The sequence below is a fragment of the Jeotgalicoccus psychrophilus DSM 19085 genome (assembly GCF_000425845.1).
Taxonomy (GTDB): Bacteria; Bacillota; Bacilli; order Staphylococcales; family Salinicoccaceae; genus Jeotgalicoccus; species Jeotgalicoccus psychrophilus.
The window spans coordinates 288,358-346,028 of record NZ_AUEF01000001.1; the positions used below are offsets into that span (position 1 = coordinate 288,358).

At 37.5% G+C, this 57,671-nt stretch carries 42 protein-coding genes (1 of these 42 running past the window's edge); 7 read left to right on the forward strand and 35 right to left on the reverse strand.

All coding sequences use genetic code 11. The features are described 5' to 3' along the window. On the forward strand, positions 1 to 904 hold the 3' portion of the coding sequence (locus H625_RS0101490; RefSeq protein ID WP_026858304.1) for a YkvI family membrane protein. It extends 167 nt beyond the left edge of the window; the window shows 904 of its 1,071 coding nt (coding positions 168-1,071); its start codon lies off the left edge, out of view; the stop codon is at positions 902 to 904. 49 nt (positions 905 to 953) lie between these two features. Here H625_RS0101490 and arcC read toward each other — a convergent pair whose 3' ends face one another. The 8 genes from arcC to allC are packed head-to-tail and all read right to left on the reverse strand — an operon-like array spanning position 954 to position 9,873. Continuing rightward, positions 954 to 1,892, reverse strand: a complete 939-nt coding sequence (gene arcC, locus H625_RS0101495; protein WP_026858305.1) for a carbamate kinase — start codon at positions 1,890 to 1,892, stop codon at positions 954 to 956. A 4-nt stretch (positions 1,893 to 1,896) separates the two neighbouring features. Continuing rightward, positions 1,897 to 2,661, reverse strand: coding sequence for an oxamate carbamoyltransferase subunit AllH family protein (locus H625_RS0101500; RefSeq protein ID WP_026858306.1), 765 nt, complete (start codon positions 2,659 to 2,661; stop codon positions 1,897 to 1,899). Then, positions 2,662 to 3,927, reverse strand: coding sequence for a YlbE family protein (locus tag H625_RS0101505; RefSeq protein ID WP_026858307.1), 1,266 nt, complete (start codon positions 3,925 to 3,927; stop codon positions 2,662 to 2,664). After that, a complete protein-coding gene (gene fdrA, locus H625_RS0101510) occupies positions 3,927 to 5,678 on the reverse strand; it encodes an acyl-CoA synthetase FdrA (RefSeq protein WP_026858308.1) in 1,752 nt (583 codons plus the stop codon). The genes H625_RS0101505 and fdrA overlap by 1 nt, the downstream gene beginning before the upstream one ends. A gap of 19 nt (positions 5,679 to 5,697) precedes the next feature. Then, on the reverse strand, positions 5,698 to 6,747 hold the full coding sequence (gene allD / locus H625_RS0101515; protein ID WP_026858309.1) for an ureidoglycolate dehydrogenase: 1,050 nt from the start codon (positions 6,745 to 6,747) through the stop codon (positions 5,698 to 5,700). 17 nt (positions 6,748 to 6,764) lie between these two features. Then, positions 6,765 to 7,793 (reverse strand): ureidoglycolate dehydrogenase, encoded by a 1,029-nt coding sequence (gene allD, locus H625_RS0101520; RefSeq protein ID WP_026858310.1) that lies wholly within the window; start codon positions 7,791 to 7,793, stop codon positions 6,765 to 6,767. Between the two features lie 24 nt (positions 7,794 to 7,817). Continuing rightward, on the reverse strand, positions 7,818 to 8,609 hold the full coding sequence (allE, locus tag H625_RS0101525; protein ID WP_026858311.1) for a (S)-ureidoglycine aminohydrolase: 792 nt from the start codon (positions 8,607 to 8,609) through the stop codon (positions 7,818 to 7,820). Between the two features lie 40 nt (positions 8,610 to 8,649). Further along, positions 8,650 to 9,873: an allantoate deiminase gene (gene allC, locus H625_RS0101530; protein ID WP_026858312.1), complete on the reverse strand. Its 1,224-nt coding sequence runs from the start codon at positions 9,871 to 9,873 to the stop codon at positions 8,650 to 8,652. Between the two features lie 174 nt (positions 9,874 to 10,047). Here allC and H625_RS0101535 point away from each other — a divergent pair, with 174 nt between their 5' ends. After that, entirely contained in the window at positions 10,048 to 10,869 is an 822-nt protein-coding gene (locus H625_RS0101535) for an alpha/beta hydrolase (protein WP_026858313.1), read from the forward strand. 469 nt (positions 10,870 to 11,338) lie between these two features. On the opposite strand, the gene allB is transcribed toward H625_RS0101535, so the two are convergent. Beyond that, on the reverse strand, positions 11,339 to 12,706 hold the full coding sequence (gene allB / locus H625_RS0101540) for an allantoinase AllB (protein WP_026858314.1): 1,368 nt from the start codon (positions 12,704 to 12,706) through the stop codon (positions 11,339 to 11,341). Between the two features lie 232 nt (positions 12,707 to 12,938). On the opposite strand from allB, the gene H625_RS0101545 reads away from it, so the two are divergent. Continuing rightward, positions 12,939 to 14,549 carry a PucR family transcriptional regulator gene (locus tag H625_RS0101545; protein WP_026858315.1) on the forward strand — a complete coding sequence of 537 codons (1,611 nt, stop codon included), beginning with the start codon at positions 12,939 to 12,941 and terminating at the stop codon, positions 14,547 to 14,549. Positions 14,550 to 14,660: 111 nt separating this feature from the next. Continuing rightward, positions 14,661 to 15,917 carry an MFS transporter gene (locus tag H625_RS0101550; protein WP_026858316.1) on the forward strand — a complete coding sequence of 419 codons (1,257 nt, stop codon included), beginning with the start codon at positions 14,661 to 14,663 and terminating at the stop codon, positions 15,915 to 15,917. A gap of 411 nt (positions 15,918 to 16,328) precedes the next feature. On the opposite strand, the gene H625_RS12375 is transcribed toward H625_RS0101550, so the two are convergent. Both H625_RS12375 and H625_RS0101565 read right to left on the reverse strand, forming a co-directional pair. Beyond that, a complete protein-coding gene (locus H625_RS12375) occupies positions 16,329 to 17,927 on the reverse strand; it encodes an SLC13 family permease (RefSeq protein WP_425402148.1) in 1,599 nt (532 codons plus the stop codon). Between the two features lie 322 nt (positions 17,928 to 18,249). Continuing rightward, positions 18,250 to 19,488 carry an MFS transporter gene (locus H625_RS0101565; RefSeq protein ID WP_026858317.1) on the reverse strand — a complete coding sequence of 413 codons (1,239 nt, stop codon included), beginning with the start codon at positions 19,486 to 19,488 and terminating at the stop codon, positions 18,250 to 18,252. A gap of 226 nt (positions 19,489 to 19,714) precedes the next feature. Between H625_RS0101565 and H625_RS0101570 the strand changes: the two genes are divergently transcribed. Continuing rightward, entirely contained in the window at positions 19,715 to 20,938 is a 1,224-nt protein-coding gene (locus H625_RS0101570) for a pyridoxal-phosphate-dependent aminotransferase family protein (RefSeq protein WP_026858318.1), read from the forward strand. Between the two features lie 112 nt (positions 20,939 to 21,050). Here H625_RS0101570 and H625_RS0101575 read toward each other — a convergent pair whose 3' ends face one another. Next, complete coding sequence (locus tag H625_RS0101575; RefSeq protein ID WP_026858319.1) at positions 21,051 to 21,248, reverse strand: hypothetical protein; 198 nt, start codon at positions 21,246 to 21,248, stop codon at positions 21,051 to 21,053. An 80-nt stretch (positions 21,249 to 21,328) separates the two neighbouring features. Here H625_RS0101575 and H625_RS0101580 point away from each other — a divergent pair, with 80 nt between their 5' ends. Next, positions 21,329 to 21,907: a pyridoxamine 5'-phosphate oxidase family protein gene (locus H625_RS0101580; RefSeq protein ID WP_035784919.1), complete on the forward strand. Its 579-nt coding sequence runs from the start codon at positions 21,329 to 21,331 to the stop codon at positions 21,905 to 21,907. A 3-nt stretch (positions 21,908 to 21,910) separates the two neighbouring features. On the opposite strand, the gene H625_RS0101585 is transcribed toward H625_RS0101580, so the two are convergent. The 7 genes from H625_RS0101585 to H625_RS13535 all read right to left on the reverse strand — a co-directional run bounded on the left by H625_RS0101585 (position 21,911) and on the right by H625_RS13535 (position 37,662). Further along, on the reverse strand, positions 21,911 to 22,618 hold the full coding sequence (locus tag H625_RS0101585; RefSeq protein WP_026858321.1) for a tyrosine-protein phosphatase: 708 nt from the start codon (positions 22,616 to 22,618) through the stop codon (positions 21,911 to 21,913). 132 nt (positions 22,619 to 22,750) lie between these two features. Beyond that, positions 22,751 to 23,155 carry a glycosyltransferase gene (locus tag H625_RS13170; RefSeq protein ID WP_051238925.1) on the reverse strand — a complete coding sequence of 135 codons (405 nt, stop codon included), beginning with the start codon at positions 23,153 to 23,155 and terminating at the stop codon, positions 22,751 to 22,753. After that, on the reverse strand, positions 23,130 to 24,239 hold the full coding sequence (locus H625_RS12380) for a glycosyltransferase family protein (protein WP_051238926.1): 1,110 nt from the start codon (positions 24,237 to 24,239) through the stop codon (positions 23,130 to 23,132). The genes H625_RS13170 and H625_RS12380 overlap by 26 nt, the downstream gene beginning before the upstream one ends. A 131-nt stretch (positions 24,240 to 24,370) precedes the next feature. Then, complete coding sequence (locus H625_RS0101595) at positions 24,371 to 25,978, reverse strand: amidohydrolase (protein WP_026858322.1); 1,608 nt, start codon at positions 25,976 to 25,978, stop codon at positions 24,371 to 24,373. Further along, positions 25,979 to 27,409: a sodium:solute symporter family protein gene (locus H625_RS0101600; protein WP_026858323.1), complete on the reverse strand. Its 1,431-nt coding sequence runs from the start codon at positions 27,407 to 27,409 to the stop codon at positions 25,979 to 25,981. Between the two features lie 31 nt (positions 27,410 to 27,440). After that, positions 27,441 to 27,569, reverse strand: coding sequence for an LPXTG cell wall anchor domain-containing protein (locus tag H625_RS13530; protein WP_156897166.1), 129 nt, complete (start codon positions 27,567 to 27,569; stop codon positions 27,441 to 27,443). A 154-nt stretch (positions 27,570 to 27,723) separates the two neighbouring features. Then, complete coding sequence (locus tag H625_RS13535; protein ID WP_035784922.1) at positions 27,724 to 37,662, reverse strand: DUF7507 domain-containing protein; 9,939 nt, start codon at positions 37,660 to 37,662, stop codon at positions 27,724 to 27,726. Between the two features lie 404 nt (positions 37,663 to 38,066). On the opposite strand from H625_RS13535, the gene H625_RS0101615 reads away from it, so the two are divergent. Continuing rightward, positions 38,067 to 39,545 carry an AcpB/EbpR/MafR family transcriptional regulator gene (locus H625_RS0101615; RefSeq protein ID WP_026858324.1) on the forward strand — a complete coding sequence of 493 codons (1,479 nt, stop codon included), beginning with the start codon at positions 38,067 to 38,069 and terminating at the stop codon, positions 39,543 to 39,545. Positions 39,546 to 39,698: 153 nt separating this feature from the next. On the opposite strand, the gene H625_RS0101620 is transcribed toward H625_RS0101615, so the two are convergent. From H625_RS0101620 to H625_RS0101695, 16 genes are all read right to left on the reverse strand, one after another. Next, a complete protein-coding gene (locus H625_RS0101620) occupies positions 39,699 to 39,965 on the reverse strand; it encodes a zinc-ribbon domain-containing protein (protein WP_026858325.1) in 267 nt (88 codons plus the stop codon). A gap of 118 nt (positions 39,966 to 40,083) precedes the next feature. Next, positions 40,084 to 40,347 (reverse strand): zinc-ribbon domain-containing protein, encoded by a 264-nt coding sequence (locus H625_RS12390; RefSeq protein ID WP_035784924.1) that lies wholly within the window; start codon positions 40,345 to 40,347, stop codon positions 40,084 to 40,086. A gap of 110 nt (positions 40,348 to 40,457) precedes the next feature. Continuing rightward, positions 40,458 to 40,961 (reverse strand): hypothetical protein, encoded by a 504-nt coding sequence (locus tag H625_RS0101630; RefSeq protein WP_026858326.1) that lies wholly within the window; start codon positions 40,959 to 40,961, stop codon positions 40,458 to 40,460. A 69-nt stretch (positions 40,962 to 41,030) separates the two neighbouring features. Further along, entirely contained in the window at positions 41,031 to 43,505 is a 2,475-nt protein-coding gene (locus H625_RS0101635; protein ID WP_026858327.1) for an LPXTG cell wall anchor domain-containing protein, read from the reverse strand. Between the two features lie 178 nt (positions 43,506 to 43,683). After that, positions 43,684 to 44,352: a hypothetical protein gene (locus H625_RS0101640; protein WP_026858328.1), complete on the reverse strand. Its 669-nt coding sequence runs from the start codon at positions 44,350 to 44,352 to the stop codon at positions 43,684 to 43,686. An 83-nt stretch (positions 44,353 to 44,435) separates the two neighbouring features. After that, positions 44,436 to 44,957, reverse strand: a complete 522-nt coding sequence (locus tag H625_RS0101645; protein WP_026858329.1) for a YdcF family protein — start codon at positions 44,955 to 44,957, stop codon at positions 44,436 to 44,438. A 121-nt stretch (positions 44,958 to 45,078) separates the two neighbouring features. After that, positions 45,079 to 45,429: a hypothetical protein gene (locus tag H625_RS0101650; RefSeq protein WP_169516106.1), complete on the reverse strand. Its 351-nt coding sequence runs from the start codon at positions 45,427 to 45,429 to the stop codon at positions 45,079 to 45,081. Between the two features lie 92 nt (positions 45,430 to 45,521). Beyond that, the gene (locus H625_RS0101655) at positions 45,522 to 46,091 is read right to left on the reverse strand and encodes a YdcF family protein (RefSeq protein WP_026858331.1); all 570 of its coding nucleotides are present in this window, start codon (positions 46,089 to 46,091) and stop codon (positions 45,522 to 45,524) included. A 20-nt stretch (positions 46,092 to 46,111) separates the two neighbouring features. Next, complete coding sequence (locus tag H625_RS0101660; RefSeq protein ID WP_026858332.1) at positions 46,112 to 46,501, reverse strand: hypothetical protein; 390 nt, start codon at positions 46,499 to 46,501, stop codon at positions 46,112 to 46,114. A 776-nt stretch (positions 46,502 to 47,277) separates the two neighbouring features. Next, a complete protein-coding gene (locus H625_RS0101665) occupies positions 47,278 to 48,741 on the reverse strand; it encodes a hypothetical protein (RefSeq protein ID WP_026858333.1) in 1,464 nt (487 codons plus the stop codon). A 35-nt stretch (positions 48,742 to 48,776) separates the two neighbouring features. After that, positions 48,777 to 50,240, reverse strand: coding sequence for a polysaccharide deacetylase family protein (locus H625_RS0101670; protein WP_026858334.1), 1,464 nt, complete (start codon positions 50,238 to 50,240; stop codon positions 48,777 to 48,779). Positions 50,241 to 50,263: 23 nt separating this feature from the next. Next, a complete protein-coding gene (locus H625_RS0101675; protein WP_026858335.1) occupies positions 50,264 to 51,076 on the reverse strand; it encodes an alpha/beta hydrolase in 813 nt (270 codons plus the stop codon). A 66-nt stretch (positions 51,077 to 51,142) separates the two neighbouring features. Continuing rightward, entirely contained in the window at positions 51,143 to 52,465 is a 1,323-nt protein-coding gene (locus tag H625_RS0101680) for a nucleotide sugar dehydrogenase (protein WP_026858336.1), read from the reverse strand. Between the two features lie 20 nt (positions 52,466 to 52,485). Further along, entirely contained in the window at positions 52,486 to 54,066 is a 1,581-nt protein-coding gene (locus H625_RS0101685; protein WP_026858337.1) for a glycosyltransferase family A protein, read from the reverse strand. Positions 54,067 to 54,094: 28 nt separating this feature from the next. Beyond that, complete coding sequence (locus tag H625_RS0101690) at positions 54,095 to 55,666, reverse strand: hypothetical protein (protein WP_026858338.1); 1,572 nt, start codon at positions 55,664 to 55,666, stop codon at positions 54,095 to 54,097. 29 nt (positions 55,667 to 55,695) lie between these two features. Then, positions 55,696 to 57,279 carry a glycosyltransferase family 2 protein gene (locus H625_RS0101695; protein WP_026858339.1) on the reverse strand — a complete coding sequence of 528 codons (1,584 nt, stop codon included), beginning with the start codon at positions 57,277 to 57,279 and terminating at the stop codon, positions 55,696 to 55,698. Between the last annotated feature and the right edge of the window lie 392 nt (positions 57,280 to 57,671).

Genomic DNA, 57,671 nt, shown 5'->3' on the forward strand with positions numbered 1-57,671 from the left:
ACAGACTGCCAAATTGGGCTACAGATATGATGTACCTTCCCATGAAGTACCATTAAATAAATTATTCGGGAAAACTGCAGGTACTATAATTGACTATTTATTTACTGTTTTTATGTATGGTATTGCAATAGTAATGATTGCGGGGAGCGGTTCCGCATTTAAAGAAAGTTTCAACATAGAACCATGGATTGGAATAATAATATTAATTATTCTCGTATTTTTCACCTTACTTATGGATTTTGATAAAATTCTTACCGTTCTCGGAGTGGTTACACCGTTTCTGGTAATTGCGGTATTTATTATTTCTGTGGTTAATATATTAAATCCGCAAGTGGCAATTGAGCAGATTGATCAGGTTGCAGATATCAGCCGCACACCGACAGGTTTATGGTGGTTTGATTCCATTACGTATGCAGGGGTTGTCCTCGGGGTGACATTCAGTTTCCTGTCTATTATGGGGGCTGATGCTGATAAGCAGTTCATCGCACGGCGCGGAGCTGTTTACGGCGGTATTATTTTTATCGTTATGCTGCTCTTATTAAACACAGGAATGCTCGCTGTGCTTGACGAAGCAAATGAAGTGGCATTACCAACACTGGTTATGGCAAACGCTATTCATCCGGTACTTGGGAAACTATTTTCTATTATTATCATTCTGCTGATTTACAATACTGTTGTCAGCATGCTTTACGCAGTTACTGCAAGATTTACAACACCTTATTCAAGAAATTACAAACTGCTTCTTGCAGCAATGCTCATAATTGGTTATCTTTTAACATTTATCGGCTTTGTCGATCTCGTTAATTTCTTCTATCCAATCTTCGGCTATGTCGGCGTAATTATTGGTATTGGACTATTAGTCAGATGGATTATGAATAAAAATACAGATAAAAAATTATTATAAGACAAACAAAAGCGGTGAAGACCTGAGTCTTCACCGCTTTCAATCTATATTAAAGTTTAATTCTCGTACCCGCTTTACCTTCAAGTGCTAATACTGCTTCATCTAATGAACAGATGATGCCTTCTTTGCCTTCGTGTTTAGCGAATGCGATTGCTGCTTCAATTTTAGGAAGCATTGAACCTGCCGGGAATTGTCCGTCAGCTACGTGTTTTTCTGCTTCTTCAACTGTAATTGCTTCTAATTTTTCTTCGTTTTCTTTACCGAAGTTAATGAAGACGTTAGGAACGTCTGTAAGCATCATGAATACGTCTGCTTCAGTTTGTTCTGAGAGTTTTAATCCTGAACGGTCTTTATCGATTACAGCTTCTACGCCGTGGATTTGACCTTTTTCATCGCGGTAAATCGGAATGCCGCCGCCGCCTGATGATACAACGATTGATGATTCGATTAATGTTTTAATTTCGTCCACACCGTGGATTACTTTTGGTTCCGGAGATGGAACAACACGTCTGAAGCCGCGTCCTGCATCTTCAGCCATCTGGTAGCCTTTTTCTTCAGTCATCTGCTTAGCTTCTTCTTCTGTGAAGAATACGCCAACCGGTTTAGTCGGGTTATCAAATGCTTTGTCGTCTTTGTCGACTTCAACCATAGTCAGAAGCGTGACAACGTTAGTGTCGTCGCCGCCTTCAGTCAGTCTGTTTTTAAGAGCAGATTCCATCATGTAGCCGATCATACCTTGTGATTCAGCATTGTTAACGAAAATCGGCATTGCCGGAATATCTTCTTTAGCTGCTTCATTTTGAGCGATGATGTTGCCGACCTGAGGTCCGTTACCGTGTGTTACAACGATTTTGTGACCTGCTTCCGAAATTTCAACCATACGGTTTGCTGCATTGACTACGTTCTGGTATTGATTTTCAAATGTTGCTTCCTGTTTAGGCTGTAAAATTGCGTTACCGCCTAATGCTAAAACTACTTTTTTACCCATTGTTTCATCTCCTATTTAATGTCATATAAATACCGTACAACGTGTCGCGCCCTGAGCTGGAGCCCAGTTCGAGAAGCGCATCCACTGTTTCTTTGTCCGGTGTCTCGCCGATATCTGTAATACGTCTTGAAAAAACACCCTCGAGTGCCAGTCTGATAAAGTTCTCGCTGACAATTGTCGTTACACTTTCACGTATATACAACTTGAGGCTGTTCAGATGATTCTCTGCAATAAAAGGTTCGAGGCAGTTAATATACAGTATACCTGTAATAATGTCGTCACCTGACGGTGTCAGTCCCTGTCCTCTGCCGACTAAATAAGCGAGTGGAAAATCAACATCAGGATTCTCTAAATCCGCCAGAATGCGGTTTAGTTTATCCCTGCTGAAGTCACTGCTGTTATAATCGCAAAAATCATAGCTGCTGACAACACTTTTTATTGAATCGATGTCACTTTTATTAACTTTACTATATAAATAAACTTCCGCATTTCTGTTCGACAGCATAAAATCATTATGATTAAGTGATGATGCTGCTGTCTTCAGTATATCTCCGACCTGCAGTGTTTCTTTTATATAATGCATTGTATATTTATTTATCGTAATGCCGAACGGAAAATATCCGTTCTTGTCAGTGCCGATAAAAATCAAATCATTTTTATCGTTAACAATATTAAAACCATTGTTGAAAATACTGTGCACACGCATTGCTTTATTTGTTTTTAACAAGGAAAGTGCGATCTCACCGATCGCACTTGACTCATATATCATTTATGCTTCAAAACCTAATTTAGCAGCGTAAGCTGTAATTGCTTTCTCGAAACATTCGATTGGCGGGTTAACTGTACCAGCACCAATCTGACCAAATCCTGCAACTTTGTGTGCAATACCTGTATTAATTACAGGAAGAATTCCTGATTCAACTACTTTACGTGCATCGATTCCAGTTGGAGCACCTTTAAAGTCCCAAGTCGGGATAATAAAGTTAGGGTTTTCCTGTTCAGTAATCTCAGCCATGTTATTACTTGTTTCAAGTGCATCATTGAAACCGCCTGAACCTACGAAACGTGTAACAGCTGGTGCAGCGATCATCACCATACCGCCGACACCGATAGTTTCAGTAATCGCCGAGTCACCGATATCCGTGTTTGCATCTTCTGCTGAATATCCTGTGAAGTACAGACCCTGCGGTGTATTTACAGGTGCTGTGAACCACTCGTCACCCATACCAGCGATACGGATACCGAAGTTTTCACCGTTACGGCACATTGCAGTAACGATAGTACCGTGTTCAATAGTACGTGCAGCGTCAGTCATTGCTTTAGCTGTTGCCATTGCAACGTTCAGGAAGAACTGGTCAGTATCTGCAAGGAACTGCATAACTTCCTCGCGATCCTTAAGCGAAACATCTTCAAGACTAGTAATTGCCGGAGCAACTTCTTTTAAGAATGCTAATGATGCAGCAATGTTTCTCTGGTGGAACTCGTCACCCATAGCAATTGCTTTAGCAACCAGTACGTTAACGTTTAAGCCTTCGTCCATAGTTTTAAGTGCTTTAGATAATACAGGACCAAGTACATCGTTCATCCAGTGAAGGCGTGTAAGCACCTGATCACTGTAAGAACCGAAACGGAGAACCGCGCCGATACCTTCGTTTAGAGTACAGTAAGCTTCGTTCCCGTGCTCTTTGTTAACTACAACTACAAGTGGCATATTCATTGAAGTAATACCGCCCATTGGTCCTACTGCGTTAACGTGGTGACAAGGAATGAATGTGATTTTATTGTTTTCAAGTAATTCACGTGCACCCTGCTCGTCTTCAGCCCATCCTTCAAAAAGAATAGCGCCGACACATGAACCCTGCATCGGGTCAGTCATGTTTTCATATTTAATCGGAGGACCGGCATGTAATAATACATGCTCAGTCAATTCCGGAATTACTGTATGTGCAGGAACAACATCTGTTAAGAAAGGTGCTGAACCAATCATTTTTTGAACAACTGCTTTGTTTGCTTCATCTATAGTTTGGTAAGCCATTATACATTCTCTCCTTCATAATTGTTTAAGAATTGAAGTACTTTCATAAGCTTCTCATCGCCGCCTGCAACCGGACGCCAGTTGAACTGTACAACTTCTGCTCCGCTGTTTTCAACAGCTTCAGTGAAGCTCTTAAGTCCGATATTAATAACGCTTGGGTTATTTGAAATCAGGCTCATCATCTTCTCGTCTACTGACAGATCTTCAGTGCCTTTATCGAATGATTTCATTTCAGTTTCAGGCTGAGCCACTTTACCGCCGATTAATTCGATTGCTGTACGTACCATCTGATCGTTTGTATCACAGATTACCGCACCCGCTTCTTCTAAAATCTGGCGCTGTTTATCATAACCTTGAGCATCTTTATCAGTACCGACTACAGTTGCAAGAACTACTAGTGAACGTTCTTCTGAAGCTGCTTTGTCAGTAATACGTTTGATTGTCGGCGCAAGTTCTGAAGCCATGTCAGCATGTGAACCGTAACCGATAACGTTGTCGAGCATAATTACTGCAGTATCTTCTGAGTCAGCAGATGTTTCTAATGCTTCGATACGTTTTTCAGGGTCGATCATCGGGTGAGGTTTACCTTGAGTGTACATGTCATCACCAAGGTCGATAACTTCGTGAGATGCTGATTTATAAGTGAAACCTTCATCTTTAATTTCTTCTTCACCAAGTGAATGTTTAATCATCATCGCTGCTTCACTCGCAAGCGTACCGCCTGAGTAGTAAGCTTTAATGCCTTTTTGGTTTTCCTCAAAGTCAGCTTTAAGCCCGTCGATTGAAGTTGGAGTGAATTTAACCTCTTCACCATTTGACAGCTGAACTGATGCTACTGCTGCTTCTTCAAGAGTATAAGCGTGATAAATAGCTTCTTCCTGGTATTCAGGTTTAGCACCTAAGAATAGTGCAACAACAGGTTTGTCGATGCTGCGCAGCAGGTTTTCTACTTTTTCCTGTACTTCTTTAGCCGGCGGCTTAGAAATTACAGTAATAACTTTAACTTTTGGATCCTGGTTTAACGCTTTAATGCTGTCAAGCATAGTAATCGCGCCGACTTCTGTTGATAAGTCACGCCCGCCTGTACCGATAGCGTTAGTTACACCTTTACCTAAACGGTCAACAATTGTCGTAACTTCCTGGATTCCTGTACCTGATGCACCGACCACACCGATGTCGCCTTGTGCTACAGTGTTTGTGAATGCTAATGGCACGCTGTGGATAATACCAGTACCACAGTCAGGACCCATTACTAACAAGCCTTTTTCATGTGCAAGTTCTTTTAGACGAACTTCGTCTTCTTTAGGTACGTTATCACTGAACATGAATACGTGCAGACCATTGCGAATTGCGTTTTCAGCTTCCATTGCAGCGTATGTGCCGGGAATTGAAATCATTGCAAGGTTTGGTTTGTTTGCAAGTTCAAGTGCGCGTTTCCAGTTGTGTGCTTCACTGCTTTTAGCTGAATCGTCAGAACCGCCGCCACCGGCAAGTTCAGTATCAACTGCTTCGTTTACTTCATCAACTTTTGACTCGTCCGCAGTATCGACAACGATAACAATGTCGTTTGCACTTGCTGTTTCTAATTCCGGTGTACCAAGTCCTGCACCTTTAAAAATATCTTTGTTCGCAGGTGTTCCCATCATTACCGAAGCCTTGTCCACTCCGTCCATAGCGCTTAATTTTTGGCTCAAAAGCATTAATACGATAGAATCCTGATACGTATTTTCTTTAATAATTGTATATAACATCATTTACCTCCATTAATATTTATTCTGCAAATCTATTTTTTCCGTGATAGCGATCAAAATGAATATCGTCACTCACGAGGTAATCATATATTTCATCGACAATTTCGATGCCTTCTTCATCATACTTATCGGCACGCAGTTTACCGCGTTCGCCCGGATAATTGACTTCAGTAAAACCTGGAGCCGGTGTCTGTTCTTTTAGTTCATCCAGCATTACAGAAAGCTGCTGTTTAAATGCATCGACATCTGTAAAGTATGCAGGGTTAATAACGATATGAAGCTGACCAAGCTGTCTGCCTGCAGATAAATCTTTGTACATACTGGAAACGTGGACACCGTGAGGAAGTCCCAGAAGACTGCCTGACAGAATATCAACCATCATCATTAAACCGTAACCTTTCGGTCCTGCTACAGGAACGAGTGCGTGAACATCTCTTGAGTTCGTCGTCGGTTCACCCTTGTCGTTTACAGCCCATGTGTCCGGGATATCATTGCCTTTTGAACGTGCATCCAGCACTTTGCCCCATGCCTGCACCGTCGTTGCCATATCGAACGTAATAATACGCTCGTCATTTGTCGGTGCACTGAAAGCAATCGGGTTTGTACCAAAGTATGGATCCGTGCCGCCGAACGGCACAACCATTGGATCGGACTGGCAGACAGAAATTGCCACCATATCCTGTTTTGCTGCTTCTTCAACGAAGTAACCGAGGGCGCCGGAATGAGAAATGTTCGTCATGCCGACGACAGCCACCCCGTTATCGCGTGCAATTTCAATCGCACGCTCCATACCCTGTTTTGCAACCTGATGGCCGGGACCGTTGTCACCGTCTAAAATCGCTGTCGATGGCCCTGTCTTTTCAAATTTATATTCGGGATTGTTCGTAATGCCGCCCTTTGCAATACGTTCAGCATAATACTCAACGCGTACTGCACCGTGGGAATGAATGCCGCGGTGATCAGCAAATGTCAGTACATCACTAATATCAGCCGCTGCATCTTCTTTTAAGCCTGCTTTTTGAAGTTTATCTTTCATTAAATTGAATAGTTCTTCTTTTGACACGCGCATTTACAAAACCTCACCTTTTAGTATGGTGTTTCCGATTTTAAAAATTCCATTATATCTTCCGGAATCGGAATGCCGTCTTTTTCATATTCTGCTTTTTGAGCTTCCATTAATTCACCAGGGTAGTATACCTGATCAAAGCCTGTTGCCGGTTTGTTCTCGTGAAGTTCATCAACCATCGTATCCATTTTTTCTTCCATTGCTTCTCTTGAACTGAAGAAATCGGGGTTAATGACGAGGTGGAACTGTCCCAAGCGGCGGTATTCACTTAAGTCTTTGTACATACTTGAAACATGTTTACCGTGATTTAAACCGAGCAGGCTGCCTGATAAAATGTCGACGATCATCATCAGACCGTAACCTTTCGGTCCTGCTACCGGAAGCAGTGCATTGACTGCGTACGGATCAGTTGTCGGGTTACCGTCTTTGTCAACCGCCCACGTATCCGGAATATCTTTATTTTTAGAGCGTGCATCGAGGATTTTACCCCAGGCCTGCACTGTTGTTGCCATATCGAAAACAATCGGCGTATCGTTTTTACGCGGTGCCGCAAAAGCAATCGGGTTCGTACCGAAGTACGGTTCTGAACCGCCGAAAGGTACAACCATCGGATCGGACTGGCACATTGATAAAGCGACCATGCCCTCTTCAGCTGCTTTTTGCACGAAGTAGCCGATAGCGCCCGAGTGACTCATTTCGCTCACACCGACTGCACCGATACCTGATTCTTTAGCGAGTTTAATCGCTTCTTCCATCGCTTCGTAAGCAACGTAGTGACCGAGTGCGTTATCGCCGTGATATATACCTGTTGACGGGCCTGTTTTCTCAAACTTAAGCTCCGGATCGTTATTGAATCCGCCTTTTGCACTGCGTTCCGAGTAATACTGCATACGGACTGAACCGTGGGAGTGAATACCGCGCTCATCTGCCCACACGAGGACGTCTGCCGCACGGTCTGCAAATATGTCCGGCACGCCATTCAGCATCAGTTTTTCTTTAAATAAACCGCGGAGTTCTGATGAATTCGAAATTACTAGATTTTCTGACATTTCATTGCCTCCTGAATAGGTGAATTAGATTTCAACGTCTCTGTTAGCATCTTTAGAGTAAATATATGAGAATGACTCATCAAGACCAACTGCATAAGTTGCCTGTAATGCATAAGCACCCATGAAGATGTAGTCGCCTTTATCAACCGGCATCCAGTTGTTATCAAGGTTGTACATTCCGCGTCCGCTTAATACGTAAGCACCGTGCTCTTGTACGTGTGTTTCGATATAACCATGTGAAGCACCTGGTTTAAATGACAGGATGTGGAAGTTCATGTCGTATGCTATGTCTGCAGGTAGTAAATCCTGTACAAGCACTTCGTCCATGCCTTCGTAAGCTTTAGCCTGAATGTCGTTTACATTGCCTGTAACGATTTCCGGTTTGCCCACATTTTTAGCTTCCTGGTAACGTTTCTTGTAAAGGAACAGGCGGCTGTCTTCACCGTTATTGCTGTTCACGAAAGTAAGTTCTAAGTGAGGCGGCACGTAGATATATCCACCTTCTGACAGTTCGAAAGATTCCCCGTCAACTGTTGCAGTTACGTTTCCGTATACTACATACATGAAAGTTTGGACGCCGTCTCCGCCGAAGCCTTGAGTGTTTCCACCCTGGTTTTTAACTGTTACAAGGTAGTCAACAAAACGTGCACCCATGCGCGGTGAACCTAAGATTGACATATCGCAGTCATCGAAGCCTGGTACTACGTTATTTACAAGACCATCCGGAGTAACTACAGCGTAGTCTCCTTTTTTAATGATTGAACGTGTTTCAAGTAATCCTTCTCTGTATCCTTGCTGGTGGTTTAAGTAACCCATTTTAAAATCTCCCTTTCTTTATATCCAATTTTTTTATCGATTAATACGCTAATTTGTAAAGTGTTTCTGCCAGTACTTCAATACCTTTAACGAGATCTTCAACATCAGTTTCTTCTTCGACGTTATGAGAAATACCGCCGATTGACGGAACGAAAATCATTCCCGTCGGCATGTAGCCTGCGAAAATCTGTGAATCGTGGCCGGCACCTGAAGGCATAACTTTATAAGAACCGCCTGCAACTTTTTCAGCTGACTCTTCGATCATATTAACGATTGAATCATCCATTAATGCAGGTGACTGTTCCATCCATAAGTTAATATCTGCTGTGATACCGTATTTGTCTGAAACTTCGTTAATTGTTGCTTCTACCGTCTTAGCAAATGAATTCAGTTCAGCTTCGTCGATGTGACGTGTATCTATAGAGAATTCAACTTCACCAGGTACAACGTTAACTACGCCGGGAACCGGTTTGACACTGCCGAAAGTTACAACTAGCGGGTCACCGATTTCACGCGCTTTTTGCACAAGCGTCTGTGCAATTTCAGTAAATGCTACAACCGCATCTTTACGGTAGCCCATCGGTGTAGTACCTGCATGGTTCGCTTCACCTTTTAAGTTAATTGTGTAGCGTTTTTGACCAACAATACCAGTAACGACACCAATTTGTTTTTCTTCTTTTTCTAAAATCTGTCCCTGCTCGATATGAACTTCAACGAACGCTTTAATATCATCGCGCACTTTATCGTCTGTTTTAAAATCAAAACCTGACTCTTTCATTGCGTCGACAAATTTAATTCCTTCGCCGTCAACGATATCTTTAACATCGTCGTTGTTCTGCAGGTTAAAGAAGTTTTTAACACCCCAGAAAGTATAAGGGAAACGCGAACCTTCTTCTTCGGCAATCGACAGTACTTCAATCGTGCGTTTCGGCTGGCCGTATTTTTCTTTCAAGTAAAGTGTTGCGACGAGGGCGCTTAGAACCCCGAACTGTCCGTCCAGATGACCGCCTTCAGTCACGGTATCGATGTGCGACCCGCTCATGATTGTTTCGTCAGGTTTTTCACTGCCGATGAGGCGGCCGGATACGTTACCGACTGCATCGCTTGAAACTTCGAGTCCGTTCTCTTTGAAGATGGCCTGCAGTGCATTGACCGCTTCGCGCCATTCTTCAGAATATAGTAATCGTGTAATACCGCGGGGCTCAAGACCGCCGTATCTTGTAAACTGTTTATCCAGTTCTAGAAAGGTTTCACGAATATCCATTGTTTTATCCACTCCACTCATTTTATTTCACTTATAATTATAGATTTAATTACCGCCTGAGGCATTGACAGTTCTAACAATCATCCCTCTTGGAATTATTCACTTTAGACAAATACAGAAAAATTCATTACACTGTATAATAGTACAAGTAAATAAAGGAGGTTTTCACAAGCCATGAACACAGTAACGATAAAAGAAACTGACACTTATACGCTCAACGGTGATCTGTATGAAAGCACCGCCGATAATGAATCAGATGTACTTGGTACATTAATTTATTTACACGGCGGCGGCCTTGTATTCGGAGAAAGAACAGACCTCCCTTCAGAATATATAGAAGTACTCAGACGTAAATTTAACGTATTAACGGTAGATTACAGATTAGCGCCGGAAGCTAATATCGATGATATTTTTACCGACTTACATCACATATATCACTTCGCAGCATCTATGAAACACGATGATATTTATATCATGGGCAGATCCGCCGGCGGATACTTAAGTTTAATCACTGCCCGTGACTATGACATCGCCGGTGTGATTGACTTCTACGGCTATTTCAACTTTACGCACAGCGATTTTAATTACCTTCCGCACGATCAAAAACATTTATCAAATATGCTGACAGAAGAGCTGGCTTCTAATAATGTGCGCGATTATGCGACTGTAAGTGAGTCACCCGATCCCCGCTATCTGCTCTATTTATACTATCGTCATGCTGGTAATTGGCATGAGCAGCTCGGAATCGATATTGAATCCGATAAATACCGGCTGACAAATGAAGATATTGCCGCACTGCCTCCGGTATTTGTTGTGCACGCAAAAGGTGATCCCGATGTGCCTGTCTTTTTCAGCAGAAAGCTGAAGAAAACTGCACCCGTTACTGAGTTCATCGAAGTCGATACTGTGATACACAACTTCGACCAGGAAGTCAGTTCGGAAAACATCGCGATTTACGAACGCGCTGTTGAATTTATGGTAGAACAGACGAAATAGATATTATTTGGATTGAGAGCATCGGCACATGGCCGGTGCTTTTTGTGTTTGGGTGAACCGGATTACCTCGTTAACTTTACATCGTAAACCAAACGCTCTCGGACTACCATGTTAAAAGCACATCGTAAACCAAACGTTCCCGGACTACCATGTCAGAAGCACATCGTAAACCAAACGCTCTCGGACTACCATGTTAAAAGCACATCGTAATCCAAACGCTCCCGGACTACCATGTTAAAAGCACATCGTAATCCAAACGCTCCCGGACTACCATGTTAAAAGCACATCGTAAACCAAACGCTCCCGGACTACCATGTCAGAAGCACATCGTAAACCAAACGTTCCCGGACTACCATGTTAAAAGCACATCGTAATCCAAACGCTCCCGGACTACCTCGTGCAACGAATGGAGACATCCAACCTCACAAAAAGCACCACGCAATCAAAAATTGCGTGGTGCTCCCTTTAATTATTTATAAAATTTACCGATTTTAACGTCGCTTACACCGTTTTCAAGTGAATAGATTTCTTCACCGCGTAAAATTGTACCGGCAACCTGTGCACCGATTTCACGTCCAATATACGGACTGATTTTATTGCGGTATTCTAATTCTTCTTTTTCTACTGTGTAAGATGAGTCACCTTTAATCAGCACGAAGTCAGCGTCGTATCCGACTTCGATACGGCCTTTTCCTTCAAGGTCAAAGCGTGCTGCAACGTTCGTCGCAATAATGTCAGAGAATTGCACAAGTGACATACCACGTTTTTGAACTGCTTCATCAAACAGCATATCTACGTTGTTCTGGATTCCTGAAATTCCGCCCCATGCTTCAAATGCATTGTCCGTATCTTTTAAATCCGGTGTACATGGTGAGTGGTCACTTGTAACGAACATTACCTTGCCGTCAAATACGCGTTCCCACATTCCTTCAAGACGCGATTTTTCACGGATTGGCGGTGAACATTTAACTACCGGTCCGATATCATCAAGTTCTTCTTTGTAGAAATATAAATAATGAGTACAAGTTTCGCATGTAATATCTACACCGTCGTTTGCTGCTTCATTAATTAAATCAATACCTTCAGCACATGCAACGTGTACGATGTGCACGCGGCAGCCAGTTTCACGTGCGAATAAAATGATTTTCTGAATGGGTTCAATTTCAGTGAAGACAGGACGTGAGTCTACATAAGCTGCAAGTGATGTTTCACCGCGCTCCTGTGCAAGTTGTCCTAATTTATCTGTAATTGGACCGTTTTCAGCATGGATTGATAAAAGTTTGCCAGTCTTAGCGATTTGACGCATTCCTTCATATAAAGAGTAGTCATCGACATTCATAAAGTCGCCTTCGATTGAACGGTCTCCTGCTGTCGCAACAAATGCTTTATATGCAACAACTCCGTTGTCGTCCAGTTCCTGAATACCGCCGTTAAGGTTAAATGGCACTAATCCGCCGTAGCTGTATACATCGACAGATAGTTTATCGTCACCCGCATCGAATTTCGTCTGAATTGACTCAGCATCGACAGTTGCCGGTATTTGGTTTAAAGGCATTTCGATAAATGAAGTCACTCCGCCTTTCGCTGATGCACGCGTTCCTGTATCGTACCCTTCCCAGTGATCGCGAATACTGCCGCCGGGCTCACTGATATGTACGTGAGCATCAATCATACCCGGCGATACGATTAAACCTTCAGCATCGACAACACGGGCATCGCCTGCATCAATATTTGTACCGATAGATGCGATTTTTCCGTCCGTTACACCGATATCAACATTTTTTTCTCCACCCGGTAAAATTACCAGACCATTTTTTATAACTAAATCAAAAGCCATTTATAATTCCTCCTGACCATTCTGTAAAAACGTAAAGTCTCAATCAGCTGTCTGTATACTTTACCCCTAACTAGGTGAGCAAAACGCACAGCCGGTTATTTATATTTACGTTTTAATTATTATTAGTGTACTATTATATGAGGAAATAAATATAGTTAAAATATTATGTCTGATTATTAAATTTGTGCATTTTGTACAAATTTTTATAGATAGGATTTTAGGTGATGAATAATTGGTATCTATTAGAGAAATTTTATCATTGGAACGCTTCAGCAATTTTAAATTAATAAATAAAGACGCGGATTTATCACGCAAAGTGACAAGTGTCGACATTACAGAAACCCCCGATGTTAAGGATTTCACTTCTGAACACACGCTGCTGCTTACAACAGCGATGAACTTTAAAGACGACCAGCAGGCACTGATTAATTTTATCAGCGAGCTCGACAGCGTTCCTGTTGCCGCACTTGGCATTAAGTTATCACGCTTCATTCACTCAATCGATAAAGAAGTGATTGATCACGCAAATAAACTCGGCTTCCCGCTGATTGAAATACCCGAGAACTGGAAGCTCGGTCAGGCGACGCACAGTATCTCCACTTATATTTCAAAAGATGAAACCGAAAAGTTATACTATGCACTGGAAGTCCAGCAGCGTATGAACTCGATGCTGATTAAAGAATTCAGTGTCGAACGTATGCTGAATCAGCTGAGCCAGTTTCTGCGTCTGCCCCTCGTACTTATCAATCCATTTTATAAAGTGGAAGTAACGAGCAATAATTTTAAAAACGACCAGAAACTGCTGAAAGAAAATCTGCGGTACTTTAACGACGTTTATTTACCTGATAAAGACAATGTTAATGTCGACTTCAACAGTAAAATCGCAGTGTTTGAAGTCCCTGCATTCAGCTACTTTCCTTATTATTTAATCGTCTCGGACCTTGAAACAATCAGTTACCCATTCAGCCATCTCGCGATAGAACAGGCGATTAACTCACTGTCGTTCGCGATATACAAGGATTCCAGAATACGGGCAACTGAACAGGAAGATGTCAATCTGCTTTTCAGTTCCCTCATTAATATAACTGAAGGCTCGCCGATAAGTCTTGAAAGCAATCCGGAGTTTTTTGAACGCTATCATTTAAAAGACTCCTCATATTATAAGGTCATCATCTGCGGTATCGACCCCGGCAGTGATATAGAAAATTCCGAGTATGTAAATGAACGCTATCAGCTGACATTTGAATGGCTGCAGAGTGTACTCGTTACACTTGATCCGAATATCAGTATTTTCGGTTTCGGCGATTCAAATAAATTTGCGATTCTGCTGCAGGACGAGCATGAGTATTATCAGGCATACTGCCGGCACCTCCAGCAGGAATATAAAAAATTCTTTAAGGAGTCACTGTCGTTCGGCATAGGCAATGAAGTATCCGACTTTACGCAAATTCACTCTTCATTCGTTGAGGCTCTGGAAACATTTGATATTTGTCAGGATGAAGGACAACGCGAATTCCTGGAAGTATACCGCCCGCGTAATTTTGAGGAGCTGCTGCAGCTCTTACCGGCGGATAAAGTCCGCCCTTTCGTACTGAGCACTCTCGGTGAACTTGCTTTCCCGTCGAATACAAAAGATAAAGAGTTAAAGAAAACTCTGCAGATATATATGGATAATCAGTGTGATATTACAAAAACATCAAATGAAATTTTCGTTCACAGAAATACTGTAAAATACCGTATTAATAAATGCGAGGAACTGCTCAAGGTCAATGTTATGGACCCGGTACACTCGTTAAACTTACGCCTGGCGCTGTTTATTTCTCAGCATATCCAGGATAATTAGTTGTCAGCTTTCGATAATTATAATATTACTCATTGTTCAATGTGAACAATGAGTATTTACGTTTTACCCTCTATAATATGGATAGTTAAAAATTATAGGAGGCGTACTTTAATGAATCAAATAGAACAAAACGGTTCACAGTACTATAAAAGAATAATTGTCGCTTTAGTACTGGGTTGGGTTGCAATTTGGATTTACAGAACGATTCTTACGCCGATTTATCCTCAAATACAGAGCTCATTGGGCGATGTATCTAATGCAGAAATCGGGTTAATCGCTTCTGTATATTTCTTTGCTTACACGGGAATGCAAATTCCGGCAGGTATATTAGTAGATAAATTCGGACAGAAAAATGTGTTAATTCCGGCGTTTATCGGATTCGCGATCGGTGCTGTCGTACTCGGTACAGCAAGTTCACTGCCTCAGGTATATCTTGGGTCGTTAATTTCAGGTATCGCTACAGGTAGTTACTACGGATCAGCGTACAGCTTATCAGCTAAACACGTTCCAAAAGATAAAAAGACTTTTGCCAATGCGATTATTAACAGTGGTTCCGCAGTCGGTATGATAATCGGACTTGTCGGTTCATCAGTTCTTGTCGGCGGGTTAAATGTTGAGTGGAACTGGATGCTTTACGGAACAGCTCTTATCATCTTAGGTGTAACTTTTGTATTCTATAAAAATATTAAGAGTGATAAAAAAGCAGCTCCAGTTGAGAACACAGAAAATGCTGAAGCAACTTCAGCAGATGTAGTTACAAATCCACAGAGCGAGGTTTCATTATTCTCAGCTAAACATATTACAGTGTACTTCACGTACTTTGCAGTATGTTACGGGTACTACATGATTGTAACTTGGTTACCATCATTCCTCGTTGCAGAAAAAGGATTCGCACAATCAGACGTTGGTTATGTATCAGCACTAGTTGCTGTTGCAGGTATTCCCGGCGCATTAATTTTTGCACGCTTAATCGATAAAAGACAGCAGGACCGTTTGAAATACATCCTGTTGCTCCTACTCGTTTCAGCAGTAATGATCGGTCTTACAGTTTACTCACCGTCACCATGGGTACTTTATCTTGCATTAATCATTTACGGTTTAATGGGTAAACTTGCAATCGATCCAGTGTTAATCACGTACGTCTCAGATTCAGTACCGGAACAGAAAACAGCTAAAGCACTTGGCTTGTTTAACTTCTTCGGTATGGCCTCATCAGTCGTTGCACCTTGGCTTACAGGGTACATCGGTGACGTTACAGGATCACAGGTACTCGCATTCTATATCGGTTCAGTATTATTATTAGCAGCTGCAGTATTCTTCTTCTTTGTTATTTATCTCAGAAGCGGAAAAGAAACTCCAGCACACTAATTTAAATTAAGCAGCAGAGCATAATCAGCTCTGCTGCTTTTTTGTCAGGAAAGTTTATTGATAATCGTTGTTATAACAGGCTCTCATGTATACGCATCACCTTTTCCAGAGTCATGACAGCCTCTCATGTATATACATTATCCTTTTCATAGTCATGACAGCCTCTCATATATATGCATCACCTTTTCCAGAGTTATGACAGGCTCTCATGTATATGCATCACCTTTTCCAGAGTCATGACAACCTCTCATATATACGCATCACCTTTTCCAGAGTCATGACAATATCTCATGTATACGCATCACCTTTTCCATAGTCACGACAGCCTCTCATGTATACGAATCACCTCCAAAAGCTTTTCTAAGCAAAAAACAGCGCCCTGAAAATTCAGGACGCCGTATACTATTTAATTTAGAATGGGAATACATTAAGTTCGATTCCGAATACAACCGGTACCCAAAGATATACGACCGCAATAATAATTGCTGAAGCAATTATATTTAAGCCAAAACCTGTTTTAACCATTTCTCCAATAGAGACTTTATTCGTACCGAATACAATTGCGTTTGGCGGCGTTCCTACCGGCAGCATGAATGCACAGTTTGCAGCCATTGCAGCAGGAATCATTAGAGCCAGCGGGTGCACGTCAAGTGCAATCGCAAGTCCAGCAAGTACTGGTAAGATCATTGTAGCCGTTGCTGTGTTCGATGTAAATTCCGTTAAGAAAAGAATTAAAATTGCAACGATAGCGATCATAAGAATTAATGGAATACCACCTACACCTGCGAGTACTTCACCAATCCATTTATCTACCCCTGTCGCTACGATTGCTCCAGCTAACGCGAGTCCTCCACCGAATAAGAGCAGCACGCCCCATGGAAGATCTTTTGCTACACCCCAATCGAGGACGCGGCCATTTTGTTTTTTCGAAGGAATAATAAACAGCAATACTGCTGCAAACATCGCAATCGAACCGTCACCGAGCATTTCTGTAAATGCAAAGCGATCGAAAAAGAATCCTCGCATAATCCATAATGCAGCTGCCAGTATGAATACCGCAAGCACCCATTTTTCTTCTCTTTGCATTTTACCAAGTTTAGCAAGTTCATCAGTGATAATTTTGCGTCCACCCGGTAATTCTTTCATCCCGTGTTTAAAGGTAAAGAAGTTCATGTATGCCCAAGCAATAGCAAGCATCACAATAACAACTGGAACACCGACCAGCATCCACTGCGCAAAGTTCATATCGTAATCAAAAATTTCATTCATTTGTCCTGCAAGAATAATTAATGGCGGTGTACCGATTAAAGTACCCAGGCCACCGATAGTACCCGCATAACCGATACCGAGAACGAGTGCTTTCTCAAATAATTTAACATCTCGCCCGAGTTCTGGTGTTGATAATGAATGGGCTTCTTTAATGATGGCAAGTCCTATTGGAATCATAATCATTACTGCTGCCGTATTTGATACGAACATCGAAAGTAATGCAGTTGAAATCATAAATCCGAGTAAAATTGTTGCAGTAGTAGTTCCGATTGCCTTTATAATCGATAAAGCAATACGCGTATGTAAATTCCATTTTTCCATTGCCACAGCAAGTAAGAAACCGCCGAGGAATAAGAAGATAATATCATTACCGTAAAAACTCGCTGTATCCGAGTTAGACATTACTCCGCCCATTGGGAATAAAATTAACGGTAAAAGTGATGTTGCGGGAATCGGTATAGCCTCTGTTACCCACCAAGTTGCAATCCATAAGGCTGCAGCTACAACGAAAATTCCCGAGCTGTCCAGACTGTCTGACTGAATAAATAACAATGCTAAAACAAATAACAATGGACCTAAAAATAATCCAATTAACTGTGCAGGTTTATACGACTGCCTATGTTCTTGTGGTTCTGGTACTCCTGTTGCAACTTTTCTTAAATCTTTTTGACTGAAAAACTTGAGTAATGATTTAGTCCTTCTCGACTCACTCCACAAGTTATCATAACTTTTTTGGACAATCCCTCTTTCTTTGGAATCACTCACAAAACTTCCCCCTTTAAAATAAACATGATATGAATTTATCATAAATATTCAGATAAATCTATATAAATTTAATGCATAGTCATAAGTTTAACTTATCATATCAAGGATGTAAGCGCTTATAGTTTGAATTTTATGTACAATAGAGAGGATTTGCAATGTATATTATTCGTCGAAGATCTATGAAACGAACTCGCAGGAATCCTCCACATCTATATCAAGAACAAGAGAACCTCCACCCCGCCACAAAAAAACTCCCAAAAGCTGCGTTCCAGCTTCAAGGAGTCCTAAAAATTATCTATTAATTTAATTTTTCAACGTTTTCCACTTTGTTATAACCGGACTCATCGATGAAAAATACTGCGACGATTCCGACTACAAGCAGTGCTCCTGCGACATAGAAGCCCATGTCTAAATTTCCTGTTGTATCTGTAATGAACCCTGTAATGTACGGCGCCAGAATTGATGCCGACATTCCGATAAAGTTATAAATACCGAATGATGTTGCCAGCCCGACGCGGGGTGCATTATTTGCCACTACCGCAATAAGAACCGGGTTTGTACTTAGTTTACCAACGATACCGTAAACAATGAGTGATACGTAAAGTACCCACATCTGTTCGAACAGGACGATTGAGATTGTAGAGATGAACGCCATTGGCACCATAAATAACAGTACCGGACGCTGTTTTCCTAATTTATCTGACAGCCAGCCGAAGAATAACATACCCGGGATTGATGCCCATGGTACTAATGATGACACGAATGCAACGCTTGATCCGCTGATGCCGCGTGATGTTTCAAGGTAATACGGCAACCATGTCAGAATTACGAAGAAACCGTAAATCGAACAGAATATAGTAATGAAAGCTAAAATAAGATTTCTGTTTTTAAATAGTTCTGAGACTTTTAGTTTTTCCGGTGCACCGTCTTCGCTGGTTGGTGCTTTATAACCCGGCGGATGCTCTTTAACCATAATCCACATAACAATACCGATGACGATTACAATAACACCCATAATCCAGAACGGCGTACGCCATGACATATCCATTTCCTGTACAGTAATACTGGAAATCCAGTAACCCGCCGACATACCAATTGCCATACCACTGTTAATAATCGCACTTCCGAGAGTCAGGCGCTTCTGGGGAATTGCTTCAGATGATAACCCATACTGCGGGCCGTAGAATACGCCCTGGAAAGTACCAGTCAGGAACCACATCATCAGGAACATGTAGAATGTAACCATCTGACCTGAAATAATAGCCAGAATACCAAAGCCGATAAATGCCGGGATAATCATTTTCTTACGTCCGAATTTATCCCCTAAATAACCTGACGGAATTTGTGTCACAGTATATCCTAAGAAGAATAAACTGCTTATCAGACCTAACTGCGTTGCGCTAATCGCAAATTCAGACTGAATGTTTGTCATAATCGGGTTTAAAATCGTTCGTGTTGCATAAATTGCAACCCAGCCCAGCGTAAAGATGATAACAATTTTAATCCAATAGCTGTTGGAAATCTTCTTATTTTCCATGGTTTTTCTCCTTTAAAATTTATTTTTATTTTTCTCATCTATAATATTACTATATCGAAGAATGATTTTCTTTATCGTTAGTGGATAAAAATATTATCTATTTTGTGCAAATCATCACAATATCCTGAAAGGAAAATAGTCAAAATAAAAAATATTTGTATAATAGTCCAAATAATTATACTATTAACAGTACAAAAAAATTAATCTGTGAAGGATGATGCGCATAATGGCAAGTTTACAAATAAACAGAAGACTAATCATGACACCCGGACCTGTTGCAGTTGATCCAAGAGTTTCCCAGGCGATGAGCAACTCAATTCTCGGACAATTTGATCCGGAATTCACTGACATAATGAATGACACAATGGAATTAATCCGTGCATCATTTAAAACGACAAACAAATGGTCATTTCCAATAGACGGTACAAGCCGCGCGGGAATTGAAGCTGTTATCTCAAGTATTGTTGAACCAGGCGATAAAGTACTCATTCCAATTATCGGCCGTTTCGGCTATCTTATTACCGAGCTCGTTGAACGTGCAGGCGGTATCGTGCATACAATCGAAGCTCCGATGGGTGAAGTGATCCCCCAGGAAGATATTATTAAAAAACTAGATGAAGTAAACCCGAAAGTACTGGCAATTATTCACGGCGAAACATCTTCAGGCCGACTGCAGCCAATCGATAAACTCGGCCACGCTGCAAAAGAACGCGGTGTATTTACAGTAGTCGATGCAGTCGCTACATACATGGGCCAGGATATTCCTGTAGACGACTGGGCACTTGATGCAGTTATCGGCGGCGCCCAGAAATGTCTGTCGGTTCCGTCAGGAATTACACCGATTACATTTAATGAACGTTTCAGCGAAGAAATCAGTAAGCGTAAACGTGTCGAAAAAGGTATCCGTACAGAAAACGATGAACCGCATTCACATTTCATTACGAGTAACTACCTCGATTTAACACAGCTTCAGGATTACTGGGGTGAACGCCGTCTGAACCACCATACAGAAGCAACTGTTAACGTATACGGTCTCTATGAAGGACTTAAGCTCGCAATCGCTGAAGGCGTGGAACAGCGCGCACGCCGTCACAGCTATCACCACGAAGCAATGAAACAGGCAGTGACAGCGCTCGGCCTTGAATTGTTCGGTGATGAAGATCATGAAATGCAGATGGTTGTCTGCATTAAAATACCTGAAGGCATTGACGATGCAGCCTTCCGCTCGGAACTGCTCTCACGATTCGGTATTGAAATTGCTGGTACATTCGGTTCAGTTGCAGGGAAAATCTGGCGCATCGGAAGTATGGGATACGTTGCTGAAAAACAAAATCTGCTGAACTTTATTACTACATTCGGTGTGTTTCTACAGTCAAAAGGCGCCGACAATATTGACCCCGCAGCAGCACTTAAAGCAATGACAGAGTACTATGACAAAAACAAATACTAATCATGCGGTCCGGCTGAACATTCAGCCGGACTTTTATGTGTTTAAATAAACATTTGAAAATATTTTCTGCATAAAAAAACACATCTGTAAATTATACAGATGCGTTATATTTCTATATAGAACGTACTTCAATGGATGTGACTAAACTTAAATTAATATAGACCTCTCCGCCGCTTCGATTCGGAAGTTTCACAAAATGGTTGTCTTCAAATGTCCCGTCAATTAATCGGATCAGTTCTGCCACTGCTTCCGACTTATTGACTTCCATAGTTGACCCTCCGATATAATGAATCGTAATAATTTGTTTCATTTCCTTCACCTCTTTGTAAACTATACCCCATTTTTTAGATCTTAATAATGTTAAAATATATCGTATTAAGGAGTGATTATATGTCACAGGGCGAACGTGATTTACAGGAAATACATGGAACTAAACGACGTGCTGATGCTTTTTACAGCAATCAGATGATTGACTATTTAAATGAAGAAATGCAGCATTACCTGCTCCGCCAGACATTTATATTTATCGCAACGAGTGATAAGGACGGCAACTGCGACTCTTCATTTAAAGCAGGTGAACAGGGATTCATTCACCTGCTTGATGACAAGCGTCTGATGTATCCGGAATACCGCGGCAACGGCGTTATGGCTTCGTTAGGGAACATACTGGAGAATCCGCATATCGGACTCCTGTTAATTGATTTCTTTGACGATCAGATCGGTCTTCATATTAACGGTGCAGCTGAAATTATAGAAAATGAAAACATACATGAAGTAGCACCGAATGTAACAGATGACCGTGCTGAACGCTGGGTAGTCGTGACTGTACACGAAGCATATATCCACTGTTCAAAACATATCCCTCATCTCGTCGACACTAAAAATTTAAGAGATTGGGGAACCGACGATACCGCTAAAAAAGGCGGCGACTATTTTAAAGTCAAGCAGAGTAACAAAGACCGAAAATAATTATTACTTATTATCAAGGACGTCCCTTGCCGCCTGCTTCATCTGTGCTACATAGGACTGTCCAAGGTCGTTACCGATAATTTCAAATGCTTCCTTAGACATAAAAGGACGGTATTTAGCGTGATGAGCATCGCTTGCAACGATATGAATCAGCCCTTTTTTTATCAGCTTGAGAGAATTATCCTGCAGATCACTGCCAAACTCTCCGCATACCGAAGCTGCTGTCACCTGTGCCAGTGCTCCGTCTTTAATTAGACGTGCCAGAATCTGCTGGTTTTCAACGAGCGGACGGCAGCGTTCCGGGTGCGCGATAATCGGTGTCAGTCCGAGCTCGCCGAGTGCAGTAAATACTTCATCGACATCTTCACGGAGTTCAGTAAATGAAAACTCGACGAGAATATAATTACTGCCGGCGAGCGTCAGAGCCTCACCGCTTCTGAGCTCATCAATTAAGACATCGTTAATACGGATTTCCTGACCCGGGTGTACTTTTATTTGAAGATTATTATCCGCAATAATACTCTCAACTTCCAATAACTTCTGTTTTACGACACTCGCTGGTGTAATATACGTTCCGCTGTGATGATGAGGCGTAACAATAATATCAGTTATCCCCTGCTCTACTGCCTGGTTGAGTAAATTCAATGTTTCTTCTGATGACTTTGGACCATCGTCGACATTTATCAATAAGTGATTATGAATATCTATCATTAAACTCTCTCCATTCGCTATTGTTATATCATTATAACGCTAATAATGGATTAGATAAAAACATCCGTTTGTTCTTAACAGTAATATTACAATCAAAAATATACCGCCCAATGGACGGTATAATAGTTCTGTTCATTTATTCAGCACTTCAATCAGCTGCATCCACTGCTCACCTGTATTTACTTTATTGTATCGATCTGCGCCGATTCGTACTTCACGATAGATCGCTTCAGAATCATGACACTCCAGCAGCATTCGAACCTTATTATACAGTTCCTCTTCATCATCTAACGGCACTAAATAGCCTGTTTGGCCATCGTCAATAATTTCTGAAGGACCGTAGTCAATATTATAACTTACAGAAGGTACACCGTAAGATGAAGCTTCCAGCAGTGCCAATGAAAAACCTTCCATTCTGCTGGTCAGCAGGTTTACATGTGATTTTGAAAACTCGGCAGCTAAATCAGTAACAAATCCTCTTAGAAACACATTATCTGTTAAATCCTGGTCTTCAATCATTTTTTTTAAGTTTCGCATGTTCAGCACCTGCACCGAACATATGAAGCTGTATATTTCCATACTCATTCTTCAGTTTTTTAACGAGCCTGAGCTGATGATCGAGCTGTTTTTCAACTGCGTATCTGGCAACTGAAATAAGTCTCGGCACTGCTGATGCCCGCATACCCGACATCATATTTTTCTCTTCGATAAAACCTGCGGGAATATTCCATACAGGCACTTTTTCGTCTATTAATTTCTCAACATCTTCCCGCTGCTGTTGTGTTGAAGTAATCATACCCTTGAAACGTTCCAAATTATTAAATAAGTCTTTATATGTATTTTTTACATTGCCGAATTCAGCACTGTGGCCGTATTTTAAATGAGTACTGTGCAAGACAGCAATAACAGGAATATCCGGATGGGTATTGGCTAAACCTAGTGCTGTAACATTATTCTTATCACTGAAGAAAAAATCGCCCTGCTTATAAATACTCTCAGCGAATATTGTCAGCAATTCGCTTTCATTGTTTAAATAATATACGGCATCATTATAATTGAGCGTCATTCTTGTGAGCGTATGTTTTTGTGCTTCAGGATCATAATATTTTTCGATGACTATATTTCCGCTTGTATCCAGTATGTGTTCAAACAGTATTTTCTGCTTTACAGTTAAATACTTTCGGACACTTAAAAATCCTCTTGAATCAAAAATTTCACGCTTATATTTTCTGCCCTCGGAATCGAAGTAATTAATATAACTGATCTTATCAAAAGTTTCATCTGTAAAATGCGCATAGATTATATAATTTTCTCCATCATATACTCTGACATCATTAGTATTCGGAATATATTTCAGCTGATAACCGCACCCTTGAAAGAAGCTTATCCAGTCATCGTACTCTGTCTGATAATCCACTGTATTCTGAAAGTAATCATAGATGGTAAACACATCGGATGACACGTTAAACTGCTGTGCATTTTCATGCAGCCGAGGATTAAACGCAGTAAATACGCATTTTGCCTTCATACCGTAATCTTCAAATAATTTCAATCTATTTAATTGCGCCTTTTCAATACCTGTTAAAGTTTTTCCGAGATTATTGCCGATAAAATAATGCATATTCTCCGCTCCAGTCTTTACTCTGTTGAGTATATTATAGCAACAGCAGCTGCCAATAGCATATCCCACTTATTAAGACGTGATTCTACTGCAGAACTTATAAAGAATATGCACGTCCGACAGATTGTATCTTAGTTTTTATACACTACTTCACCGTTAACAATCGTCATCTGAACAAGTTCATCAGACAGATTCGTAACTTCATCAAACGGGTTTTCACTCAGGACAGCAAAATCCGCGTACTTGCCGATTTCGACAGAGCCTTCGATATGACTTGTGCCATTTAAAACAGCTGCATCAATGGTCATTTTACGGTAAGCAGCCGCACAGCTTAATTTCATATCTCCACCAAGTACGTCCCCGTTGCGTGTTTTACGCTCACAGGCAATGCGAATCGTTCCCAGTGGTGAAATATCAGTTACCGGACAGTCCGAATGTATTGTACTTACCATACCGAGTTCATCTGCCCATTTGACGGGTTCCATTCTCCGGGCACGTTCAGGCCCTAAAAACTTACTCTTATGAACATCTCCAAAGTAATATATATGATTCATAAAGAATGAGCCGCCGATATCATTACTCATCATCAGCTTTATATCATTTCTGTTTACCACTTGCAAATGCTCTACCCTGTGCTGAATGTCAGTATTTTTATGCTGGGCAGTATTGATATATGCGTTAATGACTGCTTCCCCCGCCTTATCACCATTAGCATGTGTAATCAGCGGAAATTTCAGCTTTTGGAAATGTATAAATAGTTCTTCCAGTTCCTGATCGGTAAATTGAGTATCGTCAGATGGTGTACCATCATAATAGTCGTCTCTCAGACTGGCTGTGTGCAGCTGAATCGAACCATCATTAAAGAATTTTGCACCGCCGAGTGTCGCAAATCCTTTACTCAGTGTTTCAAATTTTTCTTTTAATGTCTCACCTGTTTCATTCTCAAAAATACTTTCTTCAAGCAGTAACTTATAATCAATCGCATATCTTGTTCTGAAGTTCTGCGGCTGTTCTAAATATTTAAGAACAGCGTGATAATCATCCATACCGTTTAATAAGCCGATGCACATCTCAGTTGCACTCGTAATGCCGCGGCTCTGGTAATCGTACACACCGCCGGCAATATCTTCTGCCAGATCATCCGCTTCAATTTTCGGAAGCACTGCCTTAGCTTTATCCAGTGCTGGAAATTCAAATAACACACCGTTTACTCTGCCTTCCTCATCCCTTTCAAAACGTCCGCCTTTAGGATCAGGATCATCGAGATTTACGCCCATGATTTCCAGCGCTTTAGTATTCACTGCTCCCATATGCGCAGAGCTGTGCTGCACATATATCGGAATTTCTGTAGATACTTTGTCCAGATCAAAACGATTTGGGTGACACTGTTCTTTTAACTCAAATTCATTATACCCGTAACCTCTCAGCCAGCCGTCTCTAATCAGTTCATTCTTTTGATCAGTGAACTTCTCTATCATCTCATCTATACTCGAGATATTTTCCGGTGAACAGTTCAGCTGTCTGCGGAAGTTGCTGTACATAACTAAATGGCTGTGTGTATCGATAAAACCCGGGGACAAGTATTGTCCGCTCAAATCTAAAGAATCACGGTCAGTAATTGTTTCATTCTGATTAACTACTTTAGCAATCATTCCGTCTTTTATAAAAACTGTAGATAATGCGACAGTACCTTCATTAACATCCAGCACATGCGCATTAATAATTTTTTCCGGCTTCATTTAAATATCCTCTTCTCTATAATCACTCAATCTGTGCCGTATTGCCGCTTTAGGTATTTCACTCTTATCATGTTTTGTAAGTAAACTTACACCGACAACAAGTAGGAACGACAGTATATAGCCGACAAGTGCCTGATCATACGGTAGTCCAAGATACGGATACAGGAATACGACAATCAGCGAACCAATCATACTTGCAAGCACACCTTTTTTCGTTACACGTGCCCAGAACATAATAGCAAGGAATGGGAATACTAACAGCACTCCGTTCACCATCAATGCCCAGCGGTATGCATCATTAATATTAGTAATAAAGAATGCTGCACCAAGGCCGAGAAGTGTTATAAATACAACTGCGAATCTCGAAACTAAAAGCAGTTTTTTATTAGATGCCTTTGGGTTGATCAACACCTGATACATATCTCTCGTTAAATTACTTGCACCTTGCAGGTTAAACGATGTCGCACCTGTCATAAGTGCAGCAAGTAAAGCGACAAAAATAATACCGGCAATTGGAGTCGGCAGTAATTCATTAGTAACGAATGCAAATACCAGATCCTGATTCATTGATAAATCGACAAACTGTCTGGCAGATACGCCGATTAAAAATGGCAGAAATGAAATAATCATTACAATAATATGTCCCGTAATCCCGGCACGGAGTGCTGTCTTTTCATCTTTAGCTGCAAAGATTCTTTGCCACGTTGACTGCCATACTAAGTAGAATGGTCCGACCGACAGTGCATAAAGCAGTGTTTCAGACATTCCTTCCGGACTAATCGGGCTCAGGAACTCCCAGCTTGTGTTTGCAAATAAATCAGTAATACCACCAAAATGCATCACTGTAACAATTGCGAGTACAATCAATCCGAGCAGTATTAAAATGGATTGAATCGCATCGGTCAGTATTGTCGCAGGAAGCCCGCCTAAAATTGAAAATGCGAGAATTAAAACTGTGCCGACAATTAAACCTGTCATTTGATTCCAGCCGAGCGTAATACTAAATACTGTTGACATACCAATCAGCTGCAAAGCTAATGTTGGCACTGAATAAATAAATGCTGATAAAATTGACGGCAGTATTCCAGCACGTCCACCAAAACGCATCGTAAATAAATCAGCGAGTGTAAATAACTTCTGTCTTCTTAATGGCTTAGCGAAGACAATAACTAGAATTAAACTAAATATGTAAGCGACAAGCGCAAATTTCACGTACCCGGACAAGCCGACCGTGAATCCAAGACCAACCCAGCCGATAAATACAGCTGCCCCTGCATTGGTACTGATTATTGTACCCGTTATTTTCCAAAATCCTGTACTCCATGAAGATATCATGTAATCTTCGTATGTTTTTATTTTATAAAAGTAATACCAGGCAATTCCAATCATTGCTGCAAAATAAATTATAAAATATGTTAAATACCAATACATAATTTCCCCCATTATTTAATTTTCAATATTATTATTTTCTCAATTTAAAAAACATGAACAGGCTGAAACCTAAAAGCAGCACACCTGCAATAACCATAACCCAGTTAATTTGGGGTGCAGATGCACTGTTGAGTATGAGCATGTTTAAACTTTCATTCATTCCTGATCCACCTTCCTTTAAATTTGTATGTTTCTATTCATTATATATAACTGAAAACTGGATTCAAATATATATTACTAAATACATAATGAAGTCAGCAGATTAGTTAAAAATAAACGGAGTTAAGCCAAATGCGGCTTAACTCCGTTTACAATTATTTATTATCCTGCTTTTGTCTGCGTGTAATGTACAGTAACGCACCACCCGCAAGTAATGCCAGGATCCCTCCTGTGTACAAGAGATTGTTTTGAGATTCTCCTGTATCAGGCAGTTCTGAATTACCTTCAGAAACCTCCGGTGTCATCTCGGCTTTTTCCTGTTCTGCCGGTATTGATTCCGGTTGTTCCACAGTTTCTGATGGACTTTCCGGCTTCGGTCCCGGTTGTTCTCCAGATCCTGATGAACCTTCAGATTTTAATTCCTGTTTCTCCTCAGGTTCTGATGGAACTTCAGGCTTCGCTTCCGGTTTCTCTTCAGGTTCTGAAGAACCTTCCGGCTTCGGCTCCGGTTGTTCTTCAGGTTCTGATGGAACTTCAGGTTTCGGATCCGGTTTCTCTTCTGGAGTCGGTGCCGGCTCCTCCGGTCTCTCCGGTACTTTTTCGGGTACATACGGTGCAACAACTACCGGATTAGTAGGAACTGTATTGTTACCGATTGTAATTACAGCTTCGTTGATTACACCATTTACTTCAGCATCACTGTCAATGCTCGAAAATGCTGAATCGATAAGCATAGTTATTTCATATCCTTTTAATGCTTCAAGAACTTTTTCATCAGTAACAGTGAATGTGATGTTATTACCATCGGTACTCAGGTTACCAAATTCTAAAATACTGCCTGATGGAATTTCAACTTTCTCAACTTCAGCTAATTGCTGTTCAAGTTCTTCAAGATTTTTTTCCAATTCGGCTATTTTAGTTTCAAGTTCTTCTATAGCTTGAGGATTAACAACTGTAACTTCAGCTTTCACTGATTCATCAGTTTCAATATTTTCCGCTGATTCATCTTCCGGTATTTCAGTTGTAGTACTTTCTTCTTGCGCAGGTGTTTCTTCTGCAGCTGCTTCCTCAGTAGTTTCTTCAGTCACAGATTCTTCTGCCTGCTCTACTTCTGCTTCTTCAGTCACAGGTTCTTCAGTGACTTCTTCTGCTGATTCAGCTTCTGTTTCAACAGGCTCAGCCTGTTCAGCTTCCGGTTCTGTTTCAGTTGAAGTATCTTCTTCACTTTCTGGAGATTCTTCAGCTTGCTGTTCGTCTGCTAATGTTTGTAATTCTTCAAGTTCTGCTCTTAATGATTCAAGCTGAGTTTCAAGATTTAATTTTTCTTCTTCTAATTCTGCTTCATCAGCAGAACCAGACGATGCACTTTCAGCAATTGTGACATCGACATTGTTGATGTTTAATCTGTTATCGACTTTATCTGTAATTACAAATTTATTAATTTCATTTACAGAGTCGAGTACAGTTTTAATTTCAAAAGTGAAGACTTCATCGTTGGCTTTTACATTGTATTTGTCGTATCCGTTAACAGATTTTGTTGCCTGACCTTCCGGTACAGTCTGTCCCGGTGTACTGACAAGATTTTCTGAATGGTCCACTGCTTTTTGATTATCAGCAGAATACGCTCTTACATCTGCTTCATTGTGAATTTCTCCATTTACAATGTCTTTCATTGTGACTGTATAAGGTACCGTCACTTCTGCAGATTCGTCCGGTGCCAGTTCTGTAACATCCAGCTCAATAACTCCTCCGAGCATTGCATCGTAAAGAATTAAGTGATTGAATGCAACATCACCAGTGTTTGTAATTACAAACGTGTAATTTATTATTTCACCAGCTTCATTTACAGCAGCAACATTACTCGATTTCTCCAACGCAACAGATGCGTCAGATGGTTCTGCAGGTATATGCGGCACTGAGACTTCGCCCGGTGTCGGTTCAATAGGCTGATCAGTACCAGGCGGCGTACCTGTCACTGATGCTGCGTTTAATACTGAACCTGCATCAATATCTTTCTGAGTGACCGAATATGCTGCCGTGCCTGTTGCTGTCTCGCCCGGCTCTAATGTTGTCTGGCTGAGTTCGATTCCGTCAGCGAACATTTCATCTGTGATGCTTATATTTTCAAGAGTAATGTTTCCATTATTCGTTACAGTAAATACGTATTCGATGACATCTCCGACTTCAGTAAATGATTTTGTCGGTGTTGTTTTCTCAAATATCAGCGACTGGCTTCCCTCACCTGAAACAGTGACTGAATCTTCATCGCTGACTGGATCACCTGCCGGAGGCTGTCCTGCAGCAATTGCAGTATTTACGACTGACTGGTTATTTACGTCAGTCTGTGTAATTTCATAACCTGCATCTGCGATCAATACATCTCCTGGATTCAGGGTAATGTTTTCTGCATCATCAATCGCTTCGCCATTAACAGATACATAAGTGATATTACTTAATCCTTCGAGTTCGTCAGTAATTGATACATTCGTTAATGTCTGGTTACCATCGTTTGTTGCTGTGAATGTGTAATTAATATCTTCACCGGCAACTAAATCGTCTCTGTCAGCTGTTTTAACCAGACTGATCGACGACGTTTTTGTAGCAGGAACTGTGACTTCGTCCTCGCCCGGCGGCACTTCTGTTTCACCGTCCGGCGGTGTGCCTGTTACAGATGCTGCGTTTAATACTTCACCAGCATCAAGGTCATCCTGTGTCACTGTGTAAGTGGCAGTTCCATTTGCTGTGTCACCTGGGGCAAGTATCGTCGGTTCAACCTCTACACCGTCGGGGAACATTTCGTCGATAAGCGTTAAACCACTGACTGTTACGTTACCTTCGTTGACGATTTCAAAATTGTAAACAATTTCGTCGCCGACGTTACTGAACGTTTCAGTTGGCGATGTCTTACTTAAAGACAGACCCGGCTGCGGATTCTGCGGTACTGATACAGAATCTTCGTTCGTTACCGGAGCTCCGTCTGGCGGCGTACCGATGACCGTTGCATTATTTGTTACCTGACCTGCATCTACATCATCTTGAGTAATTTCATAACCTGCATTCGCGATTAGAACATCACCCGGATTCAAAGTAATGTTTTCTGGATCTTCAATCGCTTCGTCATTGATTGCTGCGTACGTTATACTGCCTAAGCCTTCAAGGGCATCAGTAATCGAAACGTTAGTTAATGTCTGGTTACCATCGTTTGTTGCAGTGAAAGTGTAATTGATATTTTCACCGGCAGCCAAGTCGTCTCTGTCAGCTGTTTTAACCAAGCTGATTGATGGTGTTTGTGTAGCTGGAACAATTACTTCATCGCCTCCTGTCGGCGGTGTGTCTTCACCCGGCGGAGTACCTGTCACAGTGGCTGCGTTCAGTACTTCACCTCTGTCCAGATCTTCCTGAGTTACTGTGTAAGTGGCAGTTCCTGTCGCTGTGTCACCAGGAGCCAGTGTTGCCGGTTCAACCTCAACACCGTCCGGGAACATTTCATCCGTGATTGTAACGTCATCGAGTGTCACATTACCGGTGTTCTCGATATTAAATACATAATCGATTACGTCACCGACTTCACTAAACGTTTCTGTAGTTGAGTCTTTGTCTAATGAAATTCCAGGATTACGTTCACCCGGAACGGCCACTTCGTCATTATCTTCCACATAATCGCCAGTTGACGGTTGACCTGTGACAGTTGCCTCGTTATTAACAACTGCACTATCAACATCATTTTGAGTCATCGTATAGCTTGCTTGTGCTATTAACACATCGTCTGGATTTAGAGTAATATTTTCTGCATCTTCAATCGCTTCGCCATTGATTGTTGCATAAGTGATATTACCTAATCCTTCGAGTACGTCAGTAATTGCGACATTTTGAAGTGTCACATTACCATCGTTTGTTGCGGTGAATGTGTAGATAATATCTTCACCAGCGATTAAATCATTTCTGTCAGCTGTTTTAATCAGGCTGATCGATGGTGTTTGTGTGGCTGGAACAGTAACTTCGTCCTCGCCCGGCGGTACTTCTGTTTCACCGTCCGGCGGTGTACCTGTTACAGATGCTGCGTTTAATACTTCACCAGCATCAAGGTCGTCCTGAGTCACTGTGTAAGTCGCAGTACCATTCGCTGTTTCATTTGGTGCCAATGTTGTTGGTTCAATTTCAACACCGTCCGGGAACATTTCATCAATCAGTGTTAAACCACTGACAGTGACGTTACCTTCGTTGACGATTTCAAAATTGTAAATAATTTCGTCGCCGACAGCACTGAACGTTTCAGTTGGTGATGTCTTACTTAAAGACAATCCTGGCTGCGGGTCCTGCGGTACTGACACTGAGTCTTCGCTCGTTACATCTTCATTGTTTGGAGTCGTACCAGTAACCGTTGCATTATTTGTTACCTGACCTGCATCTACATCATCTTGTGTAATTTCATAGCCTGCATTTGCAATCAGAACATCCCCGGGATTCAGAGTAATGTTTTCTGGATTTTCAATCGCTTCGTCATTGATTGTTGCATACGTGATACTGCCTAATCCTTCAAGGACATCAGTGATTGAAACGTTAGTTAATGTCTGGTTACCAGCATTTGTTGCAGTGAATGTGTAATTAATATCTTCACCAGCAGCTAAATCATCTCTGTCAGCTGTTTTAACCAGGCTGATCGATGGTGTTTGTGTCCCTGGAACAGTAACTTCGTCCTCGCCCGGCGGTACTTCTGTTTCACCGTCCGGCGGTGTGCCTGTTACAGATGCTGCGTTTAATACTTCACCAGCATCAAGGTCATCCTGTGTCACTGTGTAAGTGGCAGTTCCATTTGCTGTGTCACCTGGAGCAAGTGTCGTCGGTTCAATCTCGACACCATCCGGGAACATTTCGTCGATAAGCGTTAAACCACTGATTGTGACGTTACCTTCGTTGACGATTTCAAAATTATAGACAATTTCGTCGCCAACAGCACTGAACGTTTCAGTTGATGATGTCTTATTAAGTGACAGACCCGGCTGCGGGTCCTGAGGCACTGACACAGAATCTTCGCTTGTTACATCTTCACCGTTTGGCGGTGTGCCTGTTACAGATGCTTCGTTCGTCAGCTGACCTCTGTCCACATCATTCTGCGTAATTTCATAACTTGCATTCGCACCCAGCTCATCGCCTGGATTGAGAGTAATATTTTCTTGATCTTCAATCGATTCACCGTTGATTGTTACATAAGTGATACCACCTAAGCCTTCGAGTGCGTCAGTAATGTTCACATTTTCAAGTGTTACATTACCGTCATTTGTTACAGTGAATGTGTAATTAACTGGTTCACCAGCGATTAAATCGTCTCTGTCAGCTGTTTTAACCAGACTGATCGATGGTGTCTGTGTCCCTGGAACAGTGACTTCATCTTCACCCGGCGGTACTTCTGTTTCGCCGTCCGGCGGTGTGCCTGTTACAGATGCTGCGTTTAGTACTTCGCCAGCATCCAGGTCATCCTGCGTCACTGTATAAGTGGCAGTACCATTCGCTGTTTCATTTGGTGCCAATGTTGTCGGTTCAATTTCAACACCGTCCGGGAACATTTCATCAATCAGTGTTAAACCACTGACAGTCACGTTACCTTCGTTGGTGATTTCGAAATTGTAGACAATTTCGTCGCCGACGGCACTGAACGTTTCCGTTGGAGATGTCTTATTAAGCGACAGTCCCGGCTGCGGATCCTGCGGAACAGAAACTGAATCTGTGCTTGTAACATCGTCACCATTTGGCGGTGTTCCTGTTACTGTTGCCTCGTTTGTCAGCTGACCGTTATCCACATCGGCCTGAGTAATATCGTAGCTGGCTTCTGCCACTAAAACATCACCCGGGTTTAATGTGATATTCTCTGCATCTTCAATCGCTTCGCCATTGATAGTTGCATAACTAATATCACCTAAGCCTTCAAGTACGTCAGTAATGTTTACATTTTGAAGTGTCACATTACCATCATTTGTTGCAGTGAATTTGTAATTAACAACTTCACCAGCAACCAGTCCTTCCTGATCCGCTTCTTTAATTAAAGTAATTGACGGATTTTGTCCTGCTTCTATTGTTACTGTATCTTCATCTGCCGGCGGTTCAATGCCTTCAGGAGGATTTCCTGTAACAGCAGCTGTATTGGAAAGTGTTCCATTGTTTACATCTGTCTGGGTAATTTCATAAACAATAGTGCCCGTTGTTGACTGACCGGGCTGCAGCGTTGTTTCTTCAAGCTCAATACCTTCTTCAAACATCGGATCTGTAACAGCTACATCTTCCAGTGTCACATTTCCTGTGTTTGTAACTTCGAAAGTATATTCAACTGTTTGTCCGCTGGCACTGTAGCTTTCTGCATCTATTGTTTTATTAATTTCAATTGATGATAAACGTTCACCCGTAACTGTTTCATCATCTTCGCTTGTTACCGGATCGCCCGTTGGCGGTGTCCCGGTAACTGTAGCTGTATTGTCTACAGTTCCAAGGTTAACGTCTGTCTGTGTAATGCTGTAGTTCGCATTTGCACTTAAAACGTCATTCGGATTCAGCGTAATATTTTCTGCATCTTCGACTGCAACCCCGTTAACAGTTGCATACGTAATGCCGCTTAATCCCTCAAGTGCATCTGAGATTGAAACATTGTTCAGTGTCACGTTTCCGTTATTCGTTACAGTAAATGTGTAATTAATATCTTCACCCGCAACTAAATCTAAACGGTCTGCTGTTTTCTCTATCACTATAGAAGGTTCCTGTTCAGCATTAATCGTTATTTCATCTTCATCAGTTGGCGGTACATTACCACCCGGCGGTGTGCCTGTTGCAGTCGCCCTGTTTAATATTGAACCATTATTTAAGTCTTCCTGAGTAACAGTTCGCGCTGCAGTACCTGCCGCTGTTTCTCCCGGTTCAATTGAAGATGGTGTGACTGTAACGCCGTCAGGGAACATGTCATCTTCAACGATGACGTTGTTTAACGTAACGTTTCCTGTGTTTGTCACTTCAAAAGTATATTCAATCTGCTGATTCAGTTCATTATATGTTTCTGTGTTCACTGACTTCACAATTTCAATTCCAGCATTTTGATTCAGCTGAATGACCGCTTCATCTTCATCAGTCACTTCATTGGTATTTGGATCCTGTCCTGTAACTTCCGCATTGTTTGTTACTGAACCATTATCCATATCCGTCTGTGTCACTGTGTAAGCTGCTTCAGCTTCCAGTACATCCGCTGGAGATAAACTGATATTTTCCAAGTCTTCAATCGCTTCTCCATTGACTGTCAGATAAGTTATATCACTTAATCCTTCAAGTATATCTGAAAGCGCGACATTGCTTAATGTGACATTGCCGTCGTTTGTCGCTGTAAACGAATAAGTCACATTATCCCCGGTATTTAAACCTTCGCTTTCACCTGCTGATTTAACCAGGCCGATTGATGGACTTTGTCCTGCTTCTATCACAATTTCAGTATCATCTGTCGGCGGTGTTCCGTCACCCGGAGGTGTACCTGTCGCAGATGCAGTGTTTAAAATAGTTCCGTTATCGAGATCTTCCTGAGTTACAGTATAAGTTGCTGAATCTGTTGCAGTATCTCCCGGATTCAGCGTTGCTGTGTCTAATACAATATCTTCTTCGAACATTGCATCAGATACATTAACATCTTCCAATGTGACATTTCCTGTATTCTCTACTTCAAATGTATAAGTAATTTCCTGGCCGACAGAAGTATATACTTCTGTATCAGAAGTTTTTGTTATCTGAATGCCCGGCACCTGATCTCCGACAATATATGCCGTGTCTTCATCTGTCACCGCTGCTTCATTTGGATCCGTACCAGTTACCGTTGCAGTGTTTTCTACTTCACCGGTATTCAGGTCTGCCTGTGTAATTTCATAAGCTGCATTCGCAACCAGCACATCATCAGGATTTAAAGTGATGTTTTCAACGTCGGGTATTTCCTCACCGTTGATTGTCGCATAAGTGATTTCACCTATTCCTTCTAAAACATCACTGATTGAAACATTCGTTAAAGTAACATTACCGTCATTTACCGCAGTAAATGTATAATTTACAGTTTCACCTGCTGTTAAATCATCACGATCTGCTTCTTTAACTAAATCAATCGATGCAAGCTGAGTTGCCGGAATCACATTGCTGTCCTCATCAGTTACTTCCGTATCCTCTCCGTCAACACCTGATACCGTTGCAGTATTTTCGACACTGCCGCTGTCAATATCTGCTTGACTTACTGAATATTCCTCTGTAACTGTCATTGAAGCACCGGGCTCAAGCGTTGTGTTTTCAAGAGTAATATTACCGTCCAGTTTTTCATCATTAAGAACAATATCATTTAATGTGACATTACCTGTGTTAGTAATTTCAAAAGTATAAACGACCGGTTCTCCTGCCGCTGAGACAGCTGTTTTATCACTCGTCTTCACAAGTGATATTGCCGGTTCATACTTAAGATTATTTTGTAAATCCAGTTCTTCGCCTGCGTTATAATCCGCAGCATAACCATCTATATATGCTTCATTAATATAGTAATCGTATAATTCCCCTGTTGATGAATACATTGGATAATTTTCGAAAACATAATTCCATTCATCGTTGCCATCAGGAGTAACTTCTACCAATTCCATAAATTCGTTTCGATTTTCATCTCCGCCGATTGTACGGTATAACTCTATCTCCAATGAATCCGGACGGTTAGTTTCGCCGCCTGCATCATTCCATACTTTAGTTCCCCCGAGTTCAAATTCTGATCCCCGAATAGTTGGAACTTCAAATTCATGAGGAACAGAGCTTTCAGTTCCAGCAGAAAATGTTGTTGTACCATTCGTCGCATAATATTCATCATCACTGAACGCTGGATTGTCTGTATCCAGATTTACCTTATAGCGGATATTGATGTATTGATCTGCTCCAAGGTTAAGTTTACTAATATTCAAAATATCACCGTTCAGATTGATTCCCGCAGCATCAGCTGCAGACTGTGGCGTACCGCTTATATAATAACTGCCGTCCGCTAGATTTTCATCGCTTGCTCTGACAAAACCGTCTGGATGTATATTTAAATTAACCATTTCTCCCATTGGATCGGTAATTGAGCCATTGGAGATAGTCCCTGTTAATCCTGACGCCAAATCATTAAGTATGTCCACTATTTCTGATACTTGAGCCGCCTGATAATACCGGCCGGGATTCGATGCAAGTCCGCTCATCACATTATTTGCCTGAGTTTGACTGACCATATCCATATAGTCTCCGGTAATTTCTATGCCTATTGAATACATATCGATTCCGCGGCTCTGTATACTCCTTGCAGAGCTGATTGTGTTAGTACCGTGATTATTTCTATAATTATTATAATAAAAAGAAGTTCCGTTACCTACAACAGTCCCTGCTGTATTTTTACTGACAGTCGGTACACCGTCAGTTATCGTTACAATTATTTTATTTTGAGCATTACTGCCGGATAAAATAGAAGATGCAACTTCAATTCCTTCCTGTGTAAACGTACCGCCATCATAGGCTCGATTCCGTTTTGAAGGAATAGTAGTCGGCAGTGAATTTATAAGCGCACCAGTATTTCTGGTTAAAGTTTTTTGGGAAATATTTTCAGTATTGCCCGCATTTCTTGCTTCATTTCGTCTCCCGTCCATAACATGGGTACCATAAATAACCGTCGCAATTCTTACCTGGTCATTGTTGGCAATCATTTCGTTAATAAATTGAGATGTAGCATTACGTGCTGTTGTCACTCTATCGTTAGTCTCCATACTGTTAGAGTTATCGTAAACAATAACAATATCCGTAGGTTCATCTGTTTCCTGTTCTTTTCCATCTACTCTGAGGTCGATAAAGTACTCACCCGGAGTCCCGGTATATTCAGCACTTTTTGAAATAATCGAATCTTCATATTCTTGAGGTGCTCCGTAATTAATCACGCTTCCTGTCTCATCATCATGAACAATCTCCGCTCGATTTTGCGCATTGACAGTCATATATGTCAACGGTTCCAAAAACAGAGATAATATCATTACAACTGTAAATACTGCTGGTAAAATTTTACCGGCGTTAAAAATTTTTGGCATGTGTTTTGTTTAGTCCCCTTCTATAATTAACTGAAATATGTAAATCTTCATTGCATTTTTATATCCCCTGTGTATAAATACACAGACTTAGCTTATAAAATTTATCATTCGATACACATATTTACAAATCATATTTTTGTAAGTCTTACGAAAAAATGTAAAAGCTTATTCGCCATTCAAAAAGAGCAATATAAAACCATCCGGACCCACGGTTTTATGTACATTAATTTACTGACCAGCGCCCTGACTGCCAAAGAAATATATATTATCATTTATGAAGTGACATAAAGAATATCCCGGATGATTTTGAGTCGGGAACCTTTAATGTATATTTACATTTTACTCTTCTCAGAATGAATTATTATCGTTATACTGGGTTTAATTTATATACTTGAGGTGTCATCATGATAGATTTATTAACTGCTTCAAATCAGAGGAAATTCAAACTCGTACAGCTCCTTAACCAATCCGACAGTTTTGTACATATTGATACTATCGCAGCGCATCTGGATGCAAAAGTCAGAACGGTTTATGAAGATATAAGAGAATTGGGTGAATCTGATTTATCACATACTTTTCAAATCGAAGCACGTTCAAAAGAATACAGTATTCGTTTTAAAGACAACTGTTCCATTGATTCTTTAGGAAAATATATAATGGAAAACAACAAGTGTTTTCAAATACTTGAATATACTTTCTTTAATAAGGATGTAACAGTAGAAGATTTAGCTGATTTATTTAATATTTCACTGCCGACAGTATACCGTTTAATTTCACGTATTAACACAGGGCTCAAAAAGAATTTTAATCTTAAATTCTATACTTCACCATGCTGTCTTGAAGGTGATGAATATGAGGTAAGAAGCTTCTATCTTCAGTATTTTACAGAGAGATATAGTATGAAAGAATGGCCGTTTTCAGATATAAACCACGATAAATTATTAAAGCTGTTTACAGTGTTTACAAATAATCTGAATTTCAAACTGCAATACTCAGATTTAATGATGCTGAAGTATTCTTTAGCGGTGTCTCATGTTCGTGTAAGCCAGGGACATATTGTAAATAACACTGGTATACGTACAGCAGCAATCATAAAAAAACTGAACAGCTCTGAAGCGTTTTATAAAATATTTGCAGATATCTTCAACGGCGAATTTGAACCGCTTGTATATACTGATAATCTGTCCTATGTAATTTCGGATTACTTCTTCTTTAACCATGAAGAGCTGCTGCACAATGCTGCCGTTGACAGCTACTCTGCCCGTTCGTATATTCGTTTGACACAAATTATCAATGAACTGGCAACAGATTTTAACATTCCGATCGAAAACAGGGAAATGCTAATTTACAATATACATAACAGCGCCCAGCTCGGTGTCAGGAATATTAATGTCAGACCGCTCATAATCAATAACAAATATGTCCTGCTGCAGCAGTTCAGAGATTTGTTTCCAAAATTCTACGGGAAGCTTAAAATACAGATGGAAGATTACATCAGCCTGATGGATATTAAATACAATGAAGATTTTATATATCATTTAATGCATTCATTTGTGACGAGATGGGAAAACCTTTTGGAAAAACTGTTAAAATCACAGCGTAAAATAAAAATTAAAGTGGTCAGCATTCATGATATTTACCATGCTAAACTGATGAAATCTATTTTAAAAATAGAATTTTACGAACAGGTGGATGTTGAACTGATTGATTCTTATGATATTGAAGCATTGCTCGATACACCGGACAAAGTGGATATAATGGTTTCGAATTTTACACTGCCTGTATCCGACAGCAGAGTCATTGCGGTAAATGATATTCCGACTAACAGGGATTTCAGTCTGATTAAAAACAAAATTAAAGAAATTAGATTAAGAGATAATTAAAAAGCATTGAAACAAACTAATCAGAACAGCGCTGTCGTCCCAACACCGCTGTGGAAACTGATTATGGAACTAGACGGCTGGTTCCCGGTTAGAAAAACTGAAAAAATATAATATATTAATATAAAAAAGCTACTTTTTAAAAGTAGCTTTTCTTCATTCCCCGGACTTCCCAAATTTTCTGCGTTCCGCTTCCAGTTCTCTTCTTTCCAGCTCATCGTCGTTATACGTATCGTCCGGCAGATTATCGAATGCTTCATCGAAGTTTCCCGGTTCACTTAAAATATCTTCGTCCGGTACCTCACGTTCCACTCTGACTTCCGGATCAGTGACAGATGCATCATCATGTAGATAAGATCCGCACGATGGACAGATATCGATATTCTCTTCTATCGCTTCTCCGCAATTCTGGCATTTAATCATATTTTACAACTCTCTTTCGTATGTACTCAACTGGTTTCTAATTAAATACCCTGTTTGTTTCAATATTATTCATCGGACAAAAAACACTTCCCAATATTATATCGGGAAGCATTAATAACTATTTATCATCTGTACGTCCAAAATCACTGCGCTCTTTTTTCTGCTGTTTATTTAATTCATCTTCAGGATAGTTCTCTTCCGGCATATCTTCCATCTTATTATCTTTACCGGGACCGTTTAAAAACTCCTCTTCCGGTGCTCTTTCCTGAATCAATCCATTATTATCTGTGAAATTTTCTTCGTCACGCATAAACTCTCCGCATGTTGGGCAGACTCTCGTGCCTTCCAGTACTTCTTCACCGCAATTTTGACATGTCACCATCGGTATCACTCTCTTTCAGTAAAGTATTTGCTAATAGATAAATACCCGTTTACAAATTAAATACTCATTAAATAGAACATGAGAAAATGTGCTTACCTATATTAAGGCTGTCAAAATACATCCATCATATACTTTGGTAATAGATGTGCTGTCAAAATCGTTTCAAAAAGAATTCTCTGTCTATCATGTTCCGGATTCTTCATTTTAAATACGATAACATAAAGTTCATCTTCAAGAATTTTTTCAAACGGTTTGATACGTGGACTTAAAATTTTTCTATATGGCTTATTACAGTGTCTTCTTAGCCTTGATAATATCTTTCCTTCACCTATGTAAAATAATTCATTATTTCTGTAAATCATATATATTCCCTTTAGGTTAGATAAATCTTCGTCTGGAAATTTTAGTTTAAATTGATTCCGTAAATCCAGTGTATCCAGCTTTTTAATAACGTTATCAGATTTTATATCAGCGGTATCTTTTATATTCAATTGTAATTCTGCAACTTCAATATTATCCTTCCAATATTCATGGAGTTTAATATTCAACTTCCCTAGCAAGTCATCAATTCTATCTAGCTCTGTCTGAAAATCAACTGAATTATTAGAGTACATACATACACTCCTCAATATTTTTTATAGAGAAATACCAGACCCGAAGGTCTGGTATTGACATTTCAATTATTAATTCTTTCTTTTTCTTCTGCCAGTTACAAATAGGAAAGCGGCACCTGCTAGAGCAAATGCTGTCGCAATTAGTCCAGTTTCCGCAGCAGCTAACCCTGTATCAGGAAGTTCCTCTTTATCACTTTCAGAAGTAGATGCTTCCTGTTCACTTACCGTCTGTGACTCTTCTGAGTTAACAGACTTTTCTTTTCCTTGTACTGTTGTTTCAGTCTGCTGTTCATTATTAATATCTTTAACAGAAACAACAATTACATCATCAGTCTGAATAACTGTATCTTTTGGTAATTCAACTTCCCATAATCCTTCTGTATCAGATTCTGTTATTATTTCCTCTTCATCAGGTAATGTAATAACTATTTCACTGTTAGAGTCTCCTTGACCTGTAATAATATCATCATCAGGTTTAATTGGATTTACTAATGGTGGGGTTATAACTTTCTCCTCCTCTTCTTTAGCTGGATCTTCAGGATCAGTAATATTATTACTATCCCCATTCGATGATTCAGGTGCCGATTGTTCCTGCTCAACTTCTTCTATCGGTTCGCCAGTTATAATTTCTTCATTAGAATTTTCGTTTTGATCTGATGGTACTTCTTCGACTGGCATCTCTGGACTCTCATCTGTTATTGGTAATTCCGGTTCTTCTGGTAAAGAAGTATCAATACTACCATCTTCACGGTCAGCTACATAGACGTTTATACTTGCGTAATCTCCGATGTAGTCATCTCTCCACATAAAACCATTACTTACATATGCCGAATCATAATAATATAATTCAGAATCAATATCCATCATTGCTGTTCTGATTAATTCATCAATAGTGTATGACCCAAATGACTCCCCCTCATACAAATAATAACCTTCACTGTCTATAATATTTATTTGCATTAATTCACCATTGTTTAAATAGTAATCATCATACAACTGGTGTTCAGGTAAAAATGGTCTGTTTTCAAAAGGATAGTTTCCAACACTATTTGATGTGTTATTTACATAAATATCATAAGTATCAGTTGTAAAGTAGCTGTAATAATCATTAATTTGAAAACCGCTAGTTTGACTATCTATCAGTACTTGATCAGCGACTACATACTCACTGTTATATTCGTTGTTTATACTTAGTAACAGGTTGTCCAATCTATCGATAAAAGTATTCCCTACAAAGCTGACACTAGTTAATCTATTACCTGTCACAGTATCATAAATAGTTAAATGATTAATATAATTCTCGGATAAGTCATCATTGATAATCTGTTCTTCAGGTAGTTCATTTGTATTTTCATCTTCACCAGGAGTCTGTATCCCTTCACCAACATTAATAGTTAAATCCAGTAACTCATCTCCATACCAGTCTGATAAATAATTTTCGTAGTTCTCATCATATAATCCAAGACCTGATAATCTGAATGATGTTGAAGGTGTGCGTTCAGGAACATCAATATAAAATGTCGATTTATATCTGTTATTGCCTAGTGGTATGATTTCATATCCAGATGCTGATAGCTGTTGCGGTCCATCTTCAGAGTTGTTTGTAAATGCAGCAAAAATATAGTCGACATTTGTTTCATCTTCAGCCACGACCGTCATCTCAATCTGTTCTCCAGCGTTATACGTCGATTTATCCGTCGTAACTGAAATTAATTCAGGTGCATCGATGTCAGTAATTGTATTGTTATTCTCAATATTCACAGTTAAATCCAGTAACTCTTCACCGTACCAGTCTGATAAATAATTTTCGTAGTTCTCATCATACAATCCAAGACCTGATAATCTGAATGATGTTGAAGGTGTGCGTTCAGGAACATCAATATAAAATGTTGATTCATATCTGTTATTGCCTAGTGGTATGATTTCATATCCAGATGCTGATAGCTGTTGCGGTCCATCTTCAGAGTTGTTTGTAAATGCAGCAAAAATATAGTCGACATTTGTTTCATCTTCAGCCACCACAGTCATCTCAATTTGTTCCCCAGCATTATACGTCGATTTATCTGTCGTGACTGAAATTAACTCTGGTGCTTCAACATCGATATCACCAGTTATCTCTTGTGAAAATGTGCTTATACCCTGAGCTTCTTTTGTTTGTTCATCCTCTACATCCTGAACTTTAGATGTGTTATTACTCTCTAAATTTTCTTCTGTAAGTTCTAGATCAACTGGTAACTCGGGTTCTATGTATTCTTCTACAATTTCTTCTGTTGATGCAGGATTAGTTTTTACTGTATTCTCTACTTCAGATTCTGTTGCATCTGTTTCTTCCTGAAATTCAATAGCTTCATCGTCAATTGGAAGTTCAAGTTCTGTATTTTCCACCTGTTGCGTTTCTATTGTTTCTATATTCTCTGCTTCTACACTTTGATTTTCAACAGCATCATCATTCGCTTCGGTTCCGCCTGCATATGTAAATGCAAATACCCCTAGTGCACTGGCTAATGATGCTTTTTTAAATGTTTTAAACGAATCGTTATTCAATTTTTCTATCTCCCTTTACTAAATTATAAAATCATAAATTATTTAAATCCAAATTAACAATAACTATTTCTTATATTTATAATACCACATTCTAATTCGATTTCTAATTAAATTTCGATAAATTTATATCAAAAAACGCTATGAATTATAATAATATAATTCATAGCGTTAATTTAATTTATACTAATTGATCTTTAAACATATCATCGTAGAACGACAATGTGAACATTGAATAGAATGATACTAATGGTGATTGGATTAAATTATCTTTCCATGCTGTTTCAAATGCATTATCTATGTTGTAGTCCAATACTGTCGTATAGAATACATCATCATAAATTTTGCTTAACACATGGTTATTGTTCTTCTGTACTTGAGTTGCCACAACTTTAAGCGTCTCGTTCATATCGCCTGTATTCTGCTCAACAAGTCTAAGCATCGGTTCAAGTTCTTTCGTTAATTTAATTAACTGTTCACGGATTTCCTGATTCTTTTCTTCAAGCTCTTTTGGAAGATCCAAAGGGTAGAAATCCTGTGTTATTTTTTCCAGTGTAAATCTTTCAAGTACTTCCAGCTCAGTTGGGTACTGTACTTTTTTGTCTTCAGCCATTACGCCGTGTGTAGCCTGCATGAGTGAAAGTCTGATTAGGTCAATTCTTATAAAAGAACGGCAAAGTTCAACGACTGATAAGTGGTTGAATCCTTCTTCTTTAAACTGAGCTAAAATATCGTCGAGCGTTTTTGACTGCTCTTCGATCATTTCAGGTATACGTGTCATACGGTATGTGAAGTTTCTATAGTCTGTTTTGTTTAATAATTCTTCTTTAGTTTCTTTATAGCTTTTCATGGAATCCCCTATTCTAATCTATTAGTCATTAGTAATAGTTTAACATACAGGAGCATGGAATTAGCCCATCGACAACGATTTTATTACTGATATCTTAACCGTGATAGTCTGCGGTACTTACTCTTGCTGTACAGCAGATTATCCTTTGTGAAGAACTTATAGTTTTTCATTAAATAGAGTCCAAGTTTTACTGCTTCTGAAGAATATTCCAGTAGTGTTGTATGATGATTCACACCTAGAAATTTCAACTTCCTGCTTCTATTAAAAACATTATTGAATATTAGTTTCGTACGGAATTTATGGTACTGGCTGGTAACGACGATAACTTGTCCGTAGTTCAGTCTGGAGAGTATCTGCTGTATCTCTACAGCATTGTTGTAAGTGGTCGTTGAGAAGTATTCTGTGAGGATATGACGTTCGTCTATATAGTCATAATTGGAGTTTAATAGGTCTTTCGTACCTCGGAGTTCATTGTGATCATTAAAAGATGTGATGAGGATATGTGCCTGATCATAATCAAATTTCTGATATATATCCGCAACTGCTTTAAAACGGCGGTAATCACCGTCAAGGTAGACAATTAGTGTTTTACTTTCATAAGACATAACAGTACTCACCTCTTTTGTATTGTTACCTGCAGTGTAACAGGCCAGTATTTAGATACAGTTTTACAGAAGTAAAATTAATGTAAATAAAAGCCGTGAGATATCCTCTCACGGCTTGCTGTTATTCTGCAGTTGTTAAATTAATAGAATCTTCATTGTACTGATTGAAACTCACCATAATACGGTCCGCTTCTTCTACAGTATCCAGTGTCATCGGCGGCTCTCCGCTGTATTGAATCGTTTCAATAAAATCTTCCCCGTTAAAATAAGATACGTAGCTTGAACGGTTAATTTCATAAGTATTAGATGGATCGTAGTCAATATAATCAGTAGTCATCATTTCTTCATTTTCAACAGCTTCACCATTGTACCCCATCCAGCTGCCTTCAGTGAGCGAGCCCATATCTATCAGATTATCATCTGAACCGCCGCTGCACGCTGATAAAAGCAAAATTCCCACTAGTAAACTCATAAAAGACAATTTGGTTTTCATTGATGTTCCCCTTTTCTGTTTAAAGTAAGTAACAGTTAAATAATAGCATAATATTGCTGCCTGTCTAACTGTTAACCAAAGAGATTATATAAGCCGAAGCGGTAGCCCCATGTTTTTATAAACTCTCCAATCCAATGGGAAAAAGCGTCTTCTCTATCGAGTCCTTTTTTACCTTCTAAATTTGAAGCGGAGATATAGTTAAAGGTCTTGTCATTATCATTGAGCCGTTCAAAGGCTAGTTTGGCTCTTTTAAGATGGTAATCACTAGTAACAATCATTGCGGACTCAAAATTATTATCGTCCATAATTTCTAGAGTTCTTTCTGCGTTTGAATATGTGCTTGTAGATTCAGTATCAACGATTACATCTTCCTCTTCGACACCGTAATGGCGAACGATAGATGTAAGTTCTTCAGCATTGTATCTGTCACCTGCTGGGGTAATCAGCACCTTATCGGCATAGCCTGACTGATATAAATCAGCAGCTCTCTCGACACGGCCCTGATCTCCGCCGCCGAGAATAACAATCATATCGCTGTCTTCAGGTGTATCAGCTTCTCCGGGTAGAAAGCTTTCTATTAAAATTGCTATGAATATAAGAGCAAGTATAACAAGTAAAGGAATTGCAATTTTAATATTCATTGTTGCCTCCGCATTTGATATTATTCAATTTCAACGAGCTGCATGCCGTTTCTATTATTTTTATTAAAGCTGAGTATTATACCATCCGCTTCTTTAACAGAATTAATAATCTCTGGTGTATCTTCATAGAGCTCTGTTTTGATAAAGTCTTCACCATTGAAGTAGGATACATAAGTGTCACGGCTTATCTCATAATCTTTTTCTGGATTATACGGAATGAATTGCGACTGCATCATTGCCTTATTGTTTTCTGAAGTACCTTTATAATTAACCCAGCGGTCTTCTAAGAGATTGACTTTGTTGATAAGGTTATTGCTCGTCGCCTGGGTAGTCGAAACATTGCCACAGGCAGATATAAGTAATAAAAAAGAGCAAAGACACAAGAAGAAAATGGTTTTGAAGTAATACATGAGAGCCCTCCACAAATTGATTCATTAAAATCATACTATTTTAAAGGTAATTGAAGCAATTAATATCAAATATAAATATCAAAAAATAAGCCAGGTCTAAGACCTGGCTTAAATATCTTCAAAATTACAATTGTTAAGGTTAATGTTTCCGGATCATATGTTGTGAAACTAGTTGGTTCATTTAAGGTGTCATATTCTATTTTTGAATTAGCAGTTTGTAAGGATATGACTTTCGTCTATATAATCGTAACTGGAGTTTAAAAGGTCTTTCGTCCCACAGAATTCGTTGTCATCATTAAATGAGATAATCAATATATGCGGCCTACCGTAATCAAATTTCTGATATAACTCTGCGACTGCTTTAAAGCATCAGTAATCGCTGTCAAGGTAGACAATTAGTGTTTTATTTTCATATGACATAACACTACTCACCTCATCTGTATTGTTACCTGGAGTGTAACAAGCCACTATTTAGAGGTTCTATAATAACCTTTCTTTCGACATCATTATATTCGCTGATAATAAAATTAAGCTATACACATAAAAATCACTTGTGATACACCTAAAATGAATTTTTTGGGCAATGAAAATAATAGGTATAATCACTAGTAACTTACACACAGCTTAGCACAGATGAATTAATAACCATAGAATACTATTTCCATATGAAATTCAAAATTATACAATTTATATAGTATATAAGCTAAGATATTTTTATAATTTTTAAATACTAATGATATACAATTTGCTATATAAATACTGACATGATAATATTCCTAATTTTTATTAATATCTCTTAATTGTTCGTACATGTTATTTACATTATTATCACCAAAGAAGTTTAAGACACTCCAATTTCTATTTATCAACTCTTGAAACATGTAACCGCTTTTTCTTTGGTTATAGTCAAAAGATAATGCAATTTCTAACAATATTCTATGATTAAAAGGGCTTAATGTTTCAAAACAAACATCGTGTGTATTTAGTATTTCTGAGTGCCACCTTGACGCTCTAATTTCCCATACATATAAATCTAATAGATGATATCCATATATATCATCTTCATAATTTAAATCTTCAATAAATTTTTCATAAAGTCGGTCATATTCTTCGAGATTATCATTTTCTTTTAAAAAGCCTTTATATCTTCTATCAAAAGTCAGTTTTAATTGATCAAGGTTGCTTTCTCTGTATCTTTTCTTATACGTACTAGCTTGACCAATTTCATAAAGATTCGATCGTATATGAACTGTCTTATTGTTATAATTTAGATATTTTTTTGATAAATTAATCAAAAACATTGAATGGGGAGCAACAGTATTTTTTCGAATGATAGTATCCTCTTTTTTAGAGAATGAATTTTTAATTTCATGTAAATAACAGTACTTATGCTCAAAATCGAGATTTTCTACTATTTGATTTACTATAGTAAAATCTTTATGTGCTTCTCTTTTTACTGGATTACTTTGATCATTGTTTGGATTAGTTATATAAGTGAAATATAGTATCTGCTCCTTGAAATCTTTAGATAAAGCTAAAGAAAACCTGCTGTCCCCTCCCCCTGATAAAGATAGTAATTTTATATCATAATTATTAATGATATTATTGAAAATTTGAGATGATATCTTTTCATATATCTCAAATTTTTTAGTATCACTTAGTCCTAAGAATCTATTCTTTTCTCTTGGGAAAATGCGGGTATATTTATTGGTATTGAGGTTTAAACTAAAATTAGCAATAGTACTTCTCACTTCGTTATATTTTGTATAATATAAACCATTTGACAAGGCATAAGAGATGCCAGAATGTGAAAAATCAAAGTTATCAATAATTAAATTAACATGAGACGACACCACTAATTTATTTAATACATAATAAGTACTTCTAGTATTTGTTGCATCAGTATAAACATGTACGTCATCGTACAAACTTATAATAATGGTATATCTTCCAGTAATATAGTCTAAAAGATTTAAAAACTCATTGTAGTTTTCTGTGTAAAGTTTCATTAAATTTTCTAGTAATTCTTTTTGATTAAATTGTTGATTGATACCGGCATATAAAAAATCACCGTGAATAATAATAAAACCATAGTCACATTTGAAAGTTTTATTCATAGAGGTATTATCATAATAGTAATTATAATCATTAATTACTTTATGCTTGAAATGTTCTGGAATTTTTTCTAATTTTTGTTTTGAAAAAATAAAACCTCTAGGATATAACTTAATATCCACCAAATCACTCTCTCCTTTATAATTTCTAAATTCAAAAATTAATTACCTAAACGATCAATAGCTTCAGATAAATGTATTACATCCAATTTATATTTTTTTGTTAACTCTAGTATATCTTCGAGATGTTTTATTGAAAATGTATCGTATTGTGCATGTATATTTATGATTAAGCAGCCATTACATTTTATTGCTTTTAGCATATTTCTTTCAATTTTATCTATAGGAGCTTCAAATGCTATACGATTTAATAATAATTTATTAAAGTTATTACTTTTAGGATTGACAATATCGCCATTTGTTTTAGATCCGCTATTAACATATTGTGATGCTATGCTAATAACTTCATCATTTACTTTTCCGAAAGGGTAAATTAAATGACTAGTATTAATATTATGTTTAGTTAAGAAATCTTTACATAATTTTATCTCATTATGTATTTCGTTTTTACTTAATTCGGTGAGTTTAACATGGGAGTGTGTATGATTAACAAACTCTACAACTGAATTGTCTTTAGACATTTCAATGAATTGTTTTTCATTAATTCTATTCTTTGTACCATTTAAAATATGAGCTGAATTTACACCAAAAGTAATTTTTATCTCTTTCTCTTTTGCATATTTATAAAGTATATTGTAACTTTCTTCTCTTGAATCGTCGTCTAAGAGAACTACACTAGCTGTAGAGTTATAATATACATTATCGAACATATATTGAAAGTTTTTACTTTCAAATATTAATGATTTTATTCTGTTAAATTCAACAAATGATAAAGATTTGCCGACATTTTCTTTTTTACTGTAAATTAATTTTATAACATTACCATCGTATATGTTATATTTTTCTAATTTATTTAAAAAGTTGTTGAATTGAGTTTTATAAGTACTATCTTGATCATTCTGAATATAAAATATTTTTGGAGCTATATTACTTTTTCTCATGAGTAAAGTAGTAGAAAATCTTTTTAAGTAAGTATTTAAAACTTTTTTATTCACATTTTCTGAAAATAATGTTTTGTATAATTTATTTTTTTGCTGAACATCAATTTGTTGCACAAAGTTTATAGGATTATGAACTATTGCTGTGGAGTTTTGAATAAATACGCTCATTAAAATAGCTAAAAATCCATTTTCATATTCTCCAGTAAAATAGACATTATTAGGTTTAATATTAAATACCGAATTTACTTTATTAATAATTTCTACATAATCATTAGCATAATGTTTATCAGAATTGCCAATACCAAACCCGTGTTCTAAATTATTTTCTGTAGCAGTAAGATCTTCTATGATTAAATTTGAAAATTTTGAATAATATATGTTCTCTTTTATGTCGGCAACATCTTTTTTGACGTTATTCGTAAATGATATAATTATCTTATCCATATTTGTATTAAAAGACATGAAAATTTTAAATTCTTTATTATTTTTTTTAATTTTAATTATATTATGATTCATAGTAGACATATTTTCTTTAGAGATATCTTGAAAATCAATTGTTTTCATATATAATCTTCCTTTAATCAAATTTAAATTCTATTAAATGTTATTGCAAGATTTAACATATTTAAATAGTCTTCTTTAGGGAGTGGTAAATGACCTCTATAGTCATCTTTATAATTAATTATTTTTAATTTCTCAGTAGAAATGTTATTTCTTTTCAAATCGTCTATAAAAGGAAGTAATTGTTTTTTGACATCTGGTTTAAAAGAAGTATTCTGTATATAGACAATGTTTGGTATATATTTATATTTTAAAATTGAGTCGCAAACTGAAAATCGATAGCTGTGTTCTTCAGTTATTTTCTCTACGTCAGCCTCTACAAAACCATTAAGGATTAAGTTTCTTAGTTTTGTTTTATTATGCCTTCGTAAATCAGTTTGAGGATTTTCTACTATTGCAGTCGATTCTATGTGTCGTGTAGCTAACATTAGAGACATGAAACCTCCCGCACTTGACCCCCAGTAATATACATTTTTAGATTTGATACCCAAAGATTGTTGAAACAATTTAATAATTTCAGAATATTTTTCAATATAATGCTCTTTTTCGGTGCCAATTCCCCACCCTGCTTTGTATTCAGTATTATGGATTGTTTTATCGTCAATGAAAATACAATTAGAATTTAATTCATCATACCAAGAAGAACGATGAAAAACAGGTGGTTCTTTGATATTACGATTTATAGCTCCGTTACTATGTACTAATAACTCAAAACTTTCTTTTTTTAAAAATATTTTAAAGTAAAATTCATTAGATTCAGTAATAACTCTTAAAGTATCTCCATAAGGAATATTTATCAAAAATTCATAATTCAAATCTTGAACTTTTATCTCAAGCATTCGGTTACCTCCTTGATTCTTGCTGTATCAAATTTTTAAAATATTTAGATTAAAGTTAAATTAGTATTACAGTCTCCAATAAGTCAATTCTGAATTATATAAATCTTTAGTATCAAAAATTCCTTTAACATCCACTAAAATTCTTTCTTTTAATGGTAATTTATTATTATAATATTTATCTAAGTCATTTATATTTAATGATTTAAATTCATCGTGAGCAACAGTAAATACTAGACAATCAGCATCTGTAACATCAGAAATGTTTGAAATTTCTATATTATAAAATTCTTTAGCTTCTTTTTTGTCTGCTTGCTCATCTACAAAAGTCACTTCTATACCATATTCTTTTAATGCAGCTACAATATCAAAAACTTTTGAATTCCTAGTGTCAGGACAGTTTTCTTTGAATGTTACACCAAATATAACAACCTTCGCTTTACGGACTATCTTATCAGTTTCAATCAGTTTCTTTATAATAGCTTGAGCAATAAAACTACCCATAGAATCATTTATTTTTCTACCTGCCTGAATTATTTGACTATGATACCCCAGTTTCTCTGCTTGATATAAAAAGTAATAAGGATCGACACCTATACAATGCCCCCCAACTAAACCTGGAGTAAATGGTAGTGAATTCCACTTAGTTTTCATTGCTGTGACAACATCATTAGTGTCAATATTCATCATGTCAAAAACCTTTGCCAATTCATTCATGAAAGCAATGTTTATATCTCTCTGACTATTTTCAACTACTTTAGCAGCTTCTGCTACCTTAATTGAATTTGCTTTATGCGTGCCTGCTGTAATTACAATTTCATAAACATCAGCAATAACGTTTAATGAATCTGTGTCAACGGCAGAAACTATTTTCACAATTTTATCTAGAGTGTTTACTTTGTCTCCAGGATTAATTCTTTCAGGTGAATATCCTACCTTAAAATCTTTTCCACATACTAATCCTGATTCTTTCTCTAAAATTGGTATACATACATCCTCTGTAACACCTGGATAGACTGTAGACTCATAAACTACATATGCATCTTTTTTAAGATTACGACCAATCATTCTTGAAGCACTTTCTACTGGATATAAATCTGGAGTTTTATCTGAGTTAATAGGAGTAGGAACTGATACTATATGAAAATCAACATTTTTTAAATCTTCTTCATTGTATGTGAAATCTACTGTTGTATTTTTCACGACATGGTCTCCAACCTCTTTAGTTGGATCATATCCTTTTTTATATGTGTTTATTTTGTCTTTATTTGTATCAAAGCCTACAACATTTATTTTTTTTGCAAATTCAACTGCAATTGGAAGACCTACATAGCCTAATCCAATCACTGCTAATTTCGCTTTTTTTTGTAATAATAGATTTTTAATATCCAAATCAAGCACCTCTTTATATATTATTTTAGTGATACATAGGACCTTGGGTCGCCATAACCAACAATATTAGCATTTTTCAACATTGATAAATCTTCTACTTGCCAGGTATGATTTGTTGAGTCACTTGAGCGGTATACACATAATTCAAAAGGATGACCAATATATAGTGTTCCATCCCCTTCTAATAATCTTCTGATAAAGTTAGTATCAACTGCTCTAGGTATATTATCAAATTTGATTTTCCTCATGGTGTCTGAATTAGTCATAATAGTCGCTCCCATAACAAAATCTCCGAACTTTTGATTTTCGCCCATATTTCGTTTTGCTATGATATTTTTAGATTCAAAGTAATAAAAACATTCTGATTTACCAACTAATTCAGCACCACTATACTTTAATGCCAACCATTGATCAATTATATAATTTTCAAAATAAAAATCATCGTCATCAACTTTAGTGATGATAGGATAATTACAATTATCTATAGCTAAATTCAAACAATTCCCTAGAGACATGTTGGAGTCCATATCAAAAATATTCAAATTAAAATCAGCATTATTTATTAGTTTCATTTTCTCTTCGTTAGTTAACACAAAACCATGAGTTACTAAATTAATTTCAAGTTTTACATATTTTTGTTCATTCATTCGCTTTAAATAATCAGTTAGATTCTCTTTTCTGTTGGTAGATGTAATAATACTTACATGAGGTGTTATATCTTTATTTAGTTGAGAATCTAAAAAATCTTTTAGATTCTGTTTTAATAAAAAACTATTATTAATTAATGCTTCTCTTTGTCTTAATACTATTTCTTTAAATAAATGATTTGGATTTTTCAAATACATAGATATTTTATTATTCAATGTTGAGAAATCTTCAGTGATAAATAATTGTTCGTCGAGTTCAAATTTATGATCATATATAATATATGTTGTTGTTATATAACAAATATATTCTATATACTTTAACGTAATTTGATCTAATTGATTAGTATTGTCGATGTATAATATCTTAGTATCTCTAATTTTTTCAAATAATTCTTCCAATATTTTTCTCGTGATTTTTGGACTTGTTAAATTACTTATTAAAAGTTCTTCTTTTTGATTATATTTTCGTTTCTGTAAAGTTTTATTTGGTCGTCCAATATTTAAATAAACAATATCTGAAGTCATCTTTGAATCAATAGGATTAAATATATTTTGATTAATTAAGATTGGCGTCTCTACGATAAATTCGTTATTCAAATAACTTTCTATTTGAGGATTAACAACCATAATAAATGCTTTTTTAAATATTTGGGCTACTTCTAATGTAGTATTTTTTATAACACAAATATTTTTATTGTTATTTTTTAAATAATTAATTAAATTTCCTCTATTTTTTCTATACCACTCATGATCTGATTCAAATAAATCATTATCAATAAACACAGTATCAATACCATTTAATTCAATATCTTCTATATAATTTTCATTTGAAAGTTTTAGCAAATTATATGAGTCTGAAAGATATTGTTCTGAAAATAAAGTAGTTATTATACCAACATGTCCTGTTGTATTAAATTCATTCCAACTTCTTTGACTTTGTATCAATTCTTTCATTAAAATCATCCATTCTATATTCATAAGTTTAATTTATACTTAGCGATGCACTTGGTTCTCCGTAGAATAATATATCTGCTGACCGAAGTAAATGTGTATCTGGAGCTTGCCATGTGTGAGACTCTTTATCATTATCTCTAAAAATACAAAACTCATAAGGATGATTACAATATATAGTTCCATTGTCTGCTTTTACTCTTCTCAAAATATCTGAGTCAACTGCTTTAGGTATCTCGCTAAATCTATATTTTTTAATAAATTCTGATTCGCTAAATATTGTGGCTCCTGCTACATATTCAGAATAAATGTATTCTCTTGACGAAAAACGTTGAACTGTTAAATCTAACTCTTCTAGATATACAAATTGTGAATATTTCCCAACGATATCTGCTTTACTATATTCCAATGCAATCCATGAATCAATAAGGTAGTTAGGGTAATAAAAATCATCATCATCTATTTTAGTAAAATATTTAAAAGATATTTCATCAATACACATATTTAAACATGCACCGAATACTATATTTGATTTAGCACTTATTATGCTTAACGAGAAATTAGCTAGATTATATAGTTCTTTTTTTTCAATTTCTGTTAACTCAAATCCATGTGTTAGCAATATTGACTCTAATTTTATATCGTTTTGCTGGTTCAGACGCTTTATATAATTTTTAAGAGTCCATTTCCTCTTTGTAGACGTAATAACACTAATCGTGATTTCTTCTTTCACAGTATCCCCATTAATCAAATTAGGCAGTCCTTTGTATTGCATCAAACTATTTTTTAAAAAGGTCACCCGATTATTACTAATCATCTTATGGTCATTATGTACTCCTGGATTTAAAAAAGATTGCAAGTAATTTATATTTGTTTCTTCATCAGACGAATGCACATTAAATTTCAAATCAAAATCAAACTCACTATCGATAATCATAATTGTTTTTTGTGCTGCGCACAGCAATTCTAAATTTAACAAGAATCTTTTGTTTACAATATTTGAGTTAAGAAAATATACTACTTTATATTTTTTGATTTTTAACGATAAATTCTTGATGAAACTTCTTGAAATATTATCACTTTTAAGAAATTCAATTGTTGGTTTCACAATTTTTATAAATTTTTTAAATTCGTCAGATAATTCAGTTTCTCCGCTATTTAAATCTATGATTAAAATATCTTTTATTTTCTTACTATCAATGGGATTATACTTTTTTTCATTTATTAAGAGTGGGGTCATAAGTGCATCATTTGTGTATGAAAACTTATCACCATTATCCACAGACATATTAATTTGAAAACATTCTTTATCTATTATTTTTGTGTCATCACTATTATTAATTATGATTATATTGACATTTAGTTTTTTAAAGTATTGAATTCTTTCGTCAAGATTAAATACCACCCAAGGATGATCTTCTTCATAAAGTTGTTTTTCAATAAAAACTACTTCTATTTTGTTTTTTTCTATTAAATCTTCACATTCTCCAAAATCCATTTTTTTAGTAATGAAATCTCTCTGTATAACTTGTTCTGTAAGAAAGTTAGTTAGAACACCTACAGTCTGGAATTTAGATAGTCGCGGTTTTTTATTAAATAACAATACATTCACTCCAATATTAAGTGTAAAAATCACTCAGTAGAAATTGTTTGGTTCGGTGTACCATAATATAATACATAAGCATCTTTTAAAAATCGACTATCGTTTACTTGATATGTGTGCCCTAATTTATCACTTGCTCTATACACACACATATCATAAGGATGAATACTGTATATTCTACCCCCATCTTCTCTAATTCTAATAATAAAATCTGAATCTACATGACGTGGGATATCACTAAATTTATATTTTTTCATTGTTGATGATTTACAGAGTATCGTATTTCCTTTAACTTCTCTAACGTCTTTAAATTGGAAATCCATTCTTCTCTGTCCAACAAGATTATTGTTTTCTAAATAAAAGAAAAACGCATTCTTTCCTACTATACTTGCTGATGAATATCTAATTCCTAAATATAAATCTATTAGAAAAGTAGAAAAGTAAAAATCATCATCATCCATTTTAATCACATAATCATAATTAATATAATCTACACATTTATTTAAACAGTTCCCAAATGATGTTGATTCTTTTTCTGATAATACTTTTAAATTAAATTGAGAAAGCGATTTTAATTCTATTAATTCTTTCCTATTTAACTCATAACCATGAGTTAGTAAAATGACTTCAATATTTACATGTTGCTGTTTATTCAAATCAGTAAAAAGTGCTTTTAAATTCTCTTTCCTTTTAGTTGTTATGATTACACTTATATTTGCTTTTTTCTTTACTTCAACAAAATCATTAGTTATTAACTTTATAATATTTTCAAAAAATATGTACGAATTATTTATCAAAACATCTCTTGTTTTCTTTAATATTATTTTATTCAGAAATATTTTATTATTCAGAAATGCTCTTACTAAATCTGATGTAACTTGATAGTTTTCGACTTTAATTGAATGTGACTTTTCAAGTTTCTTTGGTGTATCAATGAATGTCAAAGTATTTTGAAGTGTAGCATTAATTTCTAAAAAGCTCAGTAACGTCGCATCTAAATTACCATTATCTTTAACAAAAAATAATTTAGAGTGTTTGATTGACTGAATTAAACGTTTTATTACTTCTCTAGTTATCATAGCTGGTTCTGATTTTTTTATTATAGGTTTAAACTTTTTATGATATTCTTCTAATTCAGTAGGAAAGGAAAAATGACCTTCTGTAAAATATATGATATCAATATTTCCGGTATTATTTACAGGATTGATTTCTTTTTCATTAACTACAATTGGTATTGATATTGAATTATCTGAGATAGATGTTGTCGTCAAGTTATAATCAATAATAATTTTAGAATAAGATTTTAATTCTTCTGGAATTATTCTATCTACTGTAGAAATAACTATAATATTGATATTCATATTCTTTAATTCTGAAAGTAATAAACTGTATGATTGATTAAACCATTCGTTGTCGCCTTCATATATATTATCTTCTATTAATACTGTTTTTATATCCTTACTCTCTAATATGCTATGAAAAGTATTTAAAGTTAGTTGATATAATTCTAAGCCTTGAGAAAATATATGTTCTGTAACATAATTAGAGATAATCCCTACTTTTTCGTTTAAAGATAGTCTTGATTTTTCTAATATATCTATATTTTTATACATTAATTTTGCACCGCCAATATATTTTTCACTAAAATCATAACATATAATTTAAAATTATATGTTATGACATTCACTTAAATCCTTCTATATAAATGTATACTGCAAGTCTCACGTATTAGATATTTTTTTCCTGTCATTACTCTCAGTTATGGAAGGCTACCGCCCTCTTTCCTCGAAAATAGAAAGAAAGTCTAGTAAATTCTTTCGTAATAAGGACTACGATAAAGATTAGAAGTGATTTGATCATCTATCATATAAAATAATGACTTCCTAATAATTTAAGTACTAGGTATAAATTATCTATTTCAATAAAGAAATAATAAAATGGGGGGATATTATATAGGATTTTAATATTCAACTTTTTTTTGTCCTCAAATACAATTATATGTAAC

Bases quoted from the DNA above. Each gene is read 5' to 3' on its own strand.
- H625_RS0101570 (WP_026858318.1), top strand. From the start codon at position 19,715: ATGGCAAGTTTACAAATAAACAGAAGACTAATCATGACACCCGGACCT.
- H625_RS0101675 (WP_026858335.1), bottom strand. From the start codon at position 51,076: ATGCTTGAGATAAAAGTTCAAGATTTGAATTATGAATTTTTGATAAAT.
- H625_RS0101535 (WP_026858313.1), top strand. From the start codon at position 10,048: ATGAACACAGTAACGATAAAAGAAACTGACACTTATACGCTCAACGGT.
- H625_RS13170 (WP_051238925.1), bottom strand. From the start codon at position 23,155: ATGCGAAACTTAAAAAAAATGATTGAAGACCAGGATTTAACAGATAAT.
- H625_RS0101575 (WP_026858319.1), bottom strand. From the start codon at position 21,248: ATGAAACAAATTATTACGATTCATTATATCGGAGGGTCAACTATGGAA.
- H625_RS0101585 (WP_026858321.1), bottom strand. From the start codon at position 22,618: ATGATAGATATTCATAATCACTTATTGATAAATGTCGACGATGGTCCA.
- H625_RS12380 (WP_051238926.1), bottom strand. From the start codon at position 24,239: ATGCATTATTTTATCGGCAATAATCTCGGAAAAACTTTAACAGGTATT.
- H625_RS0101505 (WP_026858307.1), bottom strand. From the start codon at position 3,927: ATGGCTTACCAAACTATAGATGAAGCAAACAAAGCAGTTGTTCAAAAA.
- H625_RS13535 (WP_035784922.1), bottom strand. From the start codon at position 37,662: ATGCCAAAAATTTTTAACGCCGGTAAAATTTTACCAGCAGTATTTACA.
- H625_RS0101640 (WP_026858328.1), bottom strand. From the start codon at position 44,352: ATGAAAAGCTATAAAGAAACTAAAGAAGAATTATTAAACAAAACAGAC.
- H625_RS0101645 (WP_026858329.1), bottom strand. From the start codon at position 44,957: ATGTCTTATGAAAGTAAAACACTAATTGTCTACCTTGACGGTGATTAC.
- fdrA (WP_026858308.1), bottom strand. From the start codon at position 5,678: ATGTTATATACAATTATTAAAGAAAATACGTATCAGGATTCTATCGTA.
- H625_RS0101600 (WP_026858323.1), bottom strand. From the start codon at position 27,409: ATGTATTGGTATTTAACATATTTTATAATTTATTTTGCAGCAATGATT.
- H625_RS0101670 (WP_026858334.1), bottom strand. From the start codon at position 50,240: ATGAAAACAATTGATTTTCAAGATATCTCTAAAGAAAATATGTCTACT.
- allD (WP_026858310.1), bottom strand. From the start codon at position 7,793: ATGTCAGAAAATCTAGTAATTTCGAATTCATCAGAACTCCGCGGTTTA.
- H625_RS0101630 (WP_026858326.1), bottom strand. From the start codon at position 40,961: ATGTACTCTAATAATTCAGTTGATTTTCAGACAGAGCTAGATAGAATT.
- allB (WP_026858314.1), bottom strand. From the start codon at position 12,706: ATGGCTTTTGATTTAGTTATAAAAAATGGTCTGGTAATTTTACCGGGT.
- allE (WP_026858311.1), bottom strand. From the start codon at position 8,609: ATGGGTTACTTAAACCACCAGCAAGGATACAGAGAAGGATTACTTGAA.
- H625_RS0101595 (WP_026858322.1), bottom strand. From the start codon at position 25,978: ATGAAGCCGGAAAAAATTATTAATGCGCATGTGCTGGATGTTAATGAA.
- H625_RS0101650 (WP_169516106.1), bottom strand. From the start codon at position 45,429: ATGAGTTTACTAGTGGGAATTTTGCTTTTATCAGCGTGCAGCGGCGGT.
- H625_RS0101695 (WP_026858339.1), bottom strand. From the start codon at position 57,279: ATGTATAAAAATATAGATATATTAGAAAAATCAAGACTATCTTTAAAC.
- allD (WP_026858309.1), bottom strand. From the start codon at position 6,747: ATGCGCGTGTCAAAAGAAGAACTATTCAATTTAATGAAAGATAAACTT.
- H625_RS0101655 (WP_026858331.1), bottom strand. From the start codon at position 46,091: ATGAATATTAAAATTGCAATTCCTTTACTTGTTATACTTGCTCTTATA.
- H625_RS0101500 (WP_026858306.1), bottom strand. From the start codon at position 2,661: ATGATATATGAGTCAAGTGCGATCGGTGAGATCGCACTTTCCTTGTTA.
- H625_RS0101620 (WP_026858325.1), bottom strand. From the start codon at position 39,965: ATGATTAAATGCCAGAATTGCGGAGAAGCGATAGAAGAGAATATCGAT.
- H625_RS12390 (WP_035784924.1), bottom strand. From the start codon at position 40,347: ATGGTGACATGTCAAAATTGCGGTGAAGAAGTACTGGAAGGCACGAGA.
- H625_RS13530 (WP_156897166.1), bottom strand. From the start codon at position 27,569: ATGAATGAAAGTTTAAACATGCTCATACTCAACAGTGCATCTGCACCC.
- H625_RS0101580 (WP_035784919.1), top strand. From the start codon at position 21,329: ATGTCACAGGGCGAACGTGATTTACAGGAAATACATGGAACTAAACGA.
- arcC (WP_026858305.1), bottom strand. From the start codon at position 1,892: ATGGGTAAAAAAGTAGTTTTAGCATTAGGCGGTAACGCAATTTTACAG.
- H625_RS0101565 (WP_026858317.1), bottom strand. From the start codon at position 19,488: ATGGAAAATAAGAAGATTTCCAACAGCTATTGGATTAAAATTGTTATC.
- H625_RS0101615 (WP_026858324.1), top strand. From the start codon at position 38,067: ATGATAGATTTATTAACTGCTTCAAATCAGAGGAAATTCAAACTCGTA.
- allC (WP_026858312.1), bottom strand. From the start codon at position 9,873: ATGGATATTCGTGAAACCTTTCTAGAACTGGATAAACAGTTTACAAGA.
- H625_RS0101550 (WP_026858316.1), top strand. From the start codon at position 14,661: ATGAATCAAATAGAACAAAACGGTTCACAGTACTATAAAAGAATAATT.
- H625_RS0101660 (WP_026858332.1), bottom strand. From the start codon at position 46,501: ATGTATTACTTCAAAACCATTTTCTTCTTGTGTCTTTGCTCTTTTTTA.
- H625_RS0101685 (WP_026858337.1), bottom strand. From the start codon at position 54,066: ATGAAAGAATTGATACAAAGTCAAAGAAGTTGGAATGAATTTAATACA.